Raw genomic sequence first — 57,671 nt, 5'->3', positions numbered from 1 at the left:
ATTGCTCGCATATAGCGCATTTAAGGTTAACCCTGAAAGTGACGGAGGACAATCGATTAAAATGAAGTCATAATCAGTACATGCTTCAAGCTCTTTATGGAGCAACAAAAAGTCATCTTCCATAGTGCTTAAATAATATGCCAAATCAATCGTTGTAGGTATAATATCCAAATGATCCGCTTCAATTTTAGCATCGTTGAATTCAATTTTTCCACTCAACAGATCTTTTATAGAATATTCAAAGTCTTTTATAGCAAGTGAATAAGTTAGATTGGCCTGTGGGTCCATATCAATAAGTAGCACCCTATAACCATGCAGCGTAAGTGCTCTGCCTAAATTAAGCGTAGTAGTGGTTTTTCCGGTCCCACCTTTTTGATTGATAATAGAAACTATCATTTAAGAGATGGTTTATGTTGACCGGTTATCTTAAACCTTCTTTTCTTTAGTATAAGCTTCCCTTTGGAACTATTTGGTATGGATAACACTACTTTAGTGCCTTCCTGCAGTTCAGAGGTTATGTATATGCTTCCATTGAGTTTCAAAATAGTTTCCCTAGCGATATATAAGCCTAGTCCTGTTCCTGATACCTTATTGTTTGCTTTATAAAACATGCCACATACTTGATCTACATGTGATTTTGCTATGCCAATACCATTGTCTGTAATAGTGATTATTTGATGATCGTTTTGATAATCCAATTCAACTCCTATGCAGGACTCCTTTTTCATTTCGTCCCGATATATAATTGAATTAGAAAGTATATTTTTAATCACTACTTTCAGTCGGCCGCTATCTGAATAAAATGAGGGATTATTGCTTATATTCTTAAGAGAAAAGGAAATAGGCTCAGAACCGTATAATTGTTTCAAATCCTCCCATACTCCATCTACTAGATCAACCACATCTATGGCTTCATCGCGTAGTCTTTCACGCGTATTAAGAGTATAGTTACTAATTCCGTCTACTATACCGTCAAGGCGTCTGGTACAGTCCCTTAATAGTTTTAAATACTCATGTATCTCATGGTCATTTCCATAATCCATATCCATTAGATTTAATAAACCCAGCATCCCTGATATTGGTGATTTAAGATCATGAGAGGCACTATACAGCAATCTATCCAGTTGCTCTTTAGCAACTCTTAATTCATCATTTTTCTGTTTGAGTAAGGCATCATTTTTAACTTCATTATCAATGTCTATAATAGCTCCGTTATAATTGATTTCTCCAGTTGGTGAAATACTTTTTGCGGCATTTTTTAAACCCCAGAAGGTTTCTCCTGTACTCTTTTTAAATAGTATTTTCTCATTCCTAATGCTCCCTGTTTTAATTAATCTCAGGTCTAATTCTTCTACAATTGATGAGTCAGCATATAGTGATGAAAAAGATCTGTCGGGAATTTCCTTTAAGCTTTTATAGCCGAATAATTTCAAAAATGATGAATTGGCATATTCAATTCTTCTTGCATCATTCTTTCTATAAATACCTTCATAGGTATTTTCATATATGGAATCTAAAATTGACTTTGCATCATTACTCCTTTTTAAAGCTTTCTTAGTTACCGTGATGTCGTTTGCAACTAGAGTTAAAATTTTGCTTCTATTAAAAGGATACCTCTCATGAAAGATTGAAATTTTCAACCATATGGTGCTTTTATCTTTCCTTTCAAATTCAATTTCATCATTAAAGTATTGGCCATTAATTTCTACCTTATCACTAAGCTTATTATTGAGATCAGATTCCTTTTTAAATAATTTTGATATACTGAACTCATTCAGGTCGGCTTTTGTGAGTCCAAGCTTATTATTAAAGTGAGTATTTGATTTTAACAGATCACCTTCCAAAGAAAAAAAGGCAACTGACATTGGCACCTTTTTTAAAAAGGAATTTAAAATATAAAACTCGTTGGCTTCTTTGCCTTTTCTATTTTTTAACAACTCTTTTGAATTCCTCATAGTTTATTCGAGAAAGTCAAAAGTTCTTATAATTAAAATTATATTTTAATAGAGGCTATACTCATATTCATTTGGGAAAAATACCTATTGATAAGGACGTATGAAATTAGGCTCTAATGAAGATCTCTTAATTCTACTTCTACTTGTTTTCTTGTGAAATCTATAAACTGAATTATTTTCTTCTCATCATCACGGCTTAATTTGTTTCGGTTTTCAAAACATTTCTTGATTAAATTATAAAATTCCGTAAACTGAAGGTGTTTTAAAATAGGTTGTATTTTGTGGGCATCCTTTTCAAAAATACTGAGAGAATTGGAATGATTTGATAGGAGAGATTCTTCAAAGCTATCTAAGTCTTTAATAAATAAAAGTAGCAGTGATTTATATTCTTCTTTATTATTATTTTTGACTCTAGTAAAGAGCTTAAAATTAAGCGCAGGTTGGTTTTCTTTAGGCCCTGGATCACTTTCTTTTTCTGACTTCAACTCAATCTCTTCTAAAATCCATACTTAACTTATAAAAATGTAAGTTAAGGGTCGATCAGAGATATAGTTGTAGAGCGTATACTCAAATTATATCAGGATAAATACCTACTAACTCCTTAAATCTTTCCAGTAGCCATTAATTCCTTTATCAACATATTGGTATTTTTAAAACCAAATTTTTTTAAAATATTCGCTCGATGGTTATCAACAGTCTTTTTACTAATCACTAGTCTTTCTGCAATTTGAGTACTTGTGTTTCCTGCTAATATATTTTCAAGTACCTCCATCTCTCTACTTGTTAACTCTTTAATTCCGGTTGGATGATCAGGCTTGGAAGCATAAATGTTATTCAGCATTAATTCTGAAATATCAGAAGAAAAAAATCTTGAACCATTATTGACTTTTCTAATACCCAAAAACAATTCTCCTGAATCAACGTCTTTATTTATATATCCATTTACCTGTAGTTCTAGTGCTCTCGTTACATAAAATTCTTTTTTATGCATCGTTAGCATTATTATTTTTAGATTGTTCAATATTGTTCTAAATGAATCTATATAACTATAACTAAGTTCATTATCAATGGATACATCTAATAACAAGATGTCTGGCGAATCTTTGCTTAAACTTAATTTGCACTCATCTGGCGTACTGTATTCTGCCACAATATTGAAGTCGGGCTGACTCTTGAAAATTTCTACTAATCCTGCTCTAAACAAATTGTGATCATCTAGCAAAGCTATTTTTATCATTATTCTTTTAATTATTTCAATGATGTACTTTAAGGTAACAATATTTTTGTGTTAATGTTAGTTAAAGTATATAAGCATTAGATTATATAAAATTAGGAATCAGTTACTAAGTGTTGATAATTTATATGTTTTTAGGCTATTTGGTACATGTTTGTCATTTTGGTTTAACAAATTAATTATTAGTGCTTTGTACTAATAATATTTCAATGATAATGAATTAAAATGGGGCCATGAATAGGGCACATTTTAGTTGATTTTTTATGAATAAATTGGGTGAAGAAAAAACAAAAAACCCCTTTAAACATGAATTTAAAGGGGTTTTGTATTTAATTGAAGTAATCTAGTCGGGATGACTGGATTCGAACCAGCGGCCCCTACTACCCTAAAGTAGTGCGCTAACCGGACTGCGCCACATCCCGAAATAATGAAGTTGCAAACCTAGATTTACAATTTTTAATTTCAAACATGAAGTCTGAATTTATTTGAGACTGCTAGTCTTCTGTTTCTGCGTTATTAGGAATCTTAATGGTGAAAGTAGATCCTTTGCCTTCTTGTGAGTCCAGCTGAATTTCGCCCTTTAAACGCTCAATAGATTCACTAACAATGAAAAGGCCCAATCCGCTGCCACCCATTTTCTCATCAGATCCTTTGTAAAACATGTCGAAGATGTTATTTTTTAATTTAGGGTTAATGCCTATTCCATTATCTGCAACTTTTATAACCACTTCATTTTGATCGACTACCGCAGATATATTCAACTCAGGCTGCGGCTGATTAAGGTTGCTGTACCTGATAGCATTACTTATTAAATTATTCAAAATGATCTCCAGCCTATATTTGTCACAGTACAGCTTGCCAGTTTGCACAACATCAATGGTTTTTTTGATATGTTGGGATCCTATAAAGTATTCGTGGATGTCAACGGCATTTTTTATAACATCATTTATTATTATATCATCTTTTCGTACCTCCAAATGAGAGTTTCTTGAGTACTGGATTATCTCTTTCAGTAACTCGTCCAGCCTTTTTACGCTGCTTTCCTGAAGGTCTAAATACTGCCTTATTTGCTCTAGATCTTCTTCCTTTTTTGCTAGATTGATGAGGCCCAAAACAGAGGCGAGTGGTGCTCTCAGGTCATGAGAAGACCTATAAACTAACTCATCAAGCTCTTTGTTGGTCTTCTTAAGTTGCTTTATAAGCTCTTTGTTCTCTATACGCAGCTTGTAAGCTTCAAGAGCATAATCTATAGTCTCTTTTAGCTCATTTTTATCCCAAGGCTTAGTGATGTACCTAAACACCCTGCCCTTATTGATGGCCGATATTATGGCTTCCATATCGCTATAACCAGTAAGGATAATCCTGGTGATTTCCGGATAAAGGTTGGCTATTTTCTCGAGAAACTCGACACCCGTCATGTTGGGCATTCGCTGGTCGGTTATAACCAAACGCACCTCATTCTCTTTAAGCATTTCTAAACCTTCCTGTGCAGATTTAGCCACCAGAACATCATACTCCCTTCTGAAAATTATTTTGAAGCTGTCAAGGTTTTTGACCTCATCATCAACATAAAGAATCAATTCTTTGTTGTTGTCGGGCTTTTTTATGATGCTATCCATAAATGCTTAAATTGTATTAAAAGTTATCAATTTATTTTAATTGGCACCTTGTTTTGTTGGTAAAGAAACTGTGAAGATTGTCCCGTCATTATTGCTCGTGAAATTTATACTCCCATTATGATCCTGAATTATACCTAAGCTTATTGATAGTCCAAGTCCGGTACCCTCACCCGGTTCTTTGGTAGTGTAGAAGGGCTCAAATATTCTACTTTGCATTTCCTCTGATATACCTGGCCCATTGTCTTTTATTGTAACCATTACCCTTTCCTCAATCATTTCTGTTTTTACCAGTATTTCACCTTCATTTTCTATGGCTTGTACTGCATTATTGATAAGGTTCATCAAAACTTGATTGATCTGACCAGGCGCGCATTCTATAGGCGGTATATCACCAAACTCTTTTATGATGTTGATTTTGTATTTGTAATTGTTATGCAGCATCAAGAGTACATTGTTAATGGTGTCGTGGATATTATGCCTTTCAATTTTCTCTTTATCCATTCGGGAAAAGGTTCGTAACCCTTTTACTATTTCAGCGGCTTGCTCAGCCCCTGAGTTAATGTGTGTAGCCATTTGGTTTAAATCCTGGGTCAGCTCATTAATGACATCACTTTCTTGATTTGTTAAATTTTTAATCTCTTTATTAAGGTCGTCAAGTAGCATTTTTAGTGCCTCAGAGCTGGTTTTTATATAACCGATAGGGTTGTTCAACTCGTGTGCAATGCCAGCCACCAGCACACCCAGACTGGCCATTTTTTCGGTATGTATGAGTTGATCGCGTGTATTTTTTAGCTGGTATACAGTGTTTTCCAATTCTTTCTTCTGAACCTCAAGATTTTCATTTAAGGCGTGTAACTCCTCACTTTGCTGCCGTAGCTCTTCTTCAGAAGCACTCAACTCATAGTTGGTCAGCTTCAGCTCTTCTTCTATCAGCTTGATATTCGTAATGTCATTTATGTAAGCACAGTTATAAACTGCCCCATCATATTCAATGTTAATGGCATTGATTAATACCGGAAACCTCGACCCATCTTTTTTGATATATGTTGACTCTACATCTTTCAAGGGTTTTTCATTTCTTTCTTTAAATGTTTTACCCCATTGTTTTTTATTCATTGATGGGTCAATTTCATAAATTTTCTTGGTATCAAACTCTTCTTGCGAGAACTGCGATACTTTTATAGTTTCATTGTTTACATAGTAAAACGAGCCATCTTCTTTTATCCATTCAATAAGTATGGGCGCTTTGTCAATTGTTTCCTGCGCCAGCCGTAGTTGCTTCTCTAAATTTTTGGCTTCTGTTATGTCAACTATAAAACCTTCCAAAGCCTGAAGCGTGCCGTATTCATCATATATGCCTATTCCCCTTTCCGACACCCACTTCTGCATACCATTTTTGCAAATTATAGGAAAACTGATTTCATAAGGTTGTTGGTCTTTCAGCGCTCTTTCAATTACTGATTGATTTGAAATTTGGTAGTCCTTTCTTACAATTTTGGTCTCGAAAAACCGCTTGGATTTTCTTATTTCTTCACTTGTATAACCCGTTAATTGCAGACAGCCATCACTAATGAAAGTTACAGTTGAATATTTATCATTGAGGCAGCGGTAAGCCATGCCCTGAAGATTAGTTAATAGTGTTGCATAAGCTTTTTCGCGCTCAGAAATTCTTTTGTTCTGAGAGGAGATTTCCTGTTGAGCAAGCAGCAGTTTCTCTTCCTGTAGTATCTCTCTGGTTATATCTATCATCACTCCCTCAAGGGCGGTGAGTTTTCCTTTGTCATTGTAAACCGCTTTACCTCGGTCAAGAACCCATTTTTCCGCACCACTTTTTGTCACTATTGGATATTTAACATTAAAGCTTATTTTCTCTTTTAAGGCTTTCTTAATTTCCGACCAAACTTTTTTATTAATTGCCGGATCAATTAAATCCTGATCAACCTTAATCTTCCCTGTGCTAAATTCTTCAGCAGAGTAACCAGTCAGTTCTTTGGCACCTTTACTTATGAAAGTCGTCTCCCATCCTCTTCCTTTAGGACGGTACTGGTAGGCCAGCCCTTGTAGGTTAGTCAGTAGCTCTTGATAGGACTCCTCACTATTTTTTAGCTGATCTGATTTATATTTTATTTCATTGGTGCGTTCAGCAATTTCCTTTTCCAGCTCCTCAATAATTTGATTATCAGAGCATTCCTTGTTAATCAGATCTATAAGCTCCTTTTTACTAAGTTTTTCGAGTGGTTCCAATTTCTTTAAATTCATAACTTTGGCTTATACGCAAATAGAAATTTAACTAATTGCACTACTAAATCAAATCAAAAGGATATTTGCACTTTAACGGCTCCAGTCTCAGTAAATGCTTAGAAAACACTTTATATTCTTATTTTTCTTCATTTGCTGGGTGTCTGCATCAGCACAGACAGGTAATATAAAAAGGGCACTTAGGCTTCATGAAAAAAGAAAAATTGAAAAAGCCGAAAAGCAGATTGATAAAGCCTTTAAAAAAGATGCCAATTTACCAGCGGCCATTTATGCCACAGCTAGGCTCAAGTTTGACACAGCGTATAACGATTATAACATTGACAGTGCTTATTTTACCCTTTTAGAGGCCAGAAAATACTTTGCCTTACTTGAGGTTGAAGAAATGGAGAAGCATGCTAAAATTGGGGTCAATCTGATATCTATGGACGAGTTTAAGCGCGACATAGAAACAGCAGCTTTTATTCGAGCCAAGTTGGAGAATACAGAAGATCGGCTCAATTACTTTCTGGAGACTTTTCCAAAATCAGAGCAGGAAACTACAGCTATAAAAATTCGTGACAGCCTGGCATTTCAAATAGCCAGACGGGAGAATACCTATGGTGCCTATGAAGATTTTATGTCCAAATACCCGGATGCCCTTCAGTATGAAGAGGCAAAACAGCGCTATGAGAAGCTTTACTTTACAAAAAGTACTGCTGATGGTAAGCTCGACAGTTATGTGAAGTTTCTTCAGACGCATGGTACTACACCTTACAGGCATGAGGCAGAAAGAAACATCTATGAGATATCTACAGCAGACAATGAGCCTAAAAGCTATCTGATCTTTATGGAAAAGTACCCAAAAAGCAATTGGGTAAAGAAAGCACGCAGGGTTTTGTATCACGTGCTTAAGGGCAAGGATGATGTGGCAAGTTTCCCCAAAAAGTGGCTGACAGACTCGTTAATAACAGTTATAAAATATGATACTATTGGGCCACTTATTCCTGTTTATAAGGCAGGTAAATATGGTTTTGTTGATGTAAAGGAAAACCAAATTATAAAATCTCAATACACTAATATTAATTCTGAGTTGTTGTGCCATGTATTGGAAACAGACTTTTTTCAGTCGGATGAAGGTGTGATTGCAAGAGATGGAAGCACAATCTTACCAAAACATAAGGGTGAAGTTGTGGATTTGGGAAGTGGGTTCTTGAAAGTTAAATATCGAAATGGTTTTAAAGTAGTTCACAAATCTGGGTGGGAGGTAAATGCAGGCTATTGGGATGACGTTAAGCTCTTAAACGGAAAGTTTATTGCCTTTAAAACGGATGATAAATGGGGGTTGATGTCTGTGGCCGGGCGCACTATTACAAAAGCTGTTTTTGATAATATCTCAATGCAAGGCCAGTTTTACATCTTTGAACTAGATGAGAAGTATGATGCCCTTACCGCTAACAAATTGGCTCATGCGGTTGATAAAAACCCCATTAACTTTAACCCAATTCATGAAGATTTTGAACTGCTGTCAGGAAATAAACTGTGGTTGCAGTCTTCTTTTGGTGAGATGGTTTTAGATGAATATCTCAATGAAACTATCCCTTTTAATCAACAGGAAATCAAAATATTAAACAAGGCCATTGTAGTTAAAGGCAGGGAGAAGATTGAACTTCTGGACAATCAGTTTAAACTAAAAGTTGAAAAGCAATCGGATAAAATAGCATATAATGATGAGTATCTGGGCATCAAAGTGCCCAATGGCTGGGAGCTTTATTCCTTTCTGGACTTTACCCTTATAGACACTTTTGACTCACTGACTTTTTACGGGAGTAACTTTTTGCAGGCCGACAAAGTAGATACCACCTTAGTTTACTTTGCTGAAAAGGCGAAACTGATGGTCAAAAATCTCGAAGGTATTAAGTTTCTCACTTCTTCAGGGGCATCACAATACCTGGCTATAAATTACACAGACAAGAAGAAGACCTACTATTATGATATGTATGGAAACTTCGTCATCAATGAAAATTTTGAAGATGTAAACCCTATCGGCAGGGAGTATTTAGTCACAACTGCAAAAGGAAAAAGGGGACTTATAAATAATAAGGGCAAGGAGCTGCTTAAGCCGAAATATGATGCCATTGCCAACTATTCCAATGGTTATATCTCCTATCTGCAAGGCAAGAAATTCGGCCTGATTAACTCTGGGCTGGATGTAAAAGTAGATGCAGAGTACGACAGGAATATCGTGCCCTACAATTCAAAGCTTTTAGTGGCAGAAAAGAATGGAAAATTGGGCTTTATACTGAATGATGGTAAGGAGATTTCCGAATTTGAGTTTGAAGATGTTAAATTCTGGCAAGACTCCGTTGCGCTGGTAAAGACTAACTACTTGTGGAGGTATTTTGATATCTATGATAACACACTCAGGGAAGGCGGATACAAATCATATAACTACCAGTTGAACACATCAGAAGAGATTGTGATTATAGCAAGGGGTGATCAGGGTTATGGTGTTTTTAGCAATACACGAGGAGAGGTAATAGCACCAACATTCAACGATCTTATCAACGTAGGCTCAACCGCTGATCCTATTTATTTTACCGAAAAGCATGTTGAAGAAGCTGAGTTTTATGTAGTGATTTATTATAATAAAACAGGTCAGATTATTAGAAAACAGGCTTTTGAGGCTGCTGACTACATGTTAATTTATTGTGAACAATAGAATTTCTTTCTGATAACTAAATTGCAATTCCTAATATTGTCACAAGGAATTAAAACATGAATCATGAGGGCTACCTATCTTTTTACAATTGCATTTTTATCAATATTTTCAGGGCTTAGTGCACAAAATGAAAAGCCAAAATTAGTGGTGGGTATTGTGGTAGACCAGATGCGTCAGGAGTATCTATTAAGGTTTGGTGATAGGTTTCAGGAAGGTGGTTTTAAAAGATTGATGGACGATGGTTTTGTATTTAAAAACATGCATTACAACTATATTCCTACCAAAACTGCACCGGGTCATGCCTCAATATACACGGGCACAACACCGGCTGTTCACGGGATTACAGGAAATGACTGGTATCAGCCGGATCTGGAAAGGGAAGTTTATTGTGTAGAAGATGAGCATTATAAAACCGTGGGTTCCGATTCTGATAATGGTCAGATGTCACCGAAAAGATTACAAGCAACTACCATTACAGATGAGCTGATGTTGTTCAGCCAATATAAAAGTAAGGTGTTGAGTATGTCTTTGAAGGATCGGGGAGCGGTTCTTCCTGGCGGCCATAGAGGTGAGGCTTATTGGTATGATAACTCCATTGGTGATTTTATTACAAGCACATACTACATGGATAAATTGCCTGATTGGGTAAGCCAGTTCAATAAAAGAGGATTGACAAAATCCTATTTGAGCAAAACGTGGAATACATTATATGATATAAACACATATACTGCAAGCAGCGAGGATGCGGATAGCGCGGAGAAGACACTCAATGGCTTGTTTACCAGCTTCCCATATGATTTAAGCAAGGTCAAGGATGACTTTGGTATAATCAGAAATACACCTTTTGGGAATGATATTTTGGCAGATCTATTTGTATCGGCCTTGGATAACAATGATTTTGGAAAGGATAACTATACTGATTTTATTGCTATAAGTTTTTCTGCCACAGACTATATGGGCCATGATTCTGGGCCTTATTCTATAGAGGTGGAAGATGCTTATTTGAGGCTGGATCAGAATATAGCTGCTATGCTTAAAAAGTTGGATGAAAAAGTTGGAAAGGGGAATTATACCGTTTTCTTGTCTGCAGATCATGCAGTAGCTCCAATTCCTCAGTATATGAAGAACAACAAATTTGGAACTGATTATTTCAACAAGCGATCAGAAGTTAAAGAACTGACAGCAGTATTGAACCAGAAATATGGTGAGGCAAAATGGATCGAATATGCCATCAACAATCAGTTGTACTTGGATCATGACCTGTTAAGAGAAAGGAAAATAGATATTGATGAAATGGCGGATTTCATAGCAGACTATCTGACGGATGTTGATGGGGTTCAGTTTGTCTATACCGCCAGCGAAATTAAGCTAACTCCGTGGAGTGATCAGGATATGAAAGGTAAGTTTGCCAGAGGTTATAATATTAAAAGGTCTGGTGATGTAATGTATGAGTTTTACCCGGGGTGGATAAATGCGGGTTCCAGTGATGCAACAACGCACGGTTCTGGTTATAGTTACGACACACATGTGCCTATGCTTTGGTATGGAAATGGAATCAAAAAAGGTGAGTCTGTTAAGAGGTACAACATTACCGACATAGCTCCAACCTTGTCTATGCTACTCAATATTTCATTGCCTAGTGGCGCTACTGGTGAGCTATTATATGAGTTGTTTGGAGATTAGTAAAAGAAATACTCTTCTTGTTTAACTGAGATCAATTTTAGATGGAGCCTCATTATTGAGTGAATTTTCCACTTAAGTTCAATCCAACTCGATTCTTCTACATCTGGTGGGTGAATGAATCTTTCTGATAAATCGTTAACTTTAAGAAATCAATAATAGCTCAGATGGATTTACAGACAACCAAACTCAGTGTGATGCAAAAAATCATGGGTGTTACAAAACCTGCACTTTTAGATAAAATCAATGATCTATTAGATAGAGAATTAATTGTGGGTTATACGGTGACTGGTGAACCATTGACTATTGAATCCTATAACAAACGGTTAGAAGAAGCAGAGCAGCAACTCAAAACGAACCAATATATCAGTCAGGAGGACATAGAAAAGGAATCTGAAAATTGGTAATGAATAAAGCCAAAGTTGTCTGGACAAAGCAAGCGAAAGAAGCACTCAAAGACATTTACGATTATTATAAGGAGAAATCTTTGCAAGGTGCTAAAAATGTAAAAGAAGACTTGCTCAAGGCTCCCAAATCCATCTATTTTTCTAAACAATACCAACTTGATGATATTAATCCTAAATACCGCAGAATTGTGGTTAGGGAATTTAAAATATTGTATAAGGAAGATCAGGATGTTATCCAGATACTGGACATTATTTGCACCAGGCAATCTCCGGAAGTTCTAAAGAGTAAATAATCACATTGTGGGTGAATATAATTTATTCTAGTTTTTTTGAAGCATTTAGAATCAATTGAGTAATGAGCTAGCATAGTTGATTCGTGTTTCAGGGACTCAAAATAGAATCATTATATGCACTATTCAACCACTAATAAATCACCATTTTAATAGTTGCCCTTTTTTGAGTATCATTAAGCCTCTTACAAATGGGCTATGACAAAAACTGAAGAATTTAGTAATCGATGGGGCATTGTCCTTGCTTCATTGGGAATGGCAATTGGGGCAGGTAATTTATGGCGCTTTCCACGGCTGGCAGGCCAATATGGAGGTGCTTTTTTAATCTTATGGATTGGATTTTTGCTGATCTGGTCGATACCTATTTTGATGGCCGAGTTTTCCATAGGTAAGAAATTTAAAAAGGGTGTTATTGGCTCCTTTGGCAGCGTATCAGGCAAGGGGTTAACCTGGGGCGGGTTTTTTATTACAGTATGTACTTTGGGCATAGCTTTTTACTATGCAGTAGTTACAGGCTGGGCCCTGCAATACTTGGGACTGGCGAGTCAGAACCTGTTTTCATTCATTACAGGGAGCAAGACCATTGCCGTTCACTTAGCTGAAGACCCAACATATTTAGAGACTTATTGGGACGGGATATCCAATGGAAGTATGTCCACTGTAATCTTATACATACTGGCTGTCATTGCTGGTATATATCTTTTGATCAAAGGTATTCAAAACGGTCTTGAGAAGGCAAATAAAGTACTGATCCCTAGTCTTTTTGGACTGTTGATTGTTATTACGGTCATCTCGCTAAATATGGAAAATGGCTTCAAAGGCCTTGAGTATATGTTTGCTATCGATACTAAACATTTCTCTAACCCAACCATCTGGATCGAGGCACTGTCACAGTCAGCATGGTCAACAGGGGCAGGTTGGGGTTTGATCATGACTATCTCATCTTATTCTAGAAAGAAAGAAGATGTGGTGCTCAATACCTTTATTAGTGGATTTGGAAATAATACAGCTTCAATAATGGCCGGTGTGGCAATTTTACCAGCTGTTTTCGCTTTGGCAGCTAATGAAGGAGAAGCTGTTTCATTTCTTCAAAGTGGCAATCAGGCATTGACATTTACGATTATACCAAAGTTGTTTTCCACCATCACCGGAGGAGCGATACTTTCATTTATCTTCTTTTTAGCATTTTTTATGGCGGCATTCAGCTCGCTTTTACCAATGCTTGAGCTGTTTATTGCTAACCTGAAAGATATGGGATTGACCAGAAAATCTGCAGCCATGAGAACGGCCATATTCTGTATTATATTCGGTTTCCCATCAGCCTGGTCATTGAATTTCTTCAACAATCAGGATTGGGTTTGGGGCATCGGCCTGATTATAAGTGGCCTGCTAATAATCATTGTTGTTTTGAGGTATGGAATTTCAAAATTCAAGAAAGACTTTATAGATACTGATTCTGACTTGGATGTACCATTGAAGTACTTCTCGATTACACTTTGCTTTAACGTAGTACTGGCGGTGGTATTGATTTACTGGTGGATGTCAAGAGGGTATTCTGAAAACCCATGGTTTGATGCCAATGGCAATTGGAATGTTTTTGATGTTTATAGCAACGCTTCGGTAGTTACTCAATGGGCCATTGCATTAATTGCAGGCATTGCCATCAACAAATATCTTTACAATAAATTTGTCAAATCATGAGCGCAGGAGCGATTATATCAATGATTTTTATAGTAGGAGTAGTTGTTGGAGGCTTCCTTTATTTCCTAAGACTGGCTATGAAAAATGAACAGTCGAAGAAAGCTGATTAAAACTCACTAACAACCACAGCTATCTTATCGCCTTTTGGACTAACAGCTAATCTTGAAATTCCAGAGAGGCCGAATTCCTTTAAATCTATAATGGGCATCCAGCCTTTTTCATTATCGTACTGATGAAGTATATCGCCCTGCCCCATAATCATAACATTCTCAGGTGTCCAGGCCAGATCTTCAGAACCTTCCAAGGCATCAGCTATTTTAACTTTAATACCAGTTTTTGGATCTATGGAGTTGATAGCAAAAGGAGTGGTCTTTTTGCTCAAATAACTAATCAAAGGCTTATTTGGGATGTTAAGCAGACAACGGCCAATGGTGTCATCTAGAATTTCATTGGTCTTTTCCTTCAGGTTGTATTTCCTCAAAGTAAAGGTGTCACCTAAGACAAAAAGTAATACAGTATTTGCGTCAGCCCAGCAATGGTAGCCAACAACTAAATCGTCAATCAATACCACTGGTTCTTTTTTATTTGGCAGGTATTTTACCAAATACTGCATGCTGTCATAGATGCAGCTAAAAGCTTTCTCACCAAATACAGGTGTAGGAGAGTATTCATTTGCCCTCGTGTTGATCAGGTATTCATGGGTCCTCTTTTTGAAATCATAAAGTGCCACATCAGTCTGACCATTTTGGGTGCTGGTAAACATTAAATTTCCCTGTGGAGTGAAATGAGGCTGATTATCGTAACCTTTATTTTTATTGGAAACATTAACAGGATTACTGATCTCATATTTTCCGTTGGTGAAATTGAGGTCAAAAACATAAACTTCAGTATCTGGCTGAGCCAGGGCAGCGGTAGTGGCTAGTAGTAGTAAAATGATTATTCTCATAAGGCAAGATAATCACTTTAGGACTACTTTGTCAAGTTAAGCCTGGGTGTCTTGCTGAGCTTGTCGAACCATGTTTATAGTAAGATTTCGACAGGCTCAATCTGACATTCTTGGGCAATCTCAAGAAACATGACAAAGTAGAGTTAATATGAATGGGCTAAACTTTTATACCAACAACCCGGAAAGGAAGTAGTAAAATCGCTTTGATCAATTCAAACAATGCATTGATTGAAACACCTACAAGCCTAAAAGGAATTGAAATTATCCAGATGATTGGGTAAAGGAATATTGCCAGAATAGCTATTGGCCAGCACAGCACAAATAATATGCACCACAATAAAAATGACATTAAAAATCTCATGATTCGTTGAACGGAAAACCCACTTTAAGGTTCAATTATATGGAGCCCTTATGGGCAATAATTGAGAACATCTGATAACCATTTTTAAATTGGCAGCAAATTTCAATATGCAATTGCAAATAGAGATGCCATAAATAGACATTTAAAGCCAAACCAATTACATTTGAGACTTATTGTTAGTGAAGGAGAATGAGATATTTTTTACGCGGATTAGTACTGATTTTAATCACCGCTGTTTCTGTAGCCCAGTCAAAGGATTTTCAACTTATTTATAAAGATGGTAAGGTAGGCCTTTCTGATGCCACTGGAAATGTTATTATTCCTGCTGAATACGAAGAGCTAGGCTGGAGCACTGGTGAAGATGAGCCAACCAGCAACACCATAGGATATCGAAAAGGGGAATTTTGGGGCCTTTTAGCTCTAGACAATCAAAGGATAACTGAACCAGAGTATACAAATTTATACCCGGCAAAGGGGGGATTTTATATAGCTTCGGTACGAGGCAAGATTAGCCACAACGACTTTTTAGGAGTGATCACCAACCAGGGTAAAGTCATTATCCCATTTAGATATAATGCCATTAAGCTCGATGGCCTGCGTGCTGTTGTTGGGGTGAAATATGGCAGGCAATATAAGTTTGGAGTAGTAGATATGGCCGATAAACTGGTAATACCGATTGAATATAAAGATATAGTCAGTCTTGGTCATTTAAGGTTTGCCGTTAAGAATTTTGATAACAAAACAGCCATTTTTTCTGATGCAGGTAAACCTGTTGTTGATTTCGTTTTAGATAGTATTTCGAACTACCAAAATGGCCATGCTATTATCTATGCCAACCACCAGCTTGGAGTGGTTAACAATAATGGACAAATAGTTGAAGAACCGCAGTTTCAGGATGTTCGACTTGAAGATGAACTACAAGTAAAAGCTTTTGACGAATGGCAGGTGCTCAAAGCAGGTAAAGCTTCATTATCAATGAATTATGATAACATCATACCCTTTGGCAATGAAAATTATAAAGTGGAGGCCAATGGTAAAAGCTGGGTAATTAACAAAGAAAACAAATCGCTTACGCCCCAAAGATTTTCATGTATAGAGGAACCGGTAAATGGAAAAATGCTATTCAGGTATCATAATAAATGGGGAATTATAGATACGGGCGGTGAAGTTTTTATGAGGCCAAAGTATGATTCCCTCATACTTAACAATGATGTTATCTATGCCAAAAGCCAGGGCAGCTGGTCATTGTTCGACTTTCATGGCATACAAAAATCCAATACCAATTACGATGAAATAGGAAGACGGACAGGTTATTACTATCCGGTAAAAAAGAAAAACCACTGGGGCTTTATTGATAGGTCTGGTGATGAAGTTATTCACTGTGTTTATGATCAGTTAGGTGAGATTATAAATAATATGGTCGTAGTAAGGTTTCATGGTGAGTATGGCATTCTTGATAAAAATGGCGACTGGGTGGTTTTGCCTCAAAAGGGAAGATTAACAATTATCAATGATGATTATTACCTTATTAAATCTGGCAAGTTAAGCACATTGAAAAGCTATGATGATGAGACTATTTACTTCACAGAAAATCAAGTGGATATTATGGAAGATCATTTACTTGAGCATTTGTCTGACGGAGGATTGTGGAAAATTGATTTTAATGGCAGAATAGTAAATAGGGATATTCCACAACAGCGATTTGAAGAAATCAGGTCTTCAGGCGAGGGTCTATTTGCTGTAAAATATCAGGGGCGGTTTGGTTTTGTTGATAATCAGAACAGACTTATTATAGCCAATAGGTATGAAGATGTGGGTGACTTTGGTGATGGATTGGTAAGTATTAAGTTGTTGGGTAAATGGGGCTATATTGATAGACATGAGAATATAATTATCCAACCTGTTTATACTGAAGTAAGTATTTTCAAGAACAATATGGCCATTGTAAAAGCACATACGGGGTATGGTATTATTGATAAACTGGGCAAAAAACTAACTCCACAAAACTTTGATCAGATTACTTCATTACCATCAGGAAGGTTCCTTGTTAAAAAAGAGGGCAAATATGGTTTGCTGGATTCTGAAGGTGGATTTTTGATAAATGCCAAATATGACATGCTTGAAGAGGTTAACGATAGGTATGTGAAAGTGAGCCTGTTTGGCAAATATGGAGTATTAACCAGCAATGGGGTAGACGTTATTCCCCTTATGTATGACGACCTTTTTTATGATGCCAGGTTTGATGAATATCTTGTAAAGAAAAAATCATCATGGGTAAAAGTAGCGCAATAATATTTTTAGTAGCTTTAGGCTTTACTTAAAGAATATATGTCAGCCTGGACCACAGTTATTTTTCTAGTCATTTCCGGATTTGTACTTCTCATTGTTGAAGTGCTATTTGTGCCCGGCACTACAGTAGTTGGTATATTAGGATTGATTGCCACGGTACTGGGCATTTATCTAAGCTTTGACTATTTCGGAAGTGAAGTAGGGTGGTGGTTTACTTTAGGGTCAACCGTGTTTTTTGGTCTTGCTATTTATATAAGCTTCAGGAATAAAACATGGGAAAAGCTGGCACTCAAAGACACCAATGAAGGCAAGGTCAACGAGGGGCTTACCGACAGCCTGGCAGTAGGAGATAAAGGAGTAGCTATTTCTACCTTAAAGCCAATGGGCAAGGCAGAACTTAATGATAAAGAATATGAAGTAAGGACCACAGGTGCTTATGTAGATTCTGGCACCACGGTGCAAATAACGAAAATTGAAAAAAATAATATAATAGTAGAACCAATCAACTAAAACTAATGGAAGAATTCGGATTAATTGCGATTATTTTTCTGGGTATAATAGGCTTTTTTATATTCATCTATTTTATCCCAGTAGGGCTTTGGATTACGGCCCGTTTCTCAAATGTAAATGTGGGCTTGTTCGAGCTTATGTTCATGAGGATACGAAAAGTGCCTCCTGGAGTGATTGTCAATTCAATGATTACAGCTACCAAAGCGGGGCTAATTGTAAGTACAAAGGAATTAGAAACACACTACCTGGCTGGTGGTCATGTTCCTTCAGTTATCAAGGCATTAATCTCTGCCGATAAAGCCAATATCAATTTGACCTTTAAGCAGGCCACTGCCATTGACCTTGCAGGTCGTGATGTTTTTGAGGCGGTACAGATATCTGTAAATCCAAAAGTGATAACTACGCCTAAAGTGGCCGCTGTGGCTGCTGATGGTATTCAGCTTATCGCCATTGCAAGGGTAACTGTAAGGGCTAACATCCAGCAGTTGGTTGGTGGTGCCGGAGAAGATACCATCCTTGCAAGGGTTGGTGAAGGTATTGTAACCTCTATCGGTTCAGCAGAGTCGCACAAAAATGTATTGGAGAACCCTGATAAAATTTCGAAGCTTGTATTGCAAAGAGGTCTTGATGCAGGTACAGCATTTGAGATTCTGTCTATTGATATTGCTGATGTAGATGTAGGTGCTAACATTGGAGCTAAACTTCAAACTGATCAGGCTAGTGCTGACCTTAAAGTAGCTGAAGCTAAAGCTGAAGAGCGTAGAGCCATGGCCGTAGCGGTAGAGCAGGAGATGAAGGCGAAAGCACAGGAGGCAAGAGCTAAGGTTATTGAAGCAGAGGCGGAAGTACCAAAAGCTATGGCCGAGGCCTTCAGGCAAGGTAACTTAGGTATCATGGATTACTACAAAATGGACAACATAAAGGCTGATACCGAAATGCGTGAATCTATCGCCAAACCTGGGAAAAGTTCTTCCAAGCCGAAAGGTAAAGGGGAGTAAATAAAGCTTGAATTTGATATAATAAAGGCGCCCACGGGCGCCTTTATCGTTTGAACTGGGTCCTGTTCTGAAATAAAGCTTCAAAAAATTCAATTATTTTAGAAAGGTGAAAAAGTACATAAACATCAAACGCTTATAAGAAGATGTGTAACTATCCACGGTTTGCTGAGATTAAAACATCAGAAAAATCGTTAAATTGTAAATAAATAAAATTTGAATATGGCTTTACAAGCAGAGAAAGAATATATCAAGTCGGAATTAGACAAAATAGAAGACATACATTTGGTAGAAGCGATAAGAAATATGCTGGATTTTGGTAAAGCTAAAAGGTACGAGCGTAGTTTGTTTCCTATGACAAGGGAATCCTTTTATGAAAGGAATGCACTTTCCAGAAAAGCTATAGAAGAAGACCAGTTACTCACTCAGAAAGAAGCTCAGGCATATTTTGCCAAGAAACATGCCAAGTAAGAAAAACACTATTAAGTGGACTCCGTTTGCGCTTAGCTGTCTGGATGAGATATATGAATATGTAAGGTTCAAAGAAAAATTCCATCCTCCGGCAGCAAAATTAGTGAATACAATATTTGACAAAGTAGAACAGCTAACTGCCTTTTCAGAATCTGGATAACGCGAACCATTTTTAACAGAAATAGGCCAGAATAGCCGCTACTTAATTGTTGCTAGTTACAAGGTTATTTATGAGTATCAACCCTTGAACAAAGTGGTGATTGTTACTGATGTTTTTCATACCAGCCAGGATCCAGGTAAATTAGGGCGTGTTTCGAAGTAATTTTTCGCCTCTAATATTATGCTCTTGCCTCTGTTTAAACAGCATTTAAAAAAATATGCTCGTCTATGGCAAATTCTTGAAATATAAGGATGGAGTTAGAGTAAAGATTTAGGGTTTTACTTCAAAACAGAAGACCTGTATTATGTTAACGTCAAGGAGGAAATAATAGCTGCAAAGTATTCACTTATACAAAATCTTACTCCTCATCACTGTAGCAATAGACAGGGCCCTTATCTTAATTTGATCGGCATTGTTACCCTTAAATAGCTCATCTACAGTTGTATTGAATATTTCAAGCCAAACTTGAAAGTGTTGTTCGGTTAAAGCATGTAGCTCATTCAGATCTTGATGAACGGTTAGTACGTTGCCCTTGTATATTGTCTTTTGAAAGAGGGCACTTTCCCAAAAGTCACAGATGATAGGCAGGTGTTTTTCCAAATCCAGTTTGGCCACTTCAGTAAATAAAAAGCCTATTTCTTCATTGCTGAGCACTTTACCATAAAAGGCATTCATCAATTGCTCAATATCCTTCCTGTTTGAAATATCCGTCATTAATTATTTCCCTTAATCGTTGACAATAATACTTGATTGAATCAATTTGCATGTGATCATTAAGAAATAAACTACAGCTCATGAAAATAGTTTCCTGGAATGTTAATGGCATCAGGGCCATTTTAAAAAAAGATTTTAAGAATAGTATTGATGCATTAAGTCCTGATGTCTTTTGTCTTCAAGAAACAAAGGCGCCCCTGGAAGAGGCACAAACAGCGCTTCAGATATTTGATGATTATTCGAGTTATGTCAATTATTCCAAAGCCAGAAAGGGTTACTCCGGCACTGCCATTGTTACCAAAGAAAAGGTGTTAAACGTGACCCATGATATAGGCATAGAGGAGCATGACCAGGAGGGACGTGTAAATACGGCTGAGTTTGAAAATTTCTATTTGGTAAACGTTTATACCCCTAACTCAGGGGCTGGCCTAAACCGCCTCGATTATCGTGAAGATTGGGACAAGCAATTTTTGCACTATTTGAAGAATCTGGAAAGTAAAAAACCAGTAATTCTGTGTGGGGATTTGAATGTTGCGCATCAGGAAATTGACATTGCCAGGGCAAAGGAAAACTACAATAAATCAGCCGGTTACACTCAAAGGGAAATAGATGGCTTTGAAAAATATTTAGCAAATGGCTTTGTGGATACTTTCAGAAAGCTTCACCCAGATGAAGTGAAATACAGTTATTGGAACTATATGTTCAATGCCAGAAGCCGAAATGTTGGATGGAGAATTGATTATTTCCTTGTAAATCAGTCGCTTATGAGTAAAGTGAAATCAGCCGAAATACATAATGAATATATGGGCTCTGATCATTGCCCGATAAGTATTACTATCGAAAACTAGGGATTTGTTACGGAATTGGTTTGTTAAATCTATTCAATAATAAAACCTTAAACAGAAAATAAGAAAGATTATTTGAGTCAATTAATAGCATAAGTTTTGAGAAAAAGGCAGCCATTCAAGCTGCTTTTTTTTATTTCCAAACCGCCTGTCTAATTTTTTTCACTTGAAACAAACTATGTCAATTATCTAGTTTTCAGTTATTTAATATTTTGCAATTGACAAATCTCAAAATTTCATTTGGCCGTTTATCCCAAATCCCCCATATTGCGGGGTAATTTAATTTCAACTTAAACCAAAAATTAATCTTATGAAGAAGTTCAATTCTTTATTAATCGCATCGGCTTTTGCAGCTGGTATCTTTTATTCTTGCGATAATGCAAGTGTGGCTCCTGAGATCGAACCTATTTCTGCGGAAGTCCTAGGGCAAATCAAGTCCATGGGTTTTAGCACCGAAGGGGCTATTAAATTTGAGTCGGGTTACCTGGTGGAAAATGACATTTACCTTACAGACCATGACTTGAAGGAAATGAAGACTGGTGACCGTTTACCTATCTTAGAGCAGTACAGCACAAACAATCTTGTTTGTGGCCCTAGAAACATAACTGTCTACGCTCCAGTAGGTGGCAGAAATGGCTACAGTGCAGGTATGATTGCCGGTCTTGATTTGGCAATTTCAAGGTACAATGCTCAAAACCTTTCAATTACATTCTCAAGAATCTCGTCATCAAGCGGTGCAGATATCGTTATGACAAGATTGAGTAAAAGAGATGAAAGAAGAGGTGTGTTAGGTTCGGCTGGATTCCCAACTAATGGTTGTGATCCTTATGGACAAATCAAAATGAGTGGTATCCTTGAGTCAAGCTATGGCCTAAGCACCGGTGGTATTGCTACAATCATTGCTCATGAAATGGGTCACTGCATTGGCTTCCGTCATACTGACTTTTTTGATAGAAGTATCAGCTGCGGTGGTAGTACTGCCAACGAAGGTGATGGCGGTGTAGGTGCAAACCACATCCCAGGAACACCAACAGGCGCATCTGCTTCTGCTAAGTCCTGGATGCTAGCTTGTACAGATGGAGGGGACAGACCTTTCAACAACGATGATAGAACAGCATTAAACTATTTATATTAATAGTTCAACCTGTAAACCAAACCCGAAAAGGCGTCCTAACCAGACGCCTTTTTTTATACTATAGGGAGCCCGTTAGCGTCAGTAGTAAGCACCTCGCTCATGTAATTGAAATAGGGGCGTAGAAGTGCAAACCTTTCTGACATCAGTTTAGCAAAGCCTTTGCTATTGGCCTCTGCCTCGCTAAACTGGCTGATAAAATAGAATTGCTTATATCTTATAAGATCTGCAGCCGGATGTTCTTTGTCAAATCCTTTAGGCGCTGTTTTCAGTTGTTCACCTTGTAACTCGCCAAAATGCCTTTTGAATCCTTTGTCATTCAGTATTTGACGCATAGGCTCATCATCCTCGGCTATTTCTTCCCTTATTCTTTGCAGGTCTTCTTTTGATGGGGAAAAGAAACCACCACCTATAAATACATTGCCGGGCTCGATATGGAAATAGTAGCCTCCGCGCAGCCATTTAGTCCCTCTTTTAAAAGATCCGCTAAAGTGGGTTTTGTATGGTGATTTATCCTTGGAAAACCTTACATCTCTATAAATTCTGAAAAGTGATTTTTTCCCTGAAATCGTTTCAAGGTCATCATGTTTTTTCATTTCAGCTAACAGGTCATCGGCAAATGATATTACGGCCTCATGCGCGGATACATATTTATCTTTATTTTCACCAAACCAATCCCTGTTATTATTCTTTCGAAGGTTGTTGAGAAACTTGAAGACAGATGGATCTATGGAACTCATGAGTAGATGTCATTAAGTATTCCGGCCAATCTTATTCCGGCTTGCTGTAGTCTTTTTTCTACTGTTGACCAGTTGTCATAAAGGTATTGGTATCCAAGTCTTTTATTTTCTGGCAGATTGTAAACCTGAGGCCTTAAATCCATGGACTCTTTTGCCCATACCAGCACATCATCCTGTTGCCAAAGTTTGATGATATCTGGGTCAACATGATCTATGGAAGACGCTAATTCTGTATAACTGAATTCTTTGCTTTGAATCATGTCCGAATCCCATACCCTATGAAGGTTTGAATCATCACTAAACCAATTGACTTTTACGGCATTGCCCCCAATATCCTCGCCTGTCCCAACATGTAATGGTTGATGAATATCTCCTACTAAATGAACCAGTATTTTGATATTCATAACTTCCTGTTCTTTCGTTAGATTACCAGACTTTAACTCTGATATGACTCTATTGATAGTCTGTATGACATCACCATTTTCATTTTTTTCTGTTTCGGCATAAGTTTTACCTTCCGGAATAGTTACCCAATGCCAGTCACTGGCATGCCTGAAATCCGGATTAGACTTTTCATCGTCCATCCAAACACTAATAATAGCTAGCGATTCATGAAAAAGCAGCTCCTTTAGCTTCTTTTTGGTTTTCTTATTGAGGTGCTTTTGTGCTACTAACCCAACAGTACGATGACCAATTTGTCCCCATGAAAATGCTTGCCCTACACTAAAAATCGTAATTAATAAAAATGCGATTACTCTAACTCTAACCATGTCTTAATCTTTGAAAATCTAAAAATATCAAAAACATTATTAACGGTTGTTAATAAATAATGATGTGTAAATAAAATTTGATTTTTTTTATTTAGACGGTTCTGATTGCTTATCCAAATCGAACAAGTCATTAAGTACGTCTATTAAGGTTTCAGCTTCACCTCTTTTACATGCTGCTTTTAGCTGTAGTACTGGCAACTTCATGATTTTCTGCATCATACTTTTTGTTACAGTGTCAACAACCTTGGCCTCATCGCTAGATGCATCTTTTAAATAACGCTGAATTTCTTCCTGACGAATATTTTCTAAAGCTCCTTTTAGTTTTTTGATAGTAGGGGAAACGATCATTTCTTTTGACCAATCTTCAAAATCTACCAGCGACTCATTGATAATATTTTCTACATCTGGAACCGCAGCTATTCGCTTATTCAGTGTTTCTGAAGCTTTGCTCTGAATATTGTCAATATTGTAAAGTAATGCGCCCGGCACATCTTCAATTGTCATTTCGATACTCCTTGGAACAGAAAGGTCAATGAAGAACTTTGGGGTTAAAATTTCTATCTGAGAAACACTTTCTTTAGTAATGGTAGGTTCATTCTTAGCAACAGAAGAAACAATTACATCAAAAGAAGAAAGGCTTGTAAGTGCAGACTCAAAGCCCATTGTTGGGAAGCCACATTCAGCTCCCAATGTTTCAGCTTTTTCTGTTGTGCGGTTAGCAATAACTATATCTTTTTTACTACCCACAAAATTTCTACACACATCCTGACCAATTTCTCCCAATCCGAGGATCAATATCTTAGGGTTTGCAATTTCAGTGGTAATATCTTCAATTAATTCTTTGGTAGCATACGATACGGAAGCTGCACCATCCCTGAAAGATGTTTCCTGTACTACACGCTTATTAGCATAAAAGATAGTGTGCATCAACCTATGTAAAAATGGCCCTGCTGAATTTTCATCAGCACTCCATTGATAAGCTTTCTTTACCTGGTTAGAGATTTGAATATCACCAACTACCTGAGCGTCAAGCCCCATAGAAACATTAAAAAGATGCTTGACAGCGTCATGATTTTCTGCAATGCACGATAAATATGAAGCAACAACATCTTTTTTAACACCTTTGATCAAAGCAAGGCCGGTAGCAATTTCATTGTTCAGGTCAGTGCCTAAGTTGTAATAAATCTCAGTTCTATTACAGGTAGAAAGTATCAGAATATCAGTAGCAGCAGTGTTATTGTTAATAAACTGCATTAATTCTTTGGCCTGAGTTTCATCCAATGCCAACTTCTCGCGCACCTCAATTGGTGTGCTTTTAAATGATAGTCCGGTGACTTTGAAGTTATTCTCCATTAAGTTGCAAATCTAATCAGTTATGAATTGTTTTGAAAACACCCATCATTATTTAGAATGCATTCAAATTATTACATCTTACAAAGGTAAAAAGCTCAATATTTATTAATCCTATTCAGGTCAGATATTTAAATGATAAAAATCAGTTTGTTATTTTTTTTGATGTATAAATAATTAATGATTATTTTGAATAAAAAATAATTAGGAATAATTGAATAGAATTAATCATTGGTTAAGAAGTCAATTAGGAATATCTAAAACCGAAGCCAATGGTATGGTAATTCTGATTCCTTTGTTGTTCCTGTTCATAATTTCACCCTATTGGTATCGTAATTATAAGGCTCAAAATGCAGAGTTGCAGATTGAAGATCAACTTGTGTTGGATAGCCTTGTTGCGGTTTGGAGAAAGTCGATTATTATCGATTCTTCCGCTGGTGATATCGAGCCTTATGCAGTACACCGCTATAGTAAATTCAAGAATAAGCGTTTTGAGTCAACCGAAAGAGTTGATAAAAGGCCAAAACAAAAGGTTTACAAAACAAAAATTGAAATTTTTGATTTAAACACTGCCGATACAATAAAGCTTAGGCAAATCAGGGGAATAGGAAGTGTTCTATCCAAAAGGATTATTAAATACCGTGATCTTTTGGGAGGTTTTACCAATAAAGATCAGTTGAAAGAGGTTTATGGATTAAAGGATTCTGTCATCTTCGCACTTGATTCTATGTCTACCTTATCGGCAACATTTACACCAGCACAAATAGACATTAATAAAATAGATGAGTGGGGTTTATCTAAGCACCCTTACATTTCAAGAACATTGGCAAAAGCAATTATTAATTATCGGTTTCAACATGGGCCATTCAATCAAGTAGCTGACTTACAGAATATTCATCAATTGGATTCGTTAAAGCTGCGGCAAATAACACCGTACATTAAATTTCAAGAACCATAATTAATACACGGGAGTGTCTCAATTATTTATTATTTTTTGGTTACTTGGTTTCTGCTTATGCTAGATGTCCTCAAATCATATTTAAAACGGCTGACCAATCTATCAGCCAACAACAGGTCGCTGTTGCTTTTAAGATTGAATAAAGACCAATACCTTGATATAAAGGAGCTACAATTTATAAATAAAAATGGGCCATTTGGGATAATAGAGTCTCTTATCGGAGGGCACAGACATACACTTTGTCAGCAATTTGATAGCCGTGATGAGGAGACTAACAGAATAAGCCATCAGCTAAAAAAAATATCGAGAACCGAAAAGTTCATTTATGATGAACGTGGTTCAAAAGACCTTTATGTAGGGTGGCCATTTGTAAAGGGCAAACTGTCTGACGGCACTCCGTTGCGTGCACCACTATTATTTTTTCCTGTTGACCTTGATCTAACCAATGGTAAATGGATATTAAAACCCAGAGCTGAAGAAGGGCCTTCGTTAAATAAGTCATTTTTACTGGCCTATGGTCATTATAATGGAGTGAAAATCTCAGATGATTTCCTTGATAGAAACCTTGAAGATTTTGATACCGACAGTACCGTATTCAGAACTTCTTTATATCAGCTTTTTAAAGACAGTGATATAGAGCTTAATTTTAATCAAGACAATTTTCAGGATGACTTGCAGAAGTTTGAAGATTACAAGAAAGCCGATTTTTTGGAAAAATTTGGAGATGGTGAATTAAAACTATTTCCTGAAGCAGTTTTGGGTATTTTCCCTCAGTCGGGCTCGTATCTTGTGCCAGATTATAACACATTGCTTAGCAATAATTCTGTTCAGGATGTCGAGGAGTTTTTTATTGGCCGAACGCCAAAGGAAGAGGCCTCGGTTTATAAGCGATATTCATTTCTTGATAGTGTTGAAGAAGAAAAGACCTTCACTCCATTTAAGATGGATGCCCATCAGGAAAATGCCCTTAAGGCAATAAAGAAAGGTAATTCTGTTGTTGTTCAGGGACCTCCCGGCACTGGTAAATCTCAACTCATCTGTAATTTAATTTCAGACCATATTGCCACAGGCAAAAAGGTGCTGGTAGTAAGCCAAAAACGAGCGGCACTTGATGTGGTGTACAATAGAATGCATGAAAAGGAGATGACTCCTTTTATGGGGCTTGTTCATGATTTTAAGAATGACAGAAAAACCATATTTGAAAAAATAGCTAGTCAGGTTGATAGAATAGACGAGTATAAAATGCTCAACAATGGTCTTGATGCTATCCAGCTGGAAAGAAAATTTTTACAAATAAGCAGGCGCATTGATCAGATTACTGAAGAACTCGAAGAGTTTAAGTTTGCTCTATTTGATGAAAGTGAAGCGGGAGCTTCAGTAAAAGAGCTTTACCTTACTTCAGATTTAGAAGGCGAGGCCATCAATTTCAAACAGGAATACACCCAATTCAAGATCAATGAGCTGGATGATTTTATTCTGCACTTAAAGGATTATGCCGAGCACATCCAGGCTTTTGGAAGACCTGATTACGAGTGGTTTGACAGGCGTTCTTTTCAGCATTATAGTGTTGGGGACCAACGCACAATCAATGAAATATTAGACGAAATACCTGCTTATCAGGAAGAGATTGCGGAGCGGGCAGAGAAAATTGTAGGCTCCAGACTAACACTTGAAGATTTTGAGTTCATGCTGAGCAAGCGTGATTTTATTGTAGAGATGCTTGGTACATTAAAGAACGACAAGGCTTACAGCTACTTCCAGCACTTATCGGGTTTTAGTGATGCAGAGACAAGTACGCTGTGGTTATCAAATATTGAGAGGGTTTTGATGGAATGTTATAAGGGTGAAGGCCCAGAAGTTTCACTACCATCTGATCAGCTGGGTAAGTTTCAGGAGACCTTGCAGCGTAATATTGATGCACGCAGAAGTTTGTTTCGTTTGGTGAAATGGAGGTTGTTTTCAAAAGACAAATACCTCATCAAGAGAGTACTTGTTGAAAACGGGCTGAAGAGAAACCGGGAAGGCTTTAAGGTGTTGGTTGAGCGCATTGATAACAGGTTGAACCTGGAGCACAACCTTACCAAACTCAAATCCAGGGAATGGGTGCCAGATGTGCCTGCAAGCTATGAGAAGGTACATTTTCAGACATGGTTTCATTTGCTGAAGCTGACCATTAAGGCTAAGTTGATTTTCAATTCACTCAGAAATTTCAAGCAGTATTTCAGTGTTCAGAAGATGGAATATACTGAACTTAAAGATGGAATAGAACAGCTATTTCAAATTATAAAGGAGATACCCCAGAAGAAAGAAAGGTGGCTGATTTATCTTACAGAAAGTCAGATTACAGCGGTGGAGCGAAAGCCTGAGTATGTGAATCGCCTGAAAGAAACCCTTAGAACAGACTTTGAAGAGCTGTGTGAATTTGACAGGGTTAAAAATGAAATGGCTGTTCATGAAATAAAAGCCATTGATAAACTGATTCAGGAAACTGACATTACAGAATCACAGACATTGGAGAAAATTTTCCAGAACAGCCTGCGGCTGGCTTGGATAGAGCATATTGAGACCAAGTTTCCAATTTTGCGCTCTGTGTCTTCGCGAAAATTTCATAAGCTGGAAGCTGAACTTCAGAATTTGGTCAAAGAGAAGTTAATGGTTAGCAATGATATGTTGCTATTGCGGTCCAGAGAAAGAACCTATGCCAATGCCACGCATAACAGGCTCAATAATATGGTCACCTACCGTGATTTATACCATCAGGTTACCAAGAAGCGCAGGGTATGGCCGATAAGGAAAGTTGTGGCTGAGCATCAACGGGAGTTATTTGATTTGGTACCTTGCTGGCTGGCAAGCCCAGAAGCTGTGTCTGCTATATTTCCCATGCATGAGATATTTGACCTTGTCATTTTCGATGAGGCTTCGCAATGTTTCTCTGAGCGCGGAATACCAGCGATGTATCGAGGCAATAAGGTGCTGATAGCCGGTGATAGCATGCAGCTTCGCCCCAATGACCTTTATCAGGCCAGGTATGATGATGAAAATGACAGTCCTGATTTGGAAGTAGATTCATTGCTCGAGCTGGCCGATAGATATTTGATGGGTATTCAGTTGAATGGCCATTACAGAAGCCGATCATTGGATTTAATTGATTTTTCTAACAAGCATTTTTATGGTGGCAAGTTGAAACTCCTTCCTGATTTTGATGTGGTGAATAGCAAAGTCCCAGGTATTGAGTATCACAAAGTAGATGGCGTTTGGGAAAGCAATATCAATGATATCGAAGCTCAGAAAGTAGTGGAAATGTTGCTTGATCTGGCCAAAGAAGATAAGCAGAAACAAGTGGGTGTTGTTACTTTTAACGCGAAGCAGCAGCAGCACATCCTGGATAAAATTGATGAGGAGTTTATAGAAAAGGGTGTGTTATGGCCGGAAGGTTGGTTTGTGAAGAATATTGAAAATGTGCAAGGAGATGAGAAGGATGTGATCATTTTTTCCACTGCTTATGCTCCTGATGAAAAGGGCAAAATGAACATGCAGTTTGGTAGTCTAAATGCAGTACATGGAGAGAACAGGTTGAATGTAGCTGTCACACGTGCTCGTGAAAAGGTGATTATTATCAGCAGCATAATGCCTAATCAGCTGAAGGTTGAGGATAGTAAAAATGAAGGGCCTAAGTTGTTGAAGAAGTATTTGGAATACGCTTATCATGTCAGTCAGGGACAATTCAAGCCGTCATTGCCACAAATTAAAGGACATCGTCCGGACTGGTACCTAAAGGCAGCCTTGCAGAAGTGGACATCTGAGCAACTCGATACAGTAGAGCTTTCAGAAGAGTTGCCCTTTGCAGATATTACTGTTAAAAGTAAAGCTGATTATAAAGCGTTGATAATGACCGATGATGAGCTATATTTTGAAAGTCCTTCTATTAAGGATATTCATGTTTATACTCCTTTTACCCTCAGCAAAAAGCACTGGCGATTTAGAGGCTTCTTTAGCCGTGAGTGGTGGAGCCACCGTCAGCAAGTGCAGGAAACTATAATGAGGTTTATTGAGGGGTCTTAAATCAATTTGTTTGAGAACCAGCTAATGGAGAGGCAACGAATTTTTCTAAAAAGACATCAATTTTTCAAATATTCACCAATTAATCTTACACGGTAATAATGATTGATTCAATCGTTTGTTATACTTTATATTTCTGACCTTCAGATATTTATGTCATTAATTTTGAATAAAATCAGATAATTACTGTTTGTTTATAATTTTAAGTTAGTGCACATTTGTGCTCCTGATGGTTAGAGTAGCCACAAAATATATCCTTTCACTATGTATCCTTCTTTGGAGTGGATACGGTTATCTGTCTGCCCATACTGTCCACGATACATTTGCCTCTGATGCCAGCACTCAGTATCAAACGTATGTTAATGTTACAGAGGATCAGGCGCCAAACCCCGGTATTATAACCCCCCAAACTGAAAAGGAAAAAAGCAAAGATCCTATTGAGTTTGCAGAAGAAGAGGAGGTTGAAGAGAATAAGGAATCTTCCTCCAAAAGGTTATTGGAAATCAGTGATTACTATGTTGTTCTTCTTGACACCAAGCAAGCCCTATTTTATTCCCATTTTATCAAAAACTGCTTATTATTCTGTGAGCGGAGTTCCTATTGTTCTTATGAAATACCCCTCAATGTAGAGCTTGGGGTATTTTTAATATGATTTAAATCCATGCAGGCTTTTTATTGCCTGACAATATCCCTGTTTTCTTAACATCTTGTATTCGATAGCTTAAGCAAGGCAGGCTTTTGTGTTGTGCTGTTTGCGCTTCACAATAATCACAAAAATTTTATTGGTTAATAAATTTAAAACAATGAAGAGAATTCTCTTAATCATGGGTTTTGGGGCATTGATGTATAGTACAAGCTGCAACTCAGGCCATGGTGAACATGCGGAGGAGGAAACCAAATTTTTGGTGACCAGTCCGGCCAGAATGGATACATCTATTACTAAAGATTATGTATGCCAGATCCATTCTGTTAATCATATCGAAGTAAGGGCCTTAGAAAAGGGCTACTTACAAAGTGTATTTGTAGATGAAGGGCAGTTTATCAGGAAGGGGCAGCTTATGTTTCAGGTGATGCCGATGCTTTATGAGGCTGAACTGCAGAAAGCACAGGCAGAAGCCAATTTTGCTGAAATCGAATTTATGAATACTAAATCGCTGGCCGATAGCAATGTGGTATCCAAAAATGAATTGGCTTTGGCCAAGGCTAAATTTGACAAAGCCAAAGCTGAAGTGTCACTAGCTCAGGTGCACCTTGGTTTTACAAGAATAAAAGCACCTTTTGATGGTATTATGGACCGTTTTCATGTGAGGATAGGAAGCCTTGTTGATGAGGGTGAGCTGCTTACCAGTTTGTCTGACAACAGCAAAATGTGGGTTTACTTTAATGTGCCCGAAGCAGAATACCTGGACTATAAAACTACTATTAACAAAGATAGTCTTGTGGAAGTGAACCTGATGATGGCGAACAATAAAGTGTTCCAATACCCTGGCAAGATCGAAACGATAGAAGCCGACTTTAATAATGAGACTGGAAATATTGCTTTCAGGGCCACTTTTCCTAACCCTAAAGGCCTGCTAAGACATGGTGAAACGGGCAACATATTGATGAAAGTGCCTTACAAAAATGCCATGCTAATCCCACAAAAGGCAACTTTTGAAATACTTGATAAAAGATATGTATATGTGATTGATGAGCATAATACCATAAAATCAAGAGAGATTAAAGTAGCCGCAGAGTTGCCACACATTTACATAATTGAAGGCGGTTTGAAAGAAGATGATAAGCTCCTCCTTGAAGGCCTTCGTTTGGTTAGACAGAATGACGAAATAAGCTATGAATTTGTAGAGCCCAACTATGCGATATCGCATTTGAGCCTCTACGCTGAATAATTAAGTATCCCAAACTACAAAAGAAATGTTTAGTAAAATTATTCATAGACCGGTTTTCGCCATTGTAATTTCCATTATTCTGGTCTTTACAGGAATGCTGGCTATCAAGCAGTTACCGATATCGCAATTTCCACAAATTGCTCCCACAACAGTAAATATTTTTATAGCTTACCCTGGTTCCAGTGCCGATGTATTAGTAAAATCTACCCTTATCACCTTAGAAAATTCTATAAATGGTGTAGAGGGCATGCGTTATATGGCTACCGATGCTACCAGTGCAGGTGAGGCTACACTTCGTGTGATTTTTGAGCCCGGAACAGATCCCAATCAGGCAGTTATCCGGGTTAAAACCCGGGTCGATCAGGTGATGCCTTTGCTGCCCGAACTTGTACAGCGCGAAGGGGTGATTATCACGCCCATCCAGCCTAGTATGTTGATGTATGTCAACCTCTATAGTACAGAAGAGAGCATGGATGAAAAGTTCTTATACAATTATGCCAATGTTAACATGATCCCTGAAATAAATAGGATCAAAGGTGTAGCAAGAACACAAATATTGGGTAGTAGAACCTATGCCATGCGTGTATGGCTCAACCCTGACCGTATGCGTGCCTATAACATCTCCATTGAGGAAGTGATGGAGGCCATGCAGGAGCAGAGTATTGTTGGGCGCCCGGGTAGGCTAGGACAAAGTTCCGGAATTGAAGCACAATCACTGGAATATGTATTGACTTATAAAGGAAGGTTTAATAAGCCTGAAGAATATGAGGGTATTATTATCAGGGCCAATTCTGAAGGTGAAAGTATTCACTTAGGGGATATTGCCAAGGTAGAGTTAGGTAGTGAGTTTTTCGATATTTATTCCAATCTGGATGGCCATCCTTCAGCGGCTATTGTATTGAAACAGAACTATGGTAGTAATGCCAGTGAGGTTATTAAAGAGGTGAAAGAAAAACTCGTAGAGATGAAAGCCGAGTTTCCTCCTGGTGTAGATTATAAAATCTCTTATGACGTATCTCAATTTTTGGATGCCTCCATTGAGCAGGTAACGCATACCTTACGCGATGCTTTCATCCTAGTTGCTCTGGTAGTGTTCGTTTTCCTTGGCGATTGGCGTTCAACATTGATCCCAATCTTGGCTGTCCCGGTATCGTTAATTGGTGCATTCTTTGTCATGCAGTTTTTTGGACTTTCCATTAACCTGGTTACACTTTTTGCCCTTGTATTGGCTATTGGTATTGTGGTGGATGACGCCATTGTGGTAGTGGAGGCTGTTCATGCCAAAATGGAGGAGGAAAACATCTCCCCTTACAAAGCGGTGCAAAAAGTGATGCGTGAGATTAGCGGTGCTATTATTGCCATAACTATGGTAATGGTGTCAGTGTTCCTTCCTATTTCTTTCATGACCGGGCCGGTGGGTACTTTTTACCGACAGTTTTCTATCACTATGGCAAGTTCCATTGTGCTCTCAGCTTTAGTGGCGCTTACACTTACTCCGGTATTGTGTGCCATGCTATTGAAAAACAATCACGGTAAGCCAAGAAAGAAAAATGTACTTACTAAGGCACTGGACGCTTTCAATAGTGGCTTTGATAATGTGACAGGTAAATATGTTGGTTTGTTGAAAGTTATTGTAAACAGAAGGTGGCTTACATGGGGTATTTTGATTGCCTTTTGTATCGGTATATTCTTCGAGAATCAGATTCTGCCATCAGGTTTTATTCCAGGGGAAGATCAGGGTACTATCTATGCCATTATCCAAACTCCTCCGGGGGCAACTTTGGAAAGGACCAATGAGGTTTCTCAAAGGCTGCAAAAGATATGTGAGGAGATTGAAGATGTAGAATCTGTGTCATCTCTGGCTGGCTATGAGATTATGACCGAGGGTCGTGGTTCCAATGCTGGTACTTGTTTGATCAACCTCAAAAACTGGTCAGATCGTGAACATACAGTTCACGAAGTGATGGAAGAACTTGAGGAGAAATCTAAAGGCCTTGGTGCTATTGTCGAGTTCTTTGAACCACCGGCAGTACCGGGTTTTGGCTCTTCCGGAGGGTTCTCACTTAGACTGTTGGATAAAAATACCACTACCGACTATCAGGAGTTTGATAAGATAAATCAGGAATTTATGGACAACCTGCGCAAGCGTGATGAGCTGGCGGGCCTGTTTACTTTTTTCGCTGCTAACTATCCGCAATATGAACTGGTAATAGACAATGAAGCGGCTATGCAGAAGGGTGTTTCTATTGGCAAAGCTATGGAAAACCTTAATATACTCATTGGTAGTACTTATGAGCAGGGTTTTATCAGGTTCAACCGATTCTTCAAAGTATATGTTCAGTCTGGTCCTGAGTTTAGAAGGCTTCCTTCTGATATTCTGAAACTGTTTGTGAGAAATGAAGCTGGTGAAATGGTGCCTTATTCTTCTTTTATGAAGATAGAGAAGAAGCAGGGGCCAAACGAGATCACCCGTTATAACATGTACAACTCTGCAGCCATCCGTGGTTTGCCTGCAAAAGGTTTTACCACTGGTGATGCTATTGATGCTATTAGGGAAGTAGCGGCCAGTACATTGCCAAGAGGGTACGATATCGCATGGGAAGACTTGTCATATGATCAATCGAGGCAAGGTAATGAGTCATTGTATACTTTCATTATTGTTTTGGCCTTCGTGTATTTGGTATTGGCAGCTCAGTACGAGAGTTTCATCCTTCCACTGGCGGTAATCTTCTCATTGCCTGTAGGGATATTTGGTTCATTCCTACTCCTCAAATTGATGGGATTAGATAATGACATTTATGCTCAGGTGGGTCTAATTATGTTGGTAGGTCTGTTGGGTAAAAATGCCGTACTAATAGTAGAATTTGCTGTGCAGAAACACCGCCATGGCGCTACTATTTTAGAAGCAGCTATTGAAGGTGCCAGGGTTCGTTTCCGTCCTATTTTGATGACATCCTTTGCATTCATTGCAGGCCTTATCCCTTTAGTAATTGCACATGGAGCTGGCGCCATTGGTAATAGAACTATTGGTTCTTCAGCCATGGGTGGGATGCTGCTTGGTACTGTTTTCGGGGTGATCATAATACCCGGACTGTATTACATTTTCGGGAAAATGATTGAAGGTCGCAGTATCATCAAAGACGAGTATGACAGACCTTTAACTGAACTTCCACAACATCATAAATCGAAAGAAAAAAATGATTAAGAATATCATAAATAAGTGTTTGGGAGTAGCGTGCACGGCTGTAATTTTTACAGCGTGCACCATTCCTGCACTAGTTGACAAATCGGTGAATACGAAGACTCCTGAAAGTTTTAATAACTCTCTTGATCAGGATACAACCAACACGGCTAACGCCCATTGGAAGGATTATTTTTCAGATCCTTATCTCAATGCTTTGATTGACACTGCCTTGAGCAATAATCAGGAGCTGAACATCACATTGCAGGAAATTCAAATTGCCCGTAATGAGGTGAGGGCCAAAAAAGGGGAGTACTTACCATCTGTTGGTATTGGAGCAGCAGCAGGTGTTGACAAGGTGGGTAGGTATACCAGAAATGGTGCTGTAGAGTCTAACCTGGAAATAGATGAAGGCAAGGAATTTCCCGAGCCTTTGGGTGACCTGATGATAGGTGCTTATGCCAACTGGGAGGTAGACATCTGGAAGAAACTTAGAAATGCCAAAAAATCAGCCATGATGAGGTATTTATCTTCTGTAGAGGGTAAAAACTTTATGGTGACTAATCTGATAGCTGAAATAGCCAATTCATATTACGAGTTATTGGCATTGGACAATGAATTGGACAATGTGCAGAAGAATATCCAGATTCTTAATGATGCTTTGAAAATCGTTAAGCTTCAAAAAGATGCCGCCCGTGTTACTGAGTTGGCCGTAAAGAGGTTTGAAGCGGAGGTGCTGAAAAACCAAAGCCGTCAGTATTATATCAAGCAGGAGATTGTTGAGGTTGAAAATGAGATCAATTTTCTTGTAGGTAGATACCCGCAACCTGTTGAAAGGGATTCAGAATCTTTTATTGACCTGATTCCTCAATCCATCCAGGCAGGAGTTCCCGCACAGTTGTTAGAAAACCGTCCGGATATCAGGCAGGCAGAAATGGAACTGGCAGCGGCCAAACTTGATGTGAAAGTAGCTAAAGCAAGATTCTATCCTTCATTGGGTATATCGGCTGGGATTGGTTTTCAGGCTTTTAATCCAAGTTATTTGGCTAAAACCCCTGAGTCATTGTTGTATTCACTCGCGGGTGATATAATGGCACCTTTGGTTAATAGAAATGCAATAAAAGCAGATTATATGAGTGCCAATGCTGCTCAAATTCAGGCGGTTTACAATTATGAGCAGACTGTTTTAAATGCTTACATGGATGTAGTTAACAAACTATCGCTAATTGACAATTTGAACAGCAGCTATGAGTTAAAGGCTCAGCAGGTGGAGGCACTTAATCAGTCGATTACGATATCTACCACGCTATTCAGATCTGCAAGAGCAGATTATATGGAGGTACTATTGACTCAACGTGAAGCTCTGGAAGCTAAATTTGAATTGATAGAAACTAAGAAGCTACAGCTAAGTGCATTTGTAAATATGTATCAGGCATTAGGAGGAGGTTGGCATTGATGTAAAAGGTTAGCATCAATGCTGGTTTTGTTTAGTAGGAGGCCCTGAATTCAGGGTCTCCTTTTTTGTCGTTATTTTCCAGAAGCGGCTTTTGTTTGTTTAGAATTTATAATGCGTTCAACACTTTTTTAAAAAAGCTATGCAACCTAAATTTCAGACAAGAAAGAGTTTATGTTCTCAATGTACCATCCTCCAAAGCCTTTGGAATCAATAAAGGCCTGAAAGCCCTGTAAATGTTTTCCTGAATACTCAATTACATTACAGGCGTTGATTAAAAGATCCTTTAATTCGAGCGCATCAGAAGTTGTTGTTATGGTATCATCAGATGCCGAGAAAATAAGTATTGGCACTTGAATACTTTTAATGGCACTTGAATAAATCATCGAGGATTCTGGAAGGATTATCTCTTTATTCAATCGTTTATATCTTTCAACTATCATTGAAGTATCTGTTACGAAACCTTCTCCAATGATGAAATCAATATCCTCTTTGATATTTGGGTATGCTCTGGTAGTAACTGTCGTTCCCATTGACATACACCAAATACCAAGTTTTTTATTCTTGAACTTTTTTGCTGTTTTTCCTGCAACCACTTCGAGGTCATTAGAAAACTCTGTGTAGTACAGATAATTTGGGTCAATCTTAAAGTCAGTGCTTTGCCCAAAACCCCGATAATCAAAAGTGACAACAGTGTAACCGGCATTGGCCAGAGTAGCTGCCTGGTAAACAAAGTAGGACATGTTACCCGCATCCGGGTAGGCTAATATTAAAACAGTGTCTTTATCTGTTTTAGGGTTTGCAGCATATGTCCATGTATTTATCTGAGCCCCATCCTCTGTTACTACTACTGCTTGTTCATAACTCCAACCAATGGAATCAGGAGTCAAGATATAGTTTCTGTCTGGGTCTATTCCGTAAGATGAATGGGTAAACACATTTATTATTAAAATAGGTAAGAGTCTTAGCTTTAGAATTTTCATATCTTGTTATTTAATAAGCATTTTAACTCTTTAAGTTAAAATATTTCTTTCTACAATAACATTGTATTATTCTTACATTTTATCTGTTTGAGACAACAAAATCCAACATAGGCAGAAAGAAAAAGCGATAATAGCCTGCATTTGGCTATAGAGTTAGGAGTCATTTCTACGTCTCACTATTTTCACAACCCGCTTATATGCGATTTCTGCCAAACTCCATTCATAGCCATTAAAGTCAGTGGTATTGTTAAATTGGATAACAACAGCATCAATGTATTTGTGGTATTTGGCAATACTTTGATAGCCAGGAAGCAGACCAGTATGTTCGTATATGTAAATAGAGGAATAGATTTCCTGTTCCCCTTCATTGAACACCGAACCATCGTTTAATGCCCTCAAAAATACACCCACATCCTCTGCTGTAGCCACCATTGAGCCAGCTGGGTTGACAAAATCATTATACTTCAGATCGTCATCATACCCTACGTAATACCCACTCATCACATTGTCTATATTCACTTCACTAAGCAAACTGTAAGTATGGTTCAGATCAAGTGGCATCAAAATTTTCCTTTTGATATATTGATGATGGCTGTATCCCAATGTTTTATCAAGGATTTCGCCTATCAACAAATAATTCGTATTGGAATACCTGTATTTTTTGTCTGGTTTAAAGTCTGAAGGCTTATCAAGTACCAATTCAAGATTTCCCCTATTGGTTTTTGGTGGAGCTTCCCAATAGCCAGGGGTGTCGGTAAAATTGGGAATGCCACTCCTGTGCTGCACCATCATTCTTAAGGTTATTCTGTCTGAGTTTTCAATTCTATCAGCCAGTTCTGGAAAGTAATCAGCCAGTGTTTTATCTAAAGACAACTGATTGTCATTTACTAGTTTAGCAACAGCAACTGCCACATATAACTTGCTGATACTGGCAATCTTGAATAAAGCTTTCGGATCGGCAGGTATTTTGTTTTTTCGGTCATGCCACCCTGCTGCGTAAAACTCTGGTGGCTTTCCAGCTTGATCCACATAAACAATCATTCCATCAAATCCATGATCAATGGCCTCATTTAACTGTTCCTGAACGGTATCAGGCAGTGGTGAGATCCAGGCCTTTACCAAAATCCAGGGCACGAACGCCAATGAGCTTATGCTCCCAATAATAAGTGCGATTCTAATCATTCGAGTTATTTGTGTCTTTTGCAAAATATTATATTTGCTCGCAACAATGCATTTTCATAAAACTTCCCGTAAGCAATTTACAATAACGAGCTTTCGTACCATGATTTAAATTCAAAGTATTGAACACTATTTCAACTTCAAGCCGAACAACGGCCTTAACCATTTGACCCTCCCGATCAATTCATAAGTAACAAAACACCCGATAAAAGTGATGATAATCACCAGTGCAAACTTTATCAATGCAGCTATTTCCCATGGAAATATTAGCCAGGAAGCAAGATAAAGAAAAACCATATGCAGGATATAAACCGGGTAAGCAGCCTGACTCAAATAACTCAAAATGTTGCTTGGCTTGTTAAGGTATTTATGCCCAAAACCAAGAACTGTAAATATCCAAAGGTTGGATTCAATAGCCTTTAAATAATACGGAGCATTAAACTCACCTTCCAGAAGTCTAAGAATGTATAATGTGGCAGCAATAGCAAACAGCACCCATCGCCATTTGGTTACATTGTTCCAGAAAGGCTTGCCACTGTATACACATAAAAATCCGGTAAGGAAAGCGAGCATGCCCAGCCAAAACCCGTGGGCATTCATGGCATAATATTCAAAACTTTCAGGGTTCACCAACTCAGCTTCTGCAATAAATGGAATCAACAATAACAACAAGCCTATAGGTGTTCCCATCACTTTGCTGAGTACTTTATAAAACTTGTTTTCAGGATTATTTTTCAGATAGAAAAACAATGGCGTAAAGATCAGTACATAAACGAATATGTTGCCAAGAAACCACAGGTGCATTGGGTTAAAAACATACTCCAGATCCTGATGGTAGTAGTTTTTCCATAACAAAACATGCAGTGGCACAATAGCAGCCATACCAAAAAGGAAAGGGACTAAAATCCGCTTAGTGCGCTCTAACAACAGTGCCTTGATATCCCGCCTTTGAATGGCGAAATATACACCCATACCAGAAACAAAGAACAGTAGCGGAATGCGCCAAATGTTCAACATGGCCATGGGCGTCCAAATCCATTGTAGGGATTCGGTGTTCTGGATAAATCCGATGAACACCCCCCAAGGTTGAAAGCCAATGGCTATATGGTAGATCAATAATAACCCAATAGCTATGACTCTGAGCCAATCAATATCGTATCTTCTTTCAGACATTTTCAAGCTGATTACTTACTGTTTCTGATCAATTCGGCAATTACAGTACGGCTTTTCTGCAACTGATCATAGTCTAACTTTAACCCTAATGGCCCAAGGTCTTTGCTTAACTGGTCATAGATAGGTTTTACAGAAGCAAAATCAGCAGAAACAGACTCTAGTGCAGTAGAGTTGTAGGTATTTCGAATATTGATATCCACATCATTCTGTAATAATGCCTTTACAATTTCTGTACGTCCAAAGAAAGCAGCAGTGTGCAACGGTGTTGAACCATCAGCACTTGTTTCATTTACATTGGCGCCACCTTTTATTAATAATAAGGCTACATCTGTTTTACCAAATGTCGCTGCCACATGTAAGGGAGCAGAACCATAAGGATCTTTTTTATTCAAATCTGATTTGGCAGCGATATGTTGTTTTATGGCATCCATATTACCATAAAATGTTGCCTCATTAATACCGGTGCTTGGTGCCTCTACTTCGGCTTCAGCGTTCGTTTTGTTCTGTGCCTGGTTGCAGGAAGTTACTCCTAAAAGGGCTATGATAAGTCCTGCAATAAACCATTTCTGCGTTGCTTTTAACATTAAATTTTTCATCGTTTTTGTTTTTCGTGTTTAATATTTATTTCGATAACACAAAGGTCATTAGAACGCTCATGAGGCACTAAACAACCATGCGGCAGGGTTTTGTAGCTATGCGTTTTGTGTAGAAATTATGATGACACACTATAAACTATGACGCAAAAGACGGAAAATGAGCAGTTGTGAGTGGTATTTAAATTGCCGATTATTGCATGTCCACCATTTATTCATATGTCTGATTTTCTAAAGCCAAAGAACACGTTTCTTCAAAAGGTTGTCGCTGTAATAGAAGACAATTTAGCTGATGAACACTTTGGTGTAACCGAACTGGCTGAAAGTATTAGCATGAGCAGATCGAACCTGCTTAGAAAGGTTAAGCAAGAGACAGGAGAGTCGGTAAGTGTACTCATTAGAAACGTGAGGCTCCATCATGCAAAGGGATTATTAAAAAAAAACGAGCTCACCGTCTCTGAAATAGCTTATAAGGTTGGGTTCAGTAGCACCTCTTACTTTACTAAATGTTATAGGGAATTGTTTGGCTACACCCCGGGTGAAGAGGGAAGTAGGGTAGAAGAGGAAGAGAAAGAACAGCAGCATAAAGCCCAACCTACTAAGAACAGTAAGTTGACTAAAGTCATAGCGTTGGTAATTTCTGTGGCAACAATAATAGCAGTATTGTTTTACATGCTGCCCATTGATGAAATCCCAGCATCAAGCAAACTCAGTAAATCAATTGCAGTCCTTCCATTCAAAAATGACAGTGCCGACAGCTCCAATATCTACTTTATGAATGGGCTGATGGAGGCCATTTTGGATAACTTTCAGAAGATAGAAGACATAAAAGTAACCAGCAGAACTACGGTGGAGAAGTATCGGGATGTCACTAAATCCATTCCTGAATTATCCAAAGAGCTTAATGTGAGCTATTTTATTGAGGGCAGTGGGCAGAAGATTGGCGATGAGATTTTGCTTACCATTCAGTTGATAGAAGCACCGAGTGATAAACACCTGTGGTCTAAAAGATATAAGCGTCAGTTGAAAGATGTTTTTGAACTTCAAAGTGAGGTGGCCAAAAGCATTGCCAGTGAGATCAATGCCATTATTACCCCGGAAGAACAAAAACGTATTGAAAAAATACCTACTCAAAATCTGGTGGCTTATGATCATTACCTGAAAGGATTAGCCTTGCTGAATGATGAAACGGGAGCGGGTTTAGCAGAAGGTTTAGAACAATTTAAGAAAGCTATTCAGGAAGATGGACAATTTGCAAATGCTTATGCCTATGTGGCCATATCGTACTACTATCTCGATATTTTTCTTGCTGAGCCAAAGTACACCGAGGAGTTGAAAGAGTATGCTGACAAAGCCATGTTGCTGGATGCTGAAGCAGGGGAGAGCCTTATTGCCAGATCGTTATATTATATGCAGATCCGTGATTTTCAAAAGGCCGTGGAGTCGCTGGAGGAGGTGCTGGAATATTATCCAAATACAGCATGGGTGCATAATTTCTTGTCCAACATTTATGGGGTGGTACTTCCCGATACAGAAAAATATCTCATGCATGCCTTGCAGGGTATTCAGGCAGCGGTAGATGTTGCAGACTCTGTTACCACCAGTTATACTTATTTGCACTTGAGCAATGCATTAGCTCAGACAGGTTTTGTCAATGAAGCTGAAACTTATATTCATAAGTCATTGGAGTATAATCCTGATAATTTGTATTCGCAGTATTTGTATGTATATATCAGGTTGGCACAACATTTTGATTTGAACCGTGCGAAGACATCTCTGATAGAAATTTTGCAAAAGGACACCACCAGGATAGACGTGATACAAGAGATAGCCAAGGTGTGCTACACTTTGGGAGAGTATGAGCAGGCATGGGAGTATTATGATAAAATGCTCAAAATTAAAGTAGCCTTGCAACTTGATCTCTATCAGAGCGAGAATGCCAGGATAGGCTTTGTGTTGGAGCAACTTGGCAGAAAGGAAGAAGCGAAGAAGTATTATGACAGCTACCTTGAATTTGTAGAAAAGGATCAGTCGTTGTATAAAGACCTGATTTATTCATCTTACTATGCGTGCGTTGGCGATATTGATGAGGCAGTTAAACGTTTTAAGGCTTTTTCTGAAGAGGATAATTATCAATATTGGGTTGTGCTGTTTTTGGATAAAGACCCTATTAATCAGCTGATGAAAAAACATCCGGATTATAAAGGCACACTTAAAAAGGTCAAGGATAAATTCTGGGCTGAGCACAAGCAGATAAGAAAGATGCTTGAGGAGGAAGATATAATTGAGCCAATGAGGGGCGATTTGTAGTTGGCTATAAACCTCCTAGGTTTATCTGCAGGGTGAAAATTAAACCTGGGAGGTTTTTGTGCCCTTGCTGGTGTTGTTACAAGCAAGTAGTCTGTAGATATTATCTTTGGTGACAAAACCAATAGAGGCGAAGTGGTCTTTATTTGGTACGTTTCAATTTAGGAGGGTTTTGGCGAGTGTCAAATACATCCGCAATTTTTATAAAACCATTTGTTTTATCAACGGAGTAAATGAGTTTGTAATTCTTGTAAACCAAGTATCTATATTCTATTTCACGTTCTTTGAGTAATTCCTCTTCTTGTCCAATATAAGGCGATTTAGCTAACTTTTCTGGTTCGTTTATAATTCCGTTTATTAGTTCTAATGCTATTTTTGGACTTACTTTTCCTTGATAATACTCAAAGATTTCGTCAAGTTGACTTTCTGCAAATTCAGACCAAATGGTTTTCAATTTTATGAGTTGTATTTGGCTAAAATCTCTTTTCCGCTTTTAAACTTTCCGTTTTGAAAATCCGATTCAGATTGTTCAATTCTTCGGTTGAGTTCTTCTCTGGACATCGGTTGAACATTAGGATCAGCAGCAGTTTTTTTCTCTTTCTTTAAGAGTTGTTCCAGCTTAGAAATCACTTCTTCGCTTTGCAGTTTTAGGAACTCTTGAACAAACTCTATTTTTCTTGATTCTAAATTCATGGCTGGTAGGTTTTATCAAAGATACATAATTATGAAATTTTCAGTTCATTGGAATTTATAATTAGTAGTCTGTAGATATTATCTGTTGGTGATAACACCAACAGAGGCGGAATATATTAGAGTGCTTCAGAATTGTCCATTTCAATCTTTCTTTTCAGACTATTTAAAAGCCTCTCTTCAAAATCATTTATGATTTGTTTGGCCCAGAAATTCCCATAAAAGTTCATCTTTGAATCAATCTCATAATTGCATTTTAAAGTAAGTAGTGTGTTTCCTTGAACTTCTTCAAGGTGGTATGAGATGTTTCTGAATTTGAAATATTGACCTTTTAGAATATGCACATCCGTAGGGGAGTCTCTTAATTGAGACTTATCCAAATGAATTTTAAAACTTACTGAAGTTAATGAATCTATAGATTCGATCGATTCTGCCAATTTCAAGTTATCTGAAAAGTATCCGACTCGATACTTAATTCCATCTATGATCTCAAGTTGGGATTTTATGGGCCTTGGTATCCCAAGAAAATTAAAAATTCCCTTTTCGTACTCATCATTTGTAATTTCCGGCACTTCAATTAAGTAATTCCATACAATGCTTTTTGTTGCATTAATTTCTATTGTGGAATTGACTTCAAAACTTTCTTTGTGATTTGGTAGTCTTGCTTCCATAACGCCTAGTATTACAGGAAGAAACAGTATTGAGTATAACTTTTTCGAATCAATTCTCTCAATAATAGTTGCTGTTAGAATTCCTGCTAATCCAGCACCAATTAAAAAAGGTAATACTAAAATCAGAAGACAGATCCAGTCTTCAATTCTACTTGTTATCGCAACGGTGAAAAAAGACAATACACTTAGGACAGGATATGTGAATTGCCTGAGACGCGACTCAAGTATTTCCTTTTTTGCAAGTATTACAGGAATAATTCCTATGATTATAGGAGTGATCCAAATAAAGGTAACACTGTACAGATTATATATATCATAGAGTTTAATACCATTTTCTATTGGGTTCATTAGTAGTCTAATGGCTACTCCATACATAGCACCTAGAGCTATTCCAATATATTTTTTGTACTTCATTTTAATCATAAAAACGCTTTAATTTACCGCATCCATCTTTAATACAATAACTAACATTAAATTTATTCCATGGTATATGATGTCATTGTAATCGGGGTGGGGTCTATGGGTTCGGCCACTTGCGAGCAACTGGCGAGTAGAGGGGCTAAGGTTTTGGGTATTGAGCAGTTTGGCATCAGCCATGAAAATGGCTCACATACCGGGCAGAGCCGTATCATTCGCAAGGCCTATTTTGAGCATTCTGATTATGTGCCATTGCTTCATAAATCTTATGAGGGGTGGCGAGCTTTAGAGAAGGCCACTAGCATACAGTTTTATTGGCAGACAGGCTTGTCCTATTTCGGCCCTGAACATGATGAGATGTTGCAATCAGTACAAAAATCAGCTGATCTTTATAATCTTAAGATAGAACATAAAGAGTATGATCAATACACTAAGTTGTGGCCGCAGTTCAGTGTTCCTAAAGATTATCAATGCATTTTTGAACCAGAAGCAGGTTTTGTCACCCCTGAACGGGGCATTAAAACCTATACCGAATTTGCAAAGCAGAAAGGTGCTGAAATTCATATCAACGAGCAGGTGCTGCATTGGGAATCACACAGCAATTTCGTAACCGTCACCACCAATTTAAGAACCTATCAGGCGAGTAGGATAATATTTACATCAGGAGCATTTACCGATCAATTGTTAGCGCTAAAAGTCAAATTGAAAGTTACTCGGCAATATCTGGGATGGGTTAATCCAAATAATAATTTAAAATACAATGTTGGCAATATGCCTTGTTGGCTTATGACCGATGAAGGCAAAGAGGGTGCATTTTACGGTTTTCCTCAAATGCCTGAAGTAGTTGGTGGTCCGCAGGGAATGAAATTTGGATACCACCATCCTGGAGAAATCTTTGATGAGGTTGAAGACAAGGAGATATTGGTGAAAGAAGAGGCAAGGTTAAATGAATTTTTAAGACAGTATTTCACTAAAGTCAATCGTAAGATAGAAACCATTAAATCCTGCAAATACACCTACACCCCTGATGAACATTTTATTGTTGATCTTTTGCCTGACATGTCTGAGCGTGTGGTGATAGCCTGCGGCTTCAGCGGCCATGGTTTTAAATTTTCTCCGGTCATTGGTGAGGCTCTCGCTGATTTGGCATTAGAAGGCGGTAGTGATTTACCCATCGGTTTTTTGGGATTGGGTAGGTTTTCTCTGTGATCTCTGCGCACTCAGCGGTAAAATAAAACCACAGAGCGCACTGAGTTACGCAGAGTTGATTTGAATATACCTAACAGTATTTGTGGTTTATAATTATAAAAATAATTTTATAATTATAAATATAGTTATACATTTGACACATGAATGAATTAACTAAGGCGGAAGAGAATATTATGCAGGTACTTTGGAAGTTGAAAAAGGGCTTTCTGAAGGATATTGTGGAAGCACTTCCAGATCCCAAGCCAGCGTACCCAACCGTTTCTACCGTAATAAGGGTAATGGTGAAGAAAAAATTTGTAGGGCATAATACTTACGGCAAAATCAATGAGTACTATCCATTGATAAAGAAGGAAGATTACTTTAAAAATTACTTTAAAGGAATGGTGTCCAACTTCTTTGATAATTCATGGCAGGGCTTTGCTACCTTCTTCAGTAATTCAGATTTAACTGTAGATGAGCTTCAAGCCATAAAAGCAGAAATTGATAAAGAACTTAAAAAGAAAAACGAATGAGCCCGGTGCAATATTTACTGATGTCTAGTATTGGCTTGTTACTATTCTGGCTTTACTATTATGTTTTTCTGAGGGGCAAGACCTTCTTTGTTATGAACAGGTGGTATTTGATCGGGGCACTTGCTATAAGTCTCACCGTTCCATTAGCCTCATTATTTATTACAGCAGAACAATTGCCTGCTGCCATTTCTACAGTCAGCACTTTATCCGGGTCTTCTAGCCTGGGTATTACAGAGATTTCAAGGGAGTGGGGTGAAATGAACACTTCTAAGAGCTTGTGGTCAGTAGTTATTCCTGCTGTCTATATACTTATTGCCATTTTATTAATGGCGAGGTTGGTATGGGGCATTCGCTCAGCATTTTTTATGGTAAAGCAATCAGAAAAATTGCTGATTCATGGTCAGGAAGTTTATGCGAATGCTAAAATAAAGGAACCTATTTCCCTGTTTAACAGAATCTATATTCCGTCAAGTTGGAAGGAAAATGTGCCTTATGAGATAATCCTTCACGAGAAGGAGCACATTAACAAAAAGCATTTTATTGACCTTGTCTTGATAGAATTGTCAATAATCATATTCTGGTTTAATCCTGTCATTTATCAACTCAAGAAGGCGATTAGAATTAACCTGGAATACCTTGCCGACAGGCAGGTGATCTTGCAGGGAGGAGACCTCCTGGCCTATCAGTCATTACTCGTTTCACAATCACTTGAAAGCAGCAACAGGTACCCAATAACAACAAATTTTGCTGCACCACTTAAAAATAGAATAAGTATGATGAACAAAACAAAAACCCGAAACTGGGTACGCCTCGTTATTGTTGGTGCACTTCCTTTGGCCGCTGCTTTATTGGCCATGAACACTCGCCCGGAGGTTAAAGCCCCAATCCTTGAATTTGCTGAGCCACTAACCAATTTAATAGTGGAAGAAAATAGGCCATCTGGCTGGCCTGTTCAAATACCGTCAGTAATCAAAATCACTTCGACTTTTGGCGAAAGAATGCATCCATTACTGAAAGAAAAAAGACATCATGACGGTGTGGATTTACAAGCCAAAGAAGGTACTCCTGTTTATGCCACAGCGGATGGGGTAATAGAAATTGCCAAATTCGATTACTTCAGAGGTTATTATGTGCAAATTAAACATGGTGATAAGTATGCAACGCAATATGCCCACATGCAGAATTTTGTGGTGATGCAAAACCAGAGAGTGTTTAAGGATCAGTTGATCGGATATGTTGGTAATACAGGTCAGTCCATAGGATCACACCTCCATTATGAGATCCACGAAGATGGAAAACCAGTTGACCCGAAATTAACGCTGGAAGGCTGTTGATAACAACTATCAGGTTGAGCTTGTCGAAACCGGTTAAGTCTTGAGACATTACATTTCGACAAGCTCAATGTGACATTGATTTATGGACGGTCTCAAAAACAATAAAGTAACGTCATTGCGAGGAAACGAAGCAATCCTGATGTTGTTGGTATTAAATTCATTGAGATTGCTTCACTATGTTCGCAAAGACGACATGTTTTTGAGACAGTCTTTTTATTTTTAAAAGAATATGAAATTACTTCCCACTTTTTTTCTTGTCTTAGTTAGTCTTTTGGCACAAGCCCAGACCAAGCAAATATGCATTACCATTGATGACCTGCCCATAGTACCTTATGGAGTTTCTTCATCTTTTACCCAGTTTGAAATCACACAAAAACTGCTGGCCACCTTTAAAGAATATGATGTTCCGGCCATTGGGTATGTCAATGAAGGCAAGTTGTACAATGAAGGCAAACTCGATCAGGAAAAATACAAACTTTTGGTTTATTGGGTCGAAAATGGTTTTGAATTAGGGAATCACACCTATTCACACGGCAGCTATCACAAGGTGCCATTCAAAGATTTTACTGCCGATGTGCTGAAAGGTGAGGAGTTGATTAGGCCTTTGTTAAAGAAGAATGGTTATGAACTAAAATATTTCCGGCATCCGTTCCTGCATAGTGGTAATACAAAAGGTGCTACTGACTCACTTAATCAGTTCTTGGAAGAGCATAATTATATTGAGGCGCCAGTTACCATCGATAATGAGGACTATCTTTTTGCTAAAGCTTATGCCAAGGCTTATATAAATGGGGATAGCGCATTAATGAAGAAAATAGGGATTGCTTACTTAGAACACTCAGAGAAGAAGCTGGAGTTCTATGAGAAGATGACCACAGCATTGTTTGACAGGCACATTGCTCAAACAATGCTTACCCACGCCAACCAACTGAATGCTGATTATATGGGTAAGCTGTTGGAGATTTTTAAAAAGCATGGCTATACTTTTGTATCGCAGGCAGCATCTTTAAAGGATGTAGCCTACCACGAGCCAATTTCCAAGTTTGGTAATTGGGGTATTTCATGGCTGGAGAAATGGACGATGAGCCGCGGACTCAAAGGCGATATCTGGGAAGGCAACCCTGAAGTGCCCAAATATATTACTGATTAGAAGGCTCATTATCTTCCAGTTTGTTTAAAAAATCCATCGCAGACTTTAGCTTCTCGTTCGGAAATCTTTTAAGGATAAATACCAGGATAACTGCTACAACCACACTTCCAATACAATACTGAACCATCCAGGTCAGATCAAATTGAAATAAGTTAATACCTAATAGCCCTTTGGCTAAAACCAGAAAGAATGGCCCTGAAAAAACAGGGATTATAATGTAAAGGCTGTAGACATCAATGATTTCTAATCGTTTGAGTGTGCTCAGTTTTCCCTTTACTTTTATCACTGACTCCTGAGCATCTAATGTTAAAATCTGATACAGCTTGAATATTTCAACACCAATTTCAATCATTGTCAAAACGAAAAGTAACAGTGCCGGAATTAAGAATTCATATTGTGTCAGATGATCCCTAATAAAATTGAGTAAAAAGAAATAGAACAATACGTTAACTGCCAGCTCAAAGAAGCCAGTCCATTTAATTTCATACAAACTCGACTTGATTTTACGAAAAGCGAGATTTTTAATTAAAAGCCTGTTCACTTTAATAGTGCTTTCCAATGTTCGGTCGTTTGCCTTCCAGGCCGATGCTAATTCTTCAAAATTCATGATGCTAATTTTTTAAGGTTTCAAAATGACCTTTCAATTCTTCAATGATGCGTTGCTTTTTGGTTGAGATATTTGAAGCTGTTAAGCCAGTAATCTCCGCCACCTCTTTATTTGAAATTCCATCCAAATGAAGCAGTATAATGGCTTTGTCAATTGGCTTTAATAAACCAATAAACCTGAAGAGATTGGCCAGGTTTTTATCTTCATGCTGTTCATCAATATTCAAATATTCATACTGCTCAAGATATTCCTCCAGCCTTTTGCTCTTGGATGCTGACTTGCGCAACTGAGATATTGAAACATTAAGGGCTATCCTGTAAGTCCAGGTTGAAAAGGCATATTGATCATTATATGACGGAAATGCCTTCCATAATTGAACGATAATATCCTGGATCAAATCTTTAAGGTCTTCAGCGTCATTACAATAGACCCTGGCCACCTTATAGATCAGCTTTTTGTGCTTCTCAAGATAGTTAGTGAATTCAATTTCCTGTGCTGCCGTCAATGTTCAAATAATTAAGAATGAAAGATTTTACCTATTATTCGAACGGACTTTGAAAATGTCACAGATCTTGAAAAAATAATTAAAAATTTTCCTAAAAATTATCCTGCGCTGTCATACGCTTTCTTTAGCCAGTCAAGTACTTCGCTGTTTGCATCATTGATATCAGCAAGATTGATTTTGTGTGAAAACATGGCATTGGCTGCTGTCACTTCTTCAAGCTTACCTGATGCAGGCTGACCTTTGAGATTAATACCAATTTCGAATCTGGTTTTTGTGGCGGGGTTTAGACAGGCGAACTGTTTTTTTCTTCTTAGGCTTACATAAGCATTTTTTGGAGCAACTTCTACATCCTTACCAAACTTGAGGATGTCCGCCAAGAGCTTATCATAGAGTGGTTTGAAATGCTCTTTACCTTTGTATTGGTTTTCAATAAGATCATCGGTATTGGCAGCCGAGCCAGCATCTGACCCTTTACTTTTGTGGGCTACCAGATTGGCAAAGCCATGAGTAAACCCGTGAGTTTCTTTTAGGAATTTGATGATTTCACCATGTTTGGAAAAATTCTCTTTTTTAACAACTGAAATCCATTCTTCTAGTGATTTACCTGTGTTTTTGTGCAGGTTATCTATCATGGTTTGTGCTGCCTGATCCATATTTTGACTGTTTGATGTTGCTTAATTTATTAAAATTATAGCATTGAATCAAAAATTCTAAAGTTTGTTGATCCTTTCCATCAAATGGTGAAGTCGGTCCCTGCCAATGGGTAGCCTCTCTTCATTAACAACCACATACTCAGAATTGATGGCAGATAGCTGTTCGAGGTTTACAATATATGATTTATGCGTTCTGTAAAATCTGTTCCCGTCAAGTTTACCCTCAATTTCTTTAAGTGTAGAGCGTAGTACATAGCTCTTGTCCTTAGTTTGAATTTGAGAGTAATTACCATCAGCTTTTATATATCTGATATCAATTAAAGGAATTTTAACCGTTAGGTTGTTTGTTCTCACAAAAAGTGAGTCAGACAAGAGCATGGGTTCATCTTCATTTTTAACCTGCTCTGATTTAAAATTGCTCAATGCAACTTCTATGGCCACCAGCACATCACGGTCTTCAAAAGGCTTGACCAGATAGCCATAGGGGTGCACTTCGGTGGCACGCTTTACAGTTTGGGCATCTGAGTGTGAGGAAATAAAAACAAATGGAATATTATAGTCTTCACGAATTTTATGGGCCAGGTCAATACCGTCCTTTTCACCTTTAATTTTGATATCTAAAAGAACAATGTCAGGCTGTGTGTTATCAATGAGCTCAATGGCTTTGTCATAATTTTTGGCCACTCCACACACCTTAAAACTGTTGGATTCAAGGATATCCCTTAAATCCTCTGCAATGATCATTTCATCTTCAATAATGCCAACTTTTATTCCCTCCATATTTTATCTCGCAGTTACGGGGCTTGTGAATTTTAAAGTAAATGCTGCCCCCTGATTTTCTGATATCTCAAGTATTCCGTTAAGCTGTTCTGTCAAAGCATTTACAAGTCGCATACCCATACTTTTTTTAGTTCTGAAGTCTTCAGGAAGACCAGGGCCACTATCCATTACCGATAAAATGTGGCTATTGGCTTCACTTTTCAAACTTATCTTTAATTCACCATCCTGATTGTTAAAGGCGTATTTGAGCGAATTGGAAATAAGCTCATTTAATATCAGTCCGATAGGAACAGCAGTGTCAATGTCAAGGTCTAAAGAATCTATATCAAGGTTTCGCGTCACTTCATTTTTTGGTTTGTAGCTGCTAAACAGAAAATCATTGAGTTCTTCAATATATTCCTTCATGTTGATGACCGAAAGATGGTTATTGCCATACAGCTTTTCATGGATTAGTGACATAGACTTTATCCGGCTGCGGCCTTCATTAACAGCATCTTTAGCAATCTGATGCTCAAGATTTCTAGATTGGATATTTAGAATGCTTGATATGATCTGCAAGTTGTTTTTGACCCTGTGATGGATTTCTTTAAGCAAGGTTTCATTCTCATGGTTCTTGGCTTCTATTTCCATCTTCTGTTGAGCAAGTTTTTTGTTGCTGCGAAGTTTAATGATCAATGCCAATAATATACTTAGTCCTACAACGATTGAAGCCACCACACCTATTATCAGTCTGTTATTACTGCTTTGGGCAAGATTTAGGCTGGCTTCTTTCACCTTCAAATCAGACTGTTGAAGCTCAATAGTTTGCTGCTTTTTTTCAGTTTCATAAAGTGCAGACATTGCTGCCATTTGCTCTGCTTTCTGGATATTGAAAAGGCTGTCCTTTAAAGCTTCGTGTTGCATTCTGTAGTCCCAGGCTTTTTTATAGTCGCCTAGTCCCTTATAACTTTCAGATAGGTATTCCATTGATTTCTGCTCACGGTCTTTATGATTGATTTCTTTGGATAAAGCATAAGCCTCCTGCGAATATTCCAATGCAGTTTTATGTTGTTCCAGTTGGTTATGAATCCGCGCTAAAAAATGAAGTGAAAAGATGATACTGGCTTTGTTGCCTTGCTCTCTTTTGAGTTCCAATCCTTGTTTCGCTATTGAGTAGGCTTTCGAATATTCACCCATTAAAAAATAAGTCTCTGATAAATTATGGAGCGGTACAGCAAAGTTTTTCCCTCGTTTGTTATCAATTTCTATTGTCTTATTAAAATAGAAAACAGCGCTATCAAACTCCTTAATGTTCATTTTTAGCAGGCCTAATTGATTGTTGTAATTTGATTGAAGCGAAAGATTGGTTTTTAATACGGGAAGTTTACTGGCCTCTTCAAGATAGGGTATCGGAATGCTATATTCTGCCTGATAGAAGTACGCCATAGTAATGTTTAGCAGGTTCAAAGCCACCTTGCTTTCCAGGTTATTTTCTTTATTAATCTTTAAGGCTTTGAGATAATATTCAATGGCTTTATCATAACTACCAACTTTTTCCAATGTCTTCCCCAGATTATTATAGGCACTGGAAATTCCCCCTGAATTATTCATTTTTTGTTGGTAAAACAGGGCGTCATTAAAGTTTGAAGCTGCTTGTTTAAAGTCGCTCCTACTTAGGCTTAGGTTTCCCAGGGCATTATATGCATTGGCTGTTCCTACAGTATCTGCTATTGATTTGGAATATGCTATGGCTTCGTTGAAATAATAGGCCGCACTATCGTTTTTATTATAATCCAGATTGTTATAGCCAACATTTATCAATGCCCTGGCCTGACCAATTCCATAATTGATAGCTTTTGCTTCCTCTAGTCCTTGATAGGAGTATTTCTTTGCTTTTTCTAAAGAGGAGAATGCATAATCGAAACCCAAAGTATTGAGTATATCTACTTTCTCAGTTCCTGTTTTATCGTCAACAATGGATTCCAAACTGTCTAGCTTAGACTGACTTTGCAACTTGCTACCAGTAAAAAGGAGGAACAATGCCAACAATAGGTACCTCATATATTACAAACTGATTCGATCCGAAAAATGAATTAATTAATATAATAGCTCTTACTACATTATCCTACTGTTAATCAACAATTTAATGCTGTTAATCCCACAGTCCTTATTTTTTAAGTAATATGCTTCTACTTTTAACTAAAGCAGGTTACTTCTTCATATAGTGTCCAGAGGTGGAGGCGTGGGATCGAAAGGTTCTGCGCTTCCGTTTTTTATGGCTTATAAAATTAACAGACCTACTTCACGAAGTTTATTGATGGGCTTAGAGTACCAAAACAATTCAAAATCTTCAAACTGAGATTCAAATGATTTTTTAGCTGCTCCTAAAGTTAATGTTGGTGTTGAACCTGGCTTGGCTTGGTCCAAAAACTTAAGCAGCCATTCAACCTTATCTTTTTCCAGTGATATCTGGGCTGAATCTGAATTTCTGTAGAATGTCAATTTCACTTTTTTACCTTCCTCTAATATAGGCTGCTGTCCCAACCAGATAACCTTAGCAGTAGCCGGTGGTTCTTGAAAGCCTTCATTCTCAAGACAATTAAAAATGTAGTCAGAGTCGATGGTGGTTTTAGGTATTTTGAAATCGAACCACTCTTGCAAATCATATTCAAAACAGATACCGTGCATGTAGTTGAACAATGACTTCTTTAACCCGTAGCTGAATTGGTTATGATCTATGCCTGTCTCATCAGTGAATTGAATGTCATTGTGGGCGAAGGAGATTTTTTCCTTAATAGGAGAAACACCATAAGCCGAAGGCTCTAGGCCAACAGGGCTATGGGCCGTGAGTGCAAACTGGTGCCAAAATCCTGAGTGTAAAATGCCCTGCTCAAACATCTGACGCACCATTTCCAGACTGTCAATAGTCTCTTGCACTGTTTGGGTTGGGTAGCCATACATCAGGTAGGAATGCACCATAATGCCGGACTCGGTAAAATTTCTGGTAACTCTGGCTACTTGAGCAACGGTCACTCCTTTATCAATCAATTTTAATAACCGATCAGAAGCTACTTCCAGTCCTCCTGACACTGCCACACAGCCGGACGCTTTGAGCAGCTGGCATAAGTCATAGGTAAAGCTCTTTTCAAACCGAATATTAGTCCACCAGGTAACGACTAAATCCCTTCTCAATATTTCCAAAGCCAGCTCACGCATAAGGGCAGGAGGCGCGGCCTCATCAACAAAGTGGAAACCTCTGTCACCTGTTTGTTCTACAAGCGATTCCATTCTATCGACCAATACTTTGGCAGCGATCGGCTCATAAAGTTTTATATAATCTAGCGAGATATCACAAAACGTGCATTTGCCCCAATAGCAGCCATGCGCCATCGTCAGTTTATTCCATCTGCCGTCACTCCACAAACTATGCATCGGATTGGCAATCTCAATTACTGATATGTACTTGTCCAGCAATAAGTCTGAATAATCAGGAGTTCCAACTTGTGCCTGTTTGTAGTCTGATCTTGGAGAAAGGTTATTGTAAAAAACCTGTCCGCCTTTTAAATGGAAAGTTCTTTTGAAATCAGCTTTGTCAGTTTCTTTACCAAGATTCTCAACCAATAATTCAATAGGCAACTCTCCATCATCAAGTGCTATAAAATCAAAATATTCAAACACTCTAACATCAGTAACTGATCTTAACTCGGTATTAGGAAAGCCACCACCCATGGCAATTTTAATACTAGAATCATGAGCTTTTATCCATTGTGCACAGCGGAAGGCACTATATAAGTTACCAGGAAAAGGAACCGAAAAACAGACTAGTTTTGGTTTTATAGCACTCACCTTTTCTTCTAGAATCTGAAGCGTGAGCTGATCAATAAATGTTGGTTGTGACGTTAAGCTTTGATGCAATTCATCAAAACTATTGGCGCTCATGCCAAGCCTTTCAGCATATCTGCTAAAACCAAAATTCTCATCAATACACTCAATGATAAAATCTGAAAGGTCTTCTAAAAACAGGGTAGCCAAATGTTTGGCTTTATCCTGTAGGCCCATATTGCCAAATGCCCAATCAAGGTCTTCCAGCTGATCAAACCTTGAGGCTTGCGGTAGAAAGTCAGGCGCAGTTATAGACCTGGCTAAGGACTGGTTCTTTCCCTGAAGGAAAGTGATAACAGCTTCAATTTTTGAAATATAGTGCTCCTTTAGTGCATAAATACGCTTGGCATTTTCCGACTGGATCGTTTGATTTTCTTCTGTCAGATCAAAGATTTTAATCAGGTTCCTTTTAGAGAACAGCTCCAATATTACCTCTATTCCCAAATCCATTTGATGTGAAGAAATACCCTTTGTATTCAGGAAGCCCTTCAAATATGCGGTAGCCGGATAAGGCGTGTTTAACTGTGTAAAGGGCGGGGTAATTAAAAGTAGCTCGTTCAAGATGAAAGCAATTTATGCAAATATCAACTTCATGATTAAAGGAAAGCCTAATATTTCATAAAAGATTATGAGTAACCCTCAGAATTCGTTAGCACAAACCGATCATATAAAATAGTTAGTGAGTTCATGTCATTTGACTAAATTTAGTGATCAACCAATCAGATTAACTATGCGTCAACTTTTAACCCTTATTATTATTACATTTTCTTCGCAGCTTCTTGCTCAAGATTATTTCTATAAAAAATTCGAGCCGTTTGATCCTGCTATACCAAGCCCGGAGCAGTTTTTAGGATATCCTATTGGTGAGCACCATACCAGGCACGACCGTATTGTTGCCTATCTGCAAAAGCTGGCCGATGTTTCTGACAAGGCCAGTATTATCACTTATGGTATGACGCACGAGTACCGCCCGTTGGTCATATTGAATATTTCATCACCAGAAAACCTTAACAACCTATCGAAACATCAGGCCGATCATATGGCTTTGGTTGACCCTAATAATGCTAAAACGGCAAGTGAGGACATGCCGATTTTCATTAATCTGGGATACAATGTACATGGCAACGAACCATCAAGTTCTGAAGCAGCATTATTGACTGCATATACTTTAGTGGCTTCACAAAGTGCTGCGGTTAAAGAATATTTGAATAAGTCGGTAGTTTTTATTGACCCAACCATAAACCCTGATGGCCGTGACCGACATACTCATTGGGCCAATATGTATAAGGGCAGCCCAAAAGTGAAGGACCCTGAAGATTCAGAACATAATGAAGCATGGCCAAGAGGTAGAACCAATCACTACTGGTTTGATTTGAACAGAGATTGGTTATTGGCCATCAACCCAGAAAGCAGGGGCAAGTTGAAGTGGTTCCATCAGTGGTATCCTAATGTAGTGACTGACTTCCATGAAATGGGTACAAATAGCACCTATTTTTTCGAGCCCATGAAGCCTATTGCTTCTAAAGACCCTATAATGCCAAAGGAGAACTACACCAAACTGAATGATCTTTTCGCTAAATATTTTGAAGAGGATCTGAATAAAATCGGGTCGCTTTATTTTACAAAAGAGGCCTTTGATGGTACTTATCCTGGTTATGGTTCTTCTTATCCTGATTTGCAAGGTGGACTTGCCTTACTCTTTGAGCAGGCAAGTAGCAGAGGTCATGTTCAGGAAACGCCAATGGGAGACATCACTTTCGCCTTCACTATCAGGAATCAATATACCTCAAGTATGGCCACGGTGAGAGCCGCTGTTGAGAATAAAGGTATGTTGATGAATTACCAAAAGGACTTTTTTAAATCAGCCATTTCCAACGCCAATAAAAGTAGTGTGAAAGGTTATGTTTTTGGTGATCCTTATGATGAGAATAGAACGAGAGCATTTATTGATAAGCTATTGTTGCACAAGGTAAAAGTACACAAGCTTTCAGCCGATGTTACCAGAAATGGAAAAGTATTTAAAACCGATTACAGCTATGTTGTACCAGCCGCCCAGCCACAATACAGAATGGTGCAGACCATGTTTGAGACTTACAGTCAATATTCTGATAGTGTTTATTATGATGCTTCTGCCTGGTCGGTGGCCAATTTTTACAACATGCCTTATGCGCCTTTAACTGGCAGCCTGAGCCTGGGTTCTGAAGTGACTGCTGAAAAAAATGTTAAGGAAGTCGCTGCTGTTGAGAGCTCTAATTATGCTTACCTTTTGTCGTGGGAAGATTATAACGCACCTGCAGCCTTGTACTATCTGCAGGACCATGACGTGCGAGCAACGTCAGCCTTCAAGCCATTTTCTATTAATGTAGGTAGCAGTGCCAAAA

The 57,671-nt window shown here is 38.1% G+C and carries 49 protein-coding genes and 1 tRNA gene (2 of these 50 cut by a window edge); 25 read left to right on the top strand and 25 right to left on the bottom strand.

All coding sequences use genetic code 11. From position 1 onward, the window contains the following. The 7 genes from RIB54_RS17685 to RIB54_RS17655 form a co-directional block, all read right to left on the bottom strand. Positions 1-396, bottom strand: the 5' portion of a protein-coding gene (locus tag RIB54_RS17685) for a ParA family protein (protein WP_350102123.1). Its footprint begins 363 nt before the window's first position; the window shows 396 of its 759 coding nt (coding positions 1-396); it begins with the start codon at positions 394-396; the stop codon falls past the left edge of the window. Beyond that, on the bottom strand, positions 393-1,955 hold the full coding sequence (locus RIB54_RS17680; RefSeq protein WP_350102122.1) for a PAS domain-containing sensor histidine kinase: 1,563 nt from the start codon (positions 1,953-1,955) through the stop codon (positions 393-395). Before RIB54_RS17680 ends, RIB54_RS17685 begins: the two co-directional genes overlap by 4 nt. A 113-nt stretch (positions 1,956-2,068) precedes the next feature. After that, entirely contained in the window at positions 2,069-2,440 is a 372-nt protein-coding gene (locus RIB54_RS17675; protein WP_350102121.1) for a hypothetical protein, read from the bottom strand. 116 nt (positions 2,441-2,556) lie between these two features. Next, a complete protein-coding gene (locus RIB54_RS17670) occupies positions 2,557-3,192 on the bottom strand; it encodes a response regulator (protein ID WP_350102120.1) in 636 nt (211 codons plus the stop codon). Positions 3,193-3,536: 344 nt separating this feature from the next. Then, positions 3,537-3,611: transfer RNA gene (locus RIB54_RS17665), tRNA-Pro, on the bottom strand. Positions 3,612-3,683: 72 nt separating this feature from the next. Beyond that, entirely contained in the window at positions 3,684-4,808 is a 1,125-nt protein-coding gene (locus RIB54_RS17660) for a hybrid sensor histidine kinase/response regulator (RefSeq protein ID WP_350065670.1), read from the bottom strand. 36 nt (positions 4,809-4,844) lie between these two features. Beyond that, positions 4,845-7,067 carry a PAS domain S-box protein gene (locus RIB54_RS17655; protein WP_350102119.1) on the bottom strand — a complete coding sequence of 741 codons (2,223 nt, stop codon included), beginning with the start codon at positions 7,065-7,067 and terminating at the stop codon, positions 4,845-4,847. A 94-nt stretch (positions 7,068-7,161) separates the two neighbouring features. Between RIB54_RS17655 and RIB54_RS17650 the strand changes: the two genes are divergently transcribed. The 6 genes from RIB54_RS17650 (at position 7,162) to RIB54_RS17625 (ending at position 13,953) form a co-directional block, all read left to right on the top strand. Then, entirely contained in the window at positions 7,162-9,765 is a 2,604-nt protein-coding gene (locus RIB54_RS17650) for a WG repeat-containing protein (protein ID WP_350102118.1), read from the top strand. 63 nt (positions 9,766-9,828) lie between these two features. Further along, positions 9,829-11,448, top strand: a complete 1,620-nt coding sequence (gene pafA, locus RIB54_RS17645; RefSeq protein WP_350102116.1) for an alkaline phosphatase PafA — start codon at positions 9,829-9,831, stop codon at positions 11,446-11,448. 164 nt (positions 11,449-11,612) lie between these two features. Next, positions 11,613-11,852 (top strand): hypothetical protein, encoded by a 240-nt coding sequence (locus tag RIB54_RS17640; protein WP_350065678.1) that lies wholly within the window; start codon positions 11,613-11,615, stop codon positions 11,850-11,852. Next, the gene (locus tag RIB54_RS17635; RefSeq protein WP_350065679.1) at positions 11,852-12,145 is read left to right on the top strand and encodes a type II toxin-antitoxin system RelE/ParE family toxin; all 294 of its coding nucleotides are present in this window, start codon (positions 11,852-11,854) and stop codon (positions 12,143-12,145) included. Before RIB54_RS17640 ends, RIB54_RS17635 begins: the two co-directional genes overlap by 1 nt. 195 nt (positions 12,146-12,340) lie before the next feature. Next, positions 12,341-13,843 (top strand): sodium-dependent transporter, encoded by a 1,503-nt coding sequence (locus tag RIB54_RS17630; protein ID WP_350102115.1) that lies wholly within the window; start codon positions 12,341-12,343, stop codon positions 13,841-13,843. Further along, complete coding sequence (locus tag RIB54_RS17625; RefSeq protein WP_350102114.1) at positions 13,840-13,953, top strand: MetS family NSS transporter small subunit; 114 nt, start codon at positions 13,840-13,842, stop codon at positions 13,951-13,953. Before RIB54_RS17630 ends, RIB54_RS17625 begins: the two co-directional genes overlap by 4 nt. Here RIB54_RS17625 and RIB54_RS17620 read toward each other — a convergent pair. Then, positions 13,950-14,789: a hypothetical protein gene (locus RIB54_RS17620; protein WP_350102113.1), complete on the bottom strand. Its 840-nt coding sequence runs from the start codon at positions 14,787-14,789 to the stop codon at positions 13,950-13,952. The two genes, RIB54_RS17625 and RIB54_RS17620, sit on opposite strands and share 4 nt — an antisense overlap. 550 nt (positions 14,790-15,339) lie before the next feature. Here RIB54_RS17620 and RIB54_RS17615 point away from each other — a divergent pair. The 5 genes from RIB54_RS17615 to RIB54_RS17595 all read left to right on the top strand — a co-directional run bounded on the left by RIB54_RS17615 (position 15,340) and on the right by RIB54_RS17595 (position 19,575). Then, positions 15,340-17,442, top strand: coding sequence for a WG repeat-containing protein (locus RIB54_RS17615; RefSeq protein ID WP_350102112.1), 2,103 nt, complete (start codon positions 15,340-15,342; stop codon positions 17,440-17,442). A gap of 36 nt (positions 17,443-17,478) precedes the next feature. Beyond that, positions 17,479-17,949: an NfeD family protein gene (locus RIB54_RS17610; protein ID WP_350064807.1), complete on the top strand. Its 471-nt coding sequence runs from the start codon at positions 17,479-17,481 to the stop codon at positions 17,947-17,949. 5 nt (positions 17,950-17,954) lie between these two features. After that, complete coding sequence (gene floA, locus RIB54_RS17605) at positions 17,955-18,947, top strand: flotillin-like protein FloA (protein ID WP_350064809.1); 993 nt, start codon at positions 17,955-17,957, stop codon at positions 18,945-18,947. Positions 18,948-19,166: 219 nt separating this feature from the next. After that, positions 19,167-19,415, top strand: coding sequence for a hypothetical protein (locus RIB54_RS17600; protein WP_350102111.1), 249 nt, complete (start codon positions 19,167-19,169; stop codon positions 19,413-19,415). Continuing rightward, on the top strand, positions 19,405-19,575 hold the full coding sequence (locus RIB54_RS17595) for a type II toxin-antitoxin system RelE/ParE family toxin (RefSeq protein WP_350064813.1): 171 nt from the start codon (positions 19,405-19,407) through the stop codon (positions 19,573-19,575). Before RIB54_RS17600 ends, RIB54_RS17595 begins: the two co-directional genes overlap by 11 nt. Before the next feature lie 342 nt (positions 19,576-19,917). On the opposite strand, the gene RIB54_RS17590 is transcribed toward RIB54_RS17595, so the two are convergent. Then, on the bottom strand, positions 19,918-20,289 hold the full coding sequence (locus RIB54_RS17590; protein WP_350102110.1) for a group III truncated hemoglobin: 372 nt from the start codon (positions 20,287-20,289) through the stop codon (positions 19,918-19,920). Between the two features lie 80 nt (positions 20,290-20,369). Between RIB54_RS17590 and RIB54_RS17585 the strand changes: the two genes are divergently transcribed. Together RIB54_RS17585 and RIB54_RS17580 are read left to right on the top strand one after the other, a co-directional pair. Beyond that, positions 20,370-21,137 (top strand): exodeoxyribonuclease III, encoded by a 768-nt coding sequence (locus tag RIB54_RS17585; protein ID WP_350102109.1) that lies wholly within the window; start codon positions 20,370-20,372, stop codon positions 21,135-21,137. A gap of 307 nt (positions 21,138-21,444) precedes the next feature. Then, the gene (locus RIB54_RS17580; protein WP_350064819.1) at positions 21,445-22,269 is read left to right on the top strand and encodes a M57 family metalloprotease; all 825 of its coding nucleotides are present in this window, start codon (positions 21,445-21,447) and stop codon (positions 22,267-22,269) included. A gap of 53 nt (positions 22,270-22,322) precedes the next feature. Here the strand turns inward: RIB54_RS17580 and RIB54_RS17575 are convergent, their stop codons facing one another. The 3 genes from RIB54_RS17575 to hemA form a co-directional block, all read right to left on the bottom strand. Further along, positions 22,323-23,006: a DUF2461 domain-containing protein gene (locus RIB54_RS17575; protein WP_350102108.1), complete on the bottom strand. Its 684-nt coding sequence runs from the start codon at positions 23,004-23,006 to the stop codon at positions 22,323-22,325. After that, positions 23,003-23,776, bottom strand: coding sequence for a S1/P1 nuclease (locus RIB54_RS17570; protein WP_350102107.1), 774 nt, complete (start codon positions 23,774-23,776; stop codon positions 23,003-23,005). Before RIB54_RS17570 ends, RIB54_RS17575 begins: the two co-directional genes overlap by 4 nt. Positions 23,777-23,863: 87 nt before the next feature. Then, positions 23,864-25,129, bottom strand: coding sequence for a glutamyl-tRNA reductase (gene hemA / locus RIB54_RS17565; RefSeq protein ID WP_350102106.1), 1,266 nt, complete (start codon positions 25,127-25,129; stop codon positions 23,864-23,866). 211 nt (positions 25,130-25,340) lie between these two features. Here hemA and RIB54_RS17560 point away from each other — a divergent pair, with 211 nt between their 5' ends. The 6 genes from RIB54_RS17560 (at position 25,341) to RIB54_RS17535 (ending at position 36,669) form a co-directional block, all read left to right on the top strand. Further along, positions 25,341-26,084 (top strand): ComEA family DNA-binding protein, encoded by a 744-nt coding sequence (locus RIB54_RS17560; RefSeq protein WP_350102105.1) that lies wholly within the window; start codon positions 25,341-25,343, stop codon positions 26,082-26,084. A gap of 57 nt (positions 26,085-26,141) precedes the next feature. Beyond that, entirely contained in the window at positions 26,142-30,146 is a 4,005-nt protein-coding gene (locus RIB54_RS17555) for an AAA domain-containing protein (protein WP_350102104.1), read from the top strand. 226 nt (positions 30,147-30,372) lie between these two features. Then, positions 30,373-30,795, top strand: a complete 423-nt coding sequence (locus RIB54_RS17550; RefSeq protein ID WP_350102103.1) for a hypothetical protein — start codon at positions 30,373-30,375, stop codon at positions 30,793-30,795. Positions 30,796-30,946: 151 nt separating this feature from the next. Next, positions 30,947-32,032 carry an efflux RND transporter periplasmic adaptor subunit gene (locus tag RIB54_RS17545; RefSeq protein WP_350064833.1) on the top strand — a complete coding sequence of 362 codons (1,086 nt, stop codon included), beginning with the start codon at positions 30,947-30,949 and terminating at the stop codon, positions 32,030-32,032. Between the two features lie 25 nt (positions 32,033-32,057). Further along, positions 32,058-35,237, top strand: coding sequence for an efflux RND transporter permease subunit (locus RIB54_RS17540; RefSeq protein WP_350102102.1), 3,180 nt, complete (start codon positions 32,058-32,060; stop codon positions 35,235-35,237). Continuing rightward, complete coding sequence (locus tag RIB54_RS17535; RefSeq protein WP_350102101.1) at positions 35,230-36,669, top strand: TolC family protein; 1,440 nt, start codon at positions 35,230-35,232, stop codon at positions 36,667-36,669. Before RIB54_RS17540 ends, RIB54_RS17535 begins: the two co-directional genes overlap by 8 nt. 146 nt (positions 36,670-36,815) lie before the next feature. Here the strand turns inward: RIB54_RS17535 and RIB54_RS17530 are convergent, their stop codons facing one another. The 4 genes from RIB54_RS17530 to RIB54_RS17515 form a co-directional block, all read right to left on the bottom strand. Then, positions 36,816-37,649 (bottom strand): alpha/beta hydrolase family protein, encoded by an 834-nt coding sequence (locus RIB54_RS17530; protein WP_350102100.1) that lies wholly within the window; start codon positions 37,647-37,649, stop codon positions 36,816-36,818. A gap of 153 nt (positions 37,650-37,802) precedes the next feature. Further along, on the bottom strand, positions 37,803-38,831 hold the full coding sequence (locus RIB54_RS17525; RefSeq protein WP_350102099.1) for a serine hydrolase domain-containing protein: 1,029 nt from the start codon (positions 38,829-38,831) through the stop codon (positions 37,803-37,805). 126 nt (positions 38,832-38,957) lie between these two features. Beyond that, positions 38,958-40,001, bottom strand: a complete 1,044-nt coding sequence (locus RIB54_RS17520; protein WP_350102098.1) for an acyltransferase family protein — start codon at positions 39,999-40,001, stop codon at positions 38,958-38,960. Positions 40,002-40,012: 11 nt separating this feature from the next. Then, positions 40,013-40,597 (bottom strand): ankyrin repeat domain-containing protein, encoded by a 585-nt coding sequence (locus RIB54_RS17515; RefSeq protein WP_350102097.1) that lies wholly within the window; start codon positions 40,595-40,597, stop codon positions 40,013-40,015. Between the two features lie 216 nt (positions 40,598-40,813). Between RIB54_RS17515 and RIB54_RS17510 the strand changes: the two genes are divergently transcribed. After that, on the top strand, positions 40,814-42,904 hold the full coding sequence (locus RIB54_RS17510) for a helix-turn-helix domain-containing protein (RefSeq protein ID WP_350102096.1): 2,091 nt from the start codon (positions 40,814-40,816) through the stop codon (positions 42,902-42,904). A gap of 139 nt (positions 42,905-43,043) precedes the next feature. Here the strand turns inward: RIB54_RS17510 and RIB54_RS17505 are convergent, their stop codons facing one another. The 3 genes from RIB54_RS17505 to RIB54_RS17495 form a co-directional block, all read right to left on the bottom strand. Then, positions 43,044-43,355 carry a type II toxin-antitoxin system RelE/ParE family toxin gene (locus RIB54_RS17505; protein ID WP_350102095.1) on the bottom strand — a complete coding sequence of 104 codons (312 nt, stop codon included), beginning with the start codon at positions 43,353-43,355 and terminating at the stop codon, positions 43,044-43,046. 2 nt (positions 43,356-43,357) lie between these two features. Next, positions 43,358-43,594: a hypothetical protein gene (locus tag RIB54_RS17500; RefSeq protein ID WP_350102094.1), complete on the bottom strand. Its 237-nt coding sequence runs from the start codon at positions 43,592-43,594 to the stop codon at positions 43,358-43,360. A gap of 116 nt (positions 43,595-43,710) precedes the next feature. Further along, complete coding sequence (locus RIB54_RS17495; protein ID WP_350102093.1) at positions 43,711-44,676, bottom strand: hypothetical protein; 966 nt, start codon at positions 44,674-44,676, stop codon at positions 43,711-43,713. A 69-nt stretch (positions 44,677-44,745) separates the two neighbouring features. Here RIB54_RS17495 and solA point away from each other — a divergent pair, with 69 nt between their 5' ends. From solA to RIB54_RS17475, 4 genes are all read left to right on the top strand, one after another. Continuing rightward, positions 44,746-45,888, top strand: a complete 1,143-nt coding sequence (gene solA, locus RIB54_RS17490) for an N-methyl-L-tryptophan oxidase (RefSeq protein WP_350102092.1) — start codon at positions 44,746-44,748, stop codon at positions 45,886-45,888. Positions 45,889-46,028: 140 nt separating this feature from the next. Beyond that, the gene (locus tag RIB54_RS17485) at positions 46,029-46,400 is read left to right on the top strand and encodes a BlaI/MecI/CopY family transcriptional regulator (RefSeq protein ID WP_350102091.1); all 372 of its coding nucleotides are present in this window, start codon (positions 46,029-46,031) and stop codon (positions 46,398-46,400) included. Continuing rightward, positions 46,397-47,734 carry a peptidoglycan DD-metalloendopeptidase family protein gene (locus tag RIB54_RS17480; RefSeq protein WP_350102090.1) on the top strand — a complete coding sequence of 446 codons (1,338 nt, stop codon included), beginning with the start codon at positions 46,397-46,399 and terminating at the stop codon, positions 47,732-47,734. Before RIB54_RS17485 ends, RIB54_RS17480 begins: the two co-directional genes overlap by 4 nt. Before the next feature lie 229 nt (positions 47,735-47,963). Next, positions 47,964-48,884 carry a polysaccharide deacetylase family protein gene (locus RIB54_RS17475; protein ID WP_350064859.1) on the top strand — a complete coding sequence of 307 codons (921 nt, stop codon included), beginning with the start codon at positions 47,964-47,966 and terminating at the stop codon, positions 48,882-48,884. On the opposite strand, the gene RIB54_RS17470 is transcribed toward RIB54_RS17475, so the two are convergent. From RIB54_RS17470 to RIB54_RS17445, 6 genes are all read right to left on the bottom strand, one after another. Then, positions 48,874-49,491, bottom strand: coding sequence for a hypothetical protein (locus tag RIB54_RS17470; protein WP_350102089.1), 618 nt, complete (start codon positions 49,489-49,491; stop codon positions 48,874-48,876). The two genes, RIB54_RS17475 and RIB54_RS17470, sit on opposite strands and share 11 nt — an antisense overlap. Positions 49,492-49,495: 4 nt before the next feature. Continuing rightward, entirely contained in the window at positions 49,496-49,996 is a 501-nt protein-coding gene (locus tag RIB54_RS17465; RefSeq protein ID WP_350064863.1) for an RNA polymerase sigma factor, read from the bottom strand. Between the two features lie 98 nt (positions 49,997-50,094). Further along, a complete protein-coding gene (locus RIB54_RS17460; RefSeq protein WP_350102088.1) occupies positions 50,095-50,649 on the bottom strand; it encodes a DUF4287 domain-containing protein in 555 nt (184 codons plus the stop codon). Between the two features lie 57 nt (positions 50,650-50,706). Further along, positions 50,707-51,429: a LytR/AlgR family response regulator transcription factor gene (locus tag RIB54_RS17455; protein WP_350064867.1), complete on the bottom strand. Its 723-nt coding sequence runs from the start codon at positions 51,427-51,429 to the stop codon at positions 50,707-50,709. A gap of 3 nt (positions 51,430-51,432) precedes the next feature. Then, on the bottom strand, positions 51,433-53,469 hold the full coding sequence (locus tag RIB54_RS17450; protein WP_350102087.1) for a tetratricopeptide repeat-containing sensor histidine kinase: 2,037 nt from the start codon (positions 53,467-53,469) through the stop codon (positions 51,433-51,435). A gap of 219 nt (positions 53,470-53,688) precedes the next feature. Beyond that, positions 53,689-55,851 carry a B12-binding domain-containing radical SAM protein gene (locus RIB54_RS17445; RefSeq protein WP_502879618.1) on the bottom strand — a complete coding sequence of 721 codons (2,163 nt, stop codon included), beginning with the start codon at positions 55,849-55,851 and terminating at the stop codon, positions 53,689-53,691. Positions 55,852-56,020: 169 nt separating this feature from the next. Here RIB54_RS17445 and RIB54_RS17440 point away from each other — a divergent pair, with 169 nt between their 5' ends. Continuing rightward, positions 56,021-57,671: the 5' portion of a M14 family zinc carboxypeptidase gene (locus RIB54_RS17440; protein WP_350102086.1), read on the top strand. It continues 923 nt past the right edge of the window; the window shows 1,651 of its 2,574 coding nt (coding positions 1-1,651); it begins with the start codon at positions 56,021-56,023; its stop codon lies beyond the right edge, outside the window.

This window comes from Fulvivirga sp. (assembly GCF_040218215.1).
GTDB lineage: Bacteria > Bacteroidota > Bacteroidia > Cytophagales > Cyclobacteriaceae > Fulvivirga.
The sequence above is the reverse complement of the archived record's forward strand: the minus strand, read 5'-3'. Positions and strand labels throughout refer to the sequence as shown.

What these genes read in the sequence shown, in the direction of transcription:
- RIB54_RS17460 (WP_350102088.1), bottom strand. Translation starts at nt 50,649, where the DNA reads ATGGATCAGGCAGCACAAACCATGATAGATAACCTGCACAAAAACACA.
- RIB54_RS17580 (WP_350064819.1), top strand. Translation starts at nt 21,445, where the DNA reads ATGAAGAAGTTCAATTCTTTATTAATCGCATCGGCTTTTGCAGCTGGT.
- RIB54_RS17450 (WP_350102087.1), bottom strand. Translation starts at nt 53,469, where the DNA reads ATGAGGTACCTATTGTTGGCATTGTTCCTCCTTTTTACTGGTAGCAAG.
- RIB54_RS17550 (WP_350102103.1), top strand. Translation starts at nt 30,373, where the DNA reads ATGGTTAGAGTAGCCACAAAATATATCCTTTCACTATGTATCCTTCTT.
- RIB54_RS17500 (WP_350102094.1), bottom strand. Translation starts at nt 43,594, where the DNA reads ATGAATTTAGAATCAAGAAAAATAGAGTTTGTTCAAGAGTTCCTAAAA.
- RIB54_RS17600 (WP_350102111.1), top strand. Translation starts at nt 19,167, where the DNA reads ATGGCTTTACAAGCAGAGAAAGAATATATCAAGTCGGAATTAGACAAA.
- RIB54_RS17635 (WP_350065679.1), top strand. Translation starts at nt 11,852, where the DNA reads ATGAATAAAGCCAAAGTTGTCTGGACAAAGCAAGCGAAAGAAGCACTC.
- RIB54_RS17575 (WP_350102108.1), bottom strand. Translation starts at nt 23,006, where the DNA reads ATGAGTTCCATAGATCCATCTGTCTTCAAGTTTCTCAACAACCTTCGA.
- RIB54_RS17680 (WP_350102122.1), bottom strand. Translation starts at nt 1,955, where the DNA reads ATGAGGAATTCAAAAGAGTTGTTAAAAAATAGAAAAGGCAAAGAAGCC.
- RIB54_RS17540 (WP_350102102.1), top strand. Translation starts at nt 32,058, where the DNA reads ATGTTTAGTAAAATTATTCATAGACCGGTTTTCGCCATTGTAATTTCC.
- RIB54_RS17530 (WP_350102100.1), bottom strand. Translation starts at nt 37,649, where the DNA reads ATGAAAATTCTAAAGCTAAGACTCTTACCTATTTTAATAATAAATGTG.
- RIB54_RS17595 (WP_350064813.1), top strand. Translation starts at nt 19,405, where the DNA reads ATGCCAAGTAAGAAAAACACTATTAAGTGGACTCCGTTTGCGCTTAGC.
- RIB54_RS17520 (WP_350102098.1), bottom strand. Translation starts at nt 40,001, where the DNA reads ATGTCTGAAAGAAGATACGATATTGATTGGCTCAGAGTCATAGCTATT.
- RIB54_RS17515 (WP_350102097.1), bottom strand. Translation starts at nt 40,597, where the DNA reads ATGAAAAATTTAATGTTAAAAGCAACGCAGAAATGGTTTATTGCAGGA.
- RIB54_RS17625 (WP_350102114.1), top strand. Translation starts at nt 13,840, where the DNA reads ATGAGCGCAGGAGCGATTATATCAATGATTTTTATAGTAGGAGTAGTT.
- RIB54_RS17455 (WP_350064867.1), bottom strand. Translation starts at nt 51,429, where the DNA reads ATGGAGGGAATAAAAGTTGGCATTATTGAAGATGAAATGATCATTGCA.
- RIB54_RS17470 (WP_350102089.1), bottom strand. Translation starts at nt 49,491, where the DNA reads ATGAATTTTGAAGAATTAGCATCGGCCTGGAAGGCAAACGACCGAACA.
- RIB54_RS17525 (WP_350102099.1), bottom strand. Translation starts at nt 38,831, where the DNA reads ATGATTAGAATCGCACTTATTATTGGGAGCATAAGCTCATTGGCGTTC.
- RIB54_RS17485 (WP_350102091.1), top strand. Translation starts at nt 46,029, where the DNA reads ATGAATGAATTAACTAAGGCGGAAGAGAATATTATGCAGGTACTTTGG.
- RIB54_RS17480 (WP_350102090.1), top strand. Translation starts at nt 46,397, where the DNA reads ATGAGCCCGGTGCAATATTTACTGATGTCTAGTATTGGCTTGTTACTA.
- RIB54_RS17655 (WP_350102119.1), bottom strand. Translation starts at nt 7,067, where the DNA reads ATGAATTTAAAGAAATTGGAACCACTCGAAAAACTTAGTAAAAAGGAG.
- solA (WP_350102092.1), top strand. Translation starts at nt 44,746, where the DNA reads ATGGTATATGATGTCATTGTAATCGGGGTGGGGTCTATGGGTTCGGCC.
- floA (WP_350064809.1), top strand. Translation starts at nt 17,955, where the DNA reads ATGGAAGAATTCGGATTAATTGCGATTATTTTTCTGGGTATAATAGGC.
- RIB54_RS17585 (WP_350102109.1), top strand. Translation starts at nt 20,370, where the DNA reads ATGAAAATAGTTTCCTGGAATGTTAATGGCATCAGGGCCATTTTAAAA.
- RIB54_RS17630 (WP_350102115.1), top strand. Translation starts at nt 12,341, where the DNA reads ATGACAAAAACTGAAGAATTTAGTAATCGATGGGGCATTGTCCTTGCT.
- RIB54_RS17570 (WP_350102107.1), bottom strand. Translation starts at nt 23,776, where the DNA reads ATGGTTAGAGTTAGAGTAATCGCATTTTTATTAATTACGATTTTTAGT.
- RIB54_RS17660 (WP_350065670.1), bottom strand. Translation starts at nt 4,808, where the DNA reads ATGGATAGCATCATAAAAAAGCCCGACAACAACAAAGAATTGATTCTT.
- RIB54_RS17670 (WP_350102120.1), bottom strand. Translation starts at nt 3,192, where the DNA reads ATGATAAAAATAGCTTTGCTAGATGATCACAATTTGTTTAGAGCAGGA.
- RIB54_RS17620 (WP_350102113.1), bottom strand. Translation starts at nt 14,789, where the DNA reads ATGAGAATAATCATTTTACTACTACTAGCCACTACCGCTGCCCTGGCT.
- RIB54_RS17475 (WP_350064859.1), top strand. Translation starts at nt 47,964, where the DNA reads ATGAAATTACTTCCCACTTTTTTTCTTGTCTTAGTTAGTCTTTTGGCA.
- RIB54_RS17510 (WP_350102096.1), top strand. Translation starts at nt 40,814, where the DNA reads ATGTCTGATTTTCTAAAGCCAAAGAACACGTTTCTTCAAAAGGTTGTC.
- RIB54_RS17545 (WP_350064833.1), top strand. Translation starts at nt 30,947, where the DNA reads ATGAAGAGAATTCTCTTAATCATGGGTTTTGGGGCATTGATGTATAGT.
- pafA (WP_350102116.1), top strand. Translation starts at nt 9,829, where the DNA reads ATGAGGGCTACCTATCTTTTTACAATTGCATTTTTATCAATATTTTCA.
- RIB54_RS17650 (WP_350102118.1), top strand. Translation starts at nt 7,162, where the DNA reads ATGCTTAGAAAACACTTTATATTCTTATTTTTCTTCATTTGCTGGGTG.
- RIB54_RS17590 (WP_350102110.1), bottom strand. Translation starts at nt 20,289, where the DNA reads ATGACGGATATTTCAAACAGGAAGGATATTGAGCAATTGATGAATGCC.
- RIB54_RS17555 (WP_350102104.1), top strand. Translation starts at nt 26,142, where the DNA reads ATGCTAGATGTCCTCAAATCATATTTAAAACGGCTGACCAATCTATCA.
- RIB54_RS17640 (WP_350065678.1), top strand. Translation starts at nt 11,613, where the DNA reads ATGGATTTACAGACAACCAAACTCAGTGTGATGCAAAAAATCATGGGT.
- RIB54_RS17610 (WP_350064807.1), top strand. Translation starts at nt 17,479, where the DNA reads ATGTCAGCCTGGACCACAGTTATTTTTCTAGTCATTTCCGGATTTGTA.
- RIB54_RS17535 (WP_350102101.1), top strand. Translation starts at nt 35,230, where the DNA reads ATGATTAAGAATATCATAAATAAGTGTTTGGGAGTAGCGTGCACGGCT.
- hemA (WP_350102106.1), bottom strand. Translation starts at nt 25,129, where the DNA reads ATGGAGAATAACTTCAAAGTCACCGGACTATCATTTAAAAGCACACCA.
- RIB54_RS17615 (WP_350102112.1), top strand. Translation starts at nt 15,340, where the DNA reads ATGAGATATTTTTTACGCGGATTAGTACTGATTTTAATCACCGCTGTT.
- RIB54_RS17495 (WP_350102093.1), bottom strand. Translation starts at nt 44,676, where the DNA reads ATGAAGTACAAAAAATATATTGGAATAGCTCTAGGTGCTATGTATGGA.